The sequence below is a fragment of the Xenorhabdus sp. Sc-CR9 genome (assembly GCF_963897815.1).
In the GTDB taxonomy this organism is placed as follows: domain Bacteria; phylum Pseudomonadota; class Gammaproteobacteria; order Enterobacterales; family Enterobacteriaceae; genus Xenorhabdus.
On record NZ_CAWQTY010000119.1, the window covers coordinates 1 to 57671 of the forward strand.

At 41.4% G+C, this 57671-nt stretch carries 51 protein-coding genes, 2 tRNA genes, 3 pseudogenes and 1 other annotated feature (1 of these 57 running past the window's edge); of the genes and pseudogenes, 35 read left to right on the forward strand and 21 right to left on the reverse strand.

Annotated elements, in window-relative coordinates; translation table 11 throughout:
* From AACQ81_RS05845 to AACQ81_RS05945, 22 genes and pseudogenes are all read left to right on the forward strand, one after another.
* Positions 1-97, forward strand: a pseudogene (locus tag AACQ81_RS05845) (IS5/IS1182 family transposase); the annotation flags it as partial.
* Between the two features lie 23 nt (positions 98-120).
* Positions 121-411: pseudogene (locus tag AACQ81_RS05850) on the forward strand (transglycosylase SLT domain-containing protein); the annotation flags it as partial.
* Between the two features lie 484 nt (positions 412-895).
* Positions 896-1005: pseudogene (locus AACQ81_RS05855) on the forward strand (IS1 family transposase); the annotation flags it as partial.
* A 363-nt stretch (positions 1006-1368) separates the two neighbouring features.
* On the forward strand, positions 1369-3297 hold the full coding sequence (gene thrS / locus AACQ81_RS05860) for a threonine--tRNA ligase (protein ID WP_237386575.1): 1929 nt from the start codon (positions 1369-1371) through the stop codon (positions 3295-3297).
* 3 nt (positions 3298-3300) lie between these two features.
* Positions 3301-3840: a translation initiation factor IF-3 gene (gene infC / locus AACQ81_RS05865; RefSeq protein ID WP_237386626.1), complete on the forward strand. Its 540-nt coding sequence runs from the start codon at positions 3301-3303 to the stop codon at positions 3838-3840.
* 98 nt (positions 3841-3938) lie between these two features.
* Positions 3939-4136: a 50S ribosomal protein L35 gene (gene rpmI, locus AACQ81_RS05870; RefSeq protein WP_006118955.1), complete on the forward strand. Its 198-nt coding sequence runs from the start codon at positions 3939-3941 to the stop codon at positions 4134-4136.
* Positions 4137-4182: 46 nt separating this feature from the next.
* Positions 4183-4539: a 50S ribosomal protein L20 gene (rplT, locus tag AACQ81_RS05875; RefSeq protein WP_010847342.1), complete on the forward strand. Its 357-nt coding sequence runs from the start codon at positions 4183-4185 to the stop codon at positions 4537-4539.
* 110 nt (positions 4540-4649) lie between these two features.
* Positions 4650-4772, forward strand: a sequence feature (Phe leader region).
* A complete protein-coding gene (pheM, locus tag AACQ81_RS19680; RefSeq protein ID WP_443089535.1) occupies positions 4654-4698 on the forward strand; it encodes a pheST operon leader peptide PheM in 45 nt (14 codons plus the stop codon). It overlaps the preceding feature by 45 nt.
* A gap of 81 nt (positions 4773-4853) precedes the next feature.
* On the forward strand, positions 4854-5837 hold the full coding sequence (gene pheS, locus AACQ81_RS05880; protein WP_237386576.1) for a phenylalanine--tRNA ligase subunit alpha: 984 nt from the start codon (positions 4854-4856) through the stop codon (positions 5835-5837).
* Positions 5838-5851: 14 nt separating this feature from the next.
* Positions 5852-8239: a phenylalanine--tRNA ligase subunit beta gene (pheT, locus tag AACQ81_RS05885; RefSeq protein WP_237386577.1), complete on the forward strand. Its 2388-nt coding sequence runs from the start codon at positions 5852-5854 to the stop codon at positions 8237-8239.
* 4 nt (positions 8240-8243) lie between these two features.
* Positions 8244-8540: an integration host factor subunit alpha gene (ihfA, locus tag AACQ81_RS05890; RefSeq protein WP_038233943.1), complete on the forward strand. Its 297-nt coding sequence runs from the start codon at positions 8244-8246 to the stop codon at positions 8538-8540.
* A gap of 103 nt (positions 8541-8643) precedes the next feature.
* Positions 8644-9642 carry a vitamin B12 ABC transporter permease BtuC gene (gene btuC, locus AACQ81_RS05895; protein ID WP_237386578.1) on the forward strand — a complete coding sequence of 333 codons (999 nt, stop codon included), beginning with the start codon at positions 8644-8646 and terminating at the stop codon, positions 9640-9642.
* A 74-nt stretch (positions 9643-9716) separates the two neighbouring features.
* Positions 9717-10484 (forward strand): vitamin B12 ABC transporter ATP-binding protein BtuD, encoded by a 768-nt coding sequence (gene btuD, locus AACQ81_RS05900; protein ID WP_237386579.1) that lies wholly within the window; start codon positions 9717-9719, stop codon positions 10482-10484.
* A 158-nt stretch (positions 10485-10642) separates the two neighbouring features.
* Entirely contained in the window at positions 10643-11788 is a 1146-nt protein-coding gene (gene arnB / locus AACQ81_RS05905) for a UDP-4-amino-4-deoxy-L-arabinose aminotransferase (protein ID WP_237386580.1), read from the forward strand.
* Complete coding sequence (arnC, locus tag AACQ81_RS05910) at positions 11789-12766, forward strand: undecaprenyl-phosphate 4-deoxy-4-formamido-L-arabinose transferase (RefSeq protein WP_237386581.1); 978 nt, start codon at positions 11789-11791, stop codon at positions 12764-12766.
* Complete coding sequence (gene arnA, locus AACQ81_RS05915) at positions 12766-14790, forward strand: bifunctional UDP-4-amino-4-deoxy-L-arabinose formyltransferase/UDP-glucuronic acid oxidase ArnA (RefSeq protein WP_237386582.1); 2025 nt, start codon at positions 12766-12768, stop codon at positions 14788-14790. Before arnC ends, arnA begins: the two co-directional genes overlap by 1 nt.
* Positions 14790-15698 (forward strand): 4-deoxy-4-formamido-L-arabinose-phosphoundecaprenol deformylase, encoded by a 909-nt coding sequence (gene arnD / locus AACQ81_RS05920; protein ID WP_237386583.1) that lies wholly within the window; start codon positions 14790-14792, stop codon positions 15696-15698. Before arnA ends, arnD begins: the two co-directional genes overlap by 1 nt.
* A complete protein-coding gene (arnT, locus tag AACQ81_RS05925) occupies positions 15692-17353 on the forward strand; it encodes a lipid IV(A) 4-amino-4-deoxy-L-arabinosyltransferase (protein WP_237386584.1) in 1662 nt (553 codons plus the stop codon). Before arnD ends, arnT begins: the two co-directional genes overlap by 7 nt.
* The gene (gene arnE / locus AACQ81_RS05930; protein ID WP_237386585.1) at positions 17350-17700 is read left to right on the forward strand and encodes a 4-amino-4-deoxy-L-arabinose-phosphoundecaprenol flippase subunit ArnE; all 351 of its coding nucleotides are present in this window, start codon (positions 17350-17352) and stop codon (positions 17698-17700) included. Before arnT ends, arnE begins: the two co-directional genes overlap by 4 nt.
* Positions 17697-18104 carry a 4-amino-4-deoxy-L-arabinose-phosphoundecaprenol flippase subunit ArnF gene (gene arnF / locus AACQ81_RS05935; protein ID WP_237386586.1) on the forward strand — a complete coding sequence of 136 codons (408 nt, stop codon included), beginning with the start codon at positions 17697-17699 and terminating at the stop codon, positions 18102-18104. Before arnE ends, arnF begins: the two co-directional genes overlap by 4 nt.
* Before the next feature lie 110 nt (positions 18105-18214).
* Positions 18215-18700, forward strand: coding sequence for a C40 family peptidase (locus AACQ81_RS05940; RefSeq protein WP_237386587.1), 486 nt, complete (start codon positions 18215-18217; stop codon positions 18698-18700).
* Positions 18701-18774: 74 nt separating this feature from the next.
* On the forward strand, positions 18775-19791 hold the full coding sequence (locus tag AACQ81_RS05945) for a lipoate--protein ligase A (RefSeq protein ID WP_237386588.1): 1017 nt from the start codon (positions 18775-18777) through the stop codon (positions 19789-19791).
* A gap of 77 nt (positions 19792-19868) precedes the next feature.
* Here the strand turns inward: AACQ81_RS05945 and AACQ81_RS05950 are convergent, their stop codons facing one another.
* The 8 genes from AACQ81_RS05950 to ppsR form a co-directional block, all read right to left on the reverse strand.
* Complete coding sequence (locus tag AACQ81_RS05950) at positions 19869-20234, reverse strand: helix-turn-helix domain-containing protein (RefSeq protein ID WP_237386589.1); 366 nt, start codon at positions 20232-20234, stop codon at positions 19869-19871.
* A gap of 659 nt (positions 20235-20893) precedes the next feature.
* Entirely contained in the window at positions 20894-21688 is a 795-nt protein-coding gene (locus AACQ81_RS05955) for a heme ABC transporter ATP-binding protein (RefSeq protein ID WP_237386590.1), read from the reverse strand.
* Entirely contained in the window at positions 21688-22689 is a 1002-nt protein-coding gene (locus AACQ81_RS05960) for a FecCD family ABC transporter permease (protein ID WP_237386591.1), read from the reverse strand. Before AACQ81_RS05960 ends, AACQ81_RS05955 begins: the two co-directional genes overlap by 1 nt.
* Positions 22686-23504, reverse strand: coding sequence for a heme/hemin ABC transporter substrate-binding protein (locus tag AACQ81_RS05965; RefSeq protein WP_237386592.1), 819 nt, complete (start codon positions 23502-23504; stop codon positions 22686-22688). The genes AACQ81_RS05960 and AACQ81_RS05965 overlap by 4 nt, the downstream gene beginning before the upstream one ends.
* A complete protein-coding gene (locus AACQ81_RS05970; RefSeq protein WP_237386593.1) occupies positions 23501-24574 on the reverse strand; it encodes a hemin-degrading factor in 1074 nt (357 codons plus the stop codon). The genes AACQ81_RS05965 and AACQ81_RS05970 overlap by 4 nt, the downstream gene beginning before the upstream one ends.
* 74 nt (positions 24575-24648) lie before the next feature.
* Positions 24649-26685, reverse strand: coding sequence for a TonB-dependent hemoglobin/transferrin/lactoferrin family receptor (locus AACQ81_RS05975; RefSeq protein ID WP_237386594.1), 2037 nt, complete (start codon positions 26683-26685; stop codon positions 24649-24651).
* A gap of 475 nt (positions 26686-27160) precedes the next feature.
* Positions 27161-28207 carry a 3-deoxy-7-phosphoheptulonate synthase gene (locus AACQ81_RS05980; RefSeq protein ID WP_237386595.1) on the reverse strand — a complete coding sequence of 349 codons (1047 nt, stop codon included), beginning with the start codon at positions 28205-28207 and terminating at the stop codon, positions 27161-27163.
* Positions 28208-28383: 176 nt separating this feature from the next.
* The gene (ppsR, locus tag AACQ81_RS05985) at positions 28384-29205 is read right to left on the reverse strand and encodes a posphoenolpyruvate synthetase regulatory kinase/phosphorylase PpsR (RefSeq protein ID WP_237386627.1); all 822 of its coding nucleotides are present in this window, start codon (positions 29203-29205) and stop codon (positions 28384-28386) included.
* Between the two features lie 293 nt (positions 29206-29498).
* Between ppsR and ppsA the strand changes: the two genes are divergently transcribed.
* Positions 29499-31877, forward strand: a complete 2379-nt coding sequence (ppsA, locus tag AACQ81_RS05990; protein ID WP_237386596.1) for a phosphoenolpyruvate synthase — start codon at positions 29499-29501, stop codon at positions 31875-31877.
* A gap of 466 nt (positions 31878-32343) precedes the next feature.
* On the opposite strand, the gene ydiK is transcribed toward ppsA, so the two are convergent.
* A complete protein-coding gene (gene ydiK, locus AACQ81_RS05995) occupies positions 32344-33453 on the reverse strand; it encodes an AI-2E family transporter YdiK (protein WP_237386597.1) in 1110 nt (369 codons plus the stop codon).
* Positions 33454-33659: 206 nt separating this feature from the next.
* Between ydiK and ydiJ the strand changes: the two genes are divergently transcribed.
* The 3 genes from ydiJ to AACQ81_RS06010 all read left to right on the forward strand — a co-directional run bounded on the left by ydiJ (position 33660) and on the right by AACQ81_RS06010 (position 38364).
* Complete coding sequence (gene ydiJ, locus AACQ81_RS06000) at positions 33660-36731, forward strand: D-2-hydroxyglutarate dehydrogenase YdiJ (protein WP_237386598.1); 3072 nt, start codon at positions 33660-33662, stop codon at positions 36729-36731.
* Positions 36728-37141: a hotdog fold thioesterase gene (locus AACQ81_RS06005; RefSeq protein ID WP_237386599.1), complete on the forward strand. Its 414-nt coding sequence runs from the start codon at positions 36728-36730 to the stop codon at positions 37139-37141. The genes ydiJ and AACQ81_RS06005 overlap by 4 nt, the downstream gene beginning before the upstream one ends.
* A gap of 158 nt (positions 37142-37299) precedes the next feature.
* Complete coding sequence (locus AACQ81_RS06010) at positions 37300-38364, forward strand: L,D-transpeptidase family protein (RefSeq protein WP_272903028.1); 1065 nt, start codon at positions 37300-37302, stop codon at positions 38362-38364.
* Between the two features lie 104 nt (positions 38365-38468).
* On the opposite strand, the gene AACQ81_RS06015 is transcribed toward AACQ81_RS06010, so the two are convergent.
* Together AACQ81_RS06015 and pykF are read right to left on the reverse strand one after the other, a co-directional pair.
* Positions 38469-38705 carry a major outer membrane lipoprotein gene (locus tag AACQ81_RS06015; protein WP_237386600.1) on the reverse strand — a complete coding sequence of 79 codons (237 nt, stop codon included), beginning with the start codon at positions 38703-38705 and terminating at the stop codon, positions 38469-38471.
* A 361-nt stretch (positions 38706-39066) separates the two neighbouring features.
* Positions 39067-40476, reverse strand: coding sequence for a pyruvate kinase PykF (pykF, locus tag AACQ81_RS06020; RefSeq protein ID WP_237386601.1), 1410 nt, complete (start codon positions 40474-40476; stop codon positions 39067-39069).
* A 497-nt stretch (positions 40477-40973) separates the two neighbouring features.
* On the opposite strand from pykF, the gene AACQ81_RS06025 reads away from it, so the two are divergent.
* The gene (locus AACQ81_RS06025) at positions 40974-41102 is read left to right on the forward strand and encodes a hypothetical protein (protein WP_272903029.1); all 129 of its coding nucleotides are present in this window, start codon (positions 40974-40976) and stop codon (positions 41100-41102) included.
* 75 nt (positions 41103-41177) lie between these two features.
* On the opposite strand, the gene AACQ81_RS06030 is transcribed toward AACQ81_RS06025, so the two are convergent.
* The 3 genes from AACQ81_RS06030 to AACQ81_RS06040 all read right to left on the reverse strand — a co-directional run bounded on the left by AACQ81_RS06030 (position 41178) and on the right by AACQ81_RS06040 (position 42898).
* Positions 41178-41254: transfer RNA gene (locus AACQ81_RS06030), tRNA-Val, on the reverse strand.
* Positions 41255-41289: 35 nt separating this feature from the next.
* Positions 41290-41366 (reverse strand) — tRNA-Val (locus AACQ81_RS06035).
* Between the two features lie 158 nt (positions 41367-41524).
* Positions 41525-42898 (reverse strand): MATE family efflux transporter, encoded by a 1374-nt coding sequence (locus tag AACQ81_RS06040; protein ID WP_237386602.1) that lies wholly within the window; start codon positions 42896-42898, stop codon positions 41525-41527.
* A 263-nt stretch (positions 42899-43161) separates the two neighbouring features.
* Here AACQ81_RS06040 and AACQ81_RS06045 point away from each other — a divergent pair, with 263 nt between their 5' ends.
* On the forward strand, positions 43162-43806 hold the full coding sequence (locus AACQ81_RS06045; protein ID WP_237386603.1) for a riboflavin synthase subunit alpha: 645 nt from the start codon (positions 43162-43164) through the stop codon (positions 43804-43806).
* 123 nt (positions 43807-43929) lie between these two features.
* Here AACQ81_RS06045 and cfa read toward each other — a convergent pair whose 3' ends face one another.
* The gene (gene cfa, locus AACQ81_RS06050; protein WP_237386604.1) at positions 43930-45081 is read right to left on the reverse strand and encodes a cyclopropane fatty acyl phospholipid synthase; all 1152 of its coding nucleotides are present in this window, start codon (positions 45079-45081) and stop codon (positions 43930-43932) included.
* 420 nt (positions 45082-45501) lie between these two features.
* Positions 45502-46683, reverse strand: coding sequence for a purine nucleoside transporter PunC (gene punC, locus AACQ81_RS06055; protein ID WP_237386605.1), 1182 nt, complete (start codon positions 46681-46683; stop codon positions 45502-45504).
* A gap of 122 nt (positions 46684-46805) precedes the next feature.
* Between punC and punR the strand changes: the two genes are divergently transcribed.
* Positions 46806-47714, forward strand: a complete 909-nt coding sequence (gene punR, locus AACQ81_RS06060) for a DNA-binding transcriptional activator PunR (protein WP_237386606.1) — start codon at positions 46806-46808, stop codon at positions 47712-47714.
* 3 nt (positions 47715-47717) lie between these two features.
* On the opposite strand, the gene purR is transcribed toward punR, so the two are convergent.
* Together purR and sodB are read right to left on the reverse strand one after the other, a co-directional pair.
* Positions 47718-48743 carry an HTH-type transcriptional repressor PurR gene (purR, locus tag AACQ81_RS06065; protein ID WP_092548046.1) on the reverse strand — a complete coding sequence of 342 codons (1026 nt, stop codon included), beginning with the start codon at positions 48741-48743 and terminating at the stop codon, positions 47718-47720.
* Positions 48744-49304: 561 nt separating this feature from the next.
* Positions 49305-49883, reverse strand: coding sequence for a superoxide dismutase [Fe] (gene sodB / locus AACQ81_RS06070; RefSeq protein WP_237386607.1), 579 nt, complete (start codon positions 49881-49883; stop codon positions 49305-49307).
* Positions 49884-50244: 361 nt separating this feature from the next.
* On the opposite strand from sodB, the gene AACQ81_RS06075 reads away from it, so the two are divergent.
* Positions 50245-50625, forward strand: coding sequence for a Grx4 family monothiol glutaredoxin (locus tag AACQ81_RS06075; protein ID WP_237386608.1), 381 nt, complete (start codon positions 50245-50247; stop codon positions 50623-50625).
* A 70-nt stretch (positions 50626-50695) separates the two neighbouring features.
* On the opposite strand, the gene rnt is transcribed toward AACQ81_RS06075, so the two are convergent.
* Together rnt and gloA are read right to left on the reverse strand one after the other, a co-directional pair.
* Entirely contained in the window at positions 50696-51355 is a 660-nt protein-coding gene (gene rnt, locus AACQ81_RS06080) for a ribonuclease T (protein WP_237386609.1), read from the reverse strand.
* A 198-nt stretch (positions 51356-51553) separates the two neighbouring features.
* Positions 51554-51961 carry a lactoylglutathione lyase gene (gene gloA, locus AACQ81_RS06085; protein ID WP_237386610.1) on the reverse strand — a complete coding sequence of 136 codons (408 nt, stop codon included), beginning with the start codon at positions 51959-51961 and terminating at the stop codon, positions 51554-51556.
* A 240-nt stretch (positions 51962-52201) separates the two neighbouring features.
* On the opposite strand from gloA, the gene AACQ81_RS06090 reads away from it, so the two are divergent.
* Positions 52202-52441, forward strand: coding sequence for a DUF1289 domain-containing protein (locus tag AACQ81_RS06090; RefSeq protein WP_237386611.1), 240 nt, complete (start codon positions 52202-52204; stop codon positions 52439-52441).
* A gap of 679 nt (positions 52442-53120) precedes the next feature.
* Positions 53121-53558, forward strand: coding sequence for a transcriptional regulator SlyA (gene slyA, locus AACQ81_RS06095; protein ID WP_237386612.1), 438 nt, complete (start codon positions 53121-53123; stop codon positions 53556-53558).
* Between the two features lie 160 nt (positions 53559-53718).
* Here the strand turns inward: slyA and AACQ81_RS06100 are convergent, their stop codons facing one another.
* Positions 53719-54192 carry an outer membrane lipoprotein gene (locus AACQ81_RS06100; RefSeq protein WP_237386613.1) on the reverse strand — a complete coding sequence of 158 codons (474 nt, stop codon included), beginning with the start codon at positions 54190-54192 and terminating at the stop codon, positions 53719-53721.
* 348 nt (positions 54193-54540) lie between these two features.
* On the opposite strand from AACQ81_RS06100, the gene anmK reads away from it, so the two are divergent.
* From anmK to tyrS, 3 genes are all read left to right on the forward strand, one after another.
* Positions 54541-55650 carry an anhydro-N-acetylmuramic acid kinase gene (anmK, locus tag AACQ81_RS06105; RefSeq protein WP_237386614.1) on the forward strand — a complete coding sequence of 370 codons (1110 nt, stop codon included), beginning with the start codon at positions 54541-54543 and terminating at the stop codon, positions 55648-55650.
* Positions 55651-55724: 74 nt separating this feature from the next.
* Positions 55725-56378: a pyridoxamine 5'-phosphate oxidase gene (pdxH, locus tag AACQ81_RS06110; protein ID WP_237386615.1), complete on the forward strand. Its 654-nt coding sequence runs from the start codon at positions 55725-55727 to the stop codon at positions 56376-56378.
* A 254-nt stretch (positions 56379-56632) separates the two neighbouring features.
* Positions 56633-57671 carry the 5' portion of a tyrosine--tRNA ligase gene (gene tyrS, locus AACQ81_RS06115; protein WP_237386616.1) on the forward strand. The gene runs 233 nt beyond the window's last position, so the window shows 1039 of its 1272 coding nt (coding positions 1-1039); the start codon lies at positions 56633-56635; its stop codon lies beyond the right edge, outside the window.

Below are 57671 nucleotides of genomic sequence, written 5' to 3' on the forward strand. Positions count from 1 at the left end.
AGCAGTAGCTACTCGGTATGACAAATTAGCAAGAAATTATGAAAGTCTCGTTGCTTTGGCATTTTCAATCATGTGGCTCCCTATGTGGGTCGATTGAAACATGTACAACAAAGGTCAACACGCTCTAATATTGACCTTGGAACCGCTTATATCAGTATCTTGAAAAAACAGCATTTGGATGGTATTTCCAATACAGAAACGTTGTATTATGCAACGATATTAGCTTACGTGAATGGTGCAGGAGCATTATTACGAACGTTTGATTCAAACCGGGCTTTGGCGATTAATAAAATTAATCGAATGACACCAAATGAATTTTATCGGTATGTTCAAAATAATCACCCTGCATCACAAGCTCCACGTTATTTATGGAAAGTGAAAAATGCGTATCGTGCTTTGGAATCTTATTAATTAGCTGATAATTATTATATAGAGGCTAATATCATGACAAAATATGTAAATAGTGTCATAAGTTCAATTATTTTGTCCCAATATAATATACCCATTGGATTTCAAGATATAAAGTATATAGCCATTATCCTCTTCAAAGAAGGTATCTTCCGTACCTTATACCGTTTTCGATCTGGTGTTGTTCAAACGCAATCAGATTACAAATAGTAGTCTGTTTTTTCATCACATCTAAAGTAAAATAGAGTTTGAGTTGAAAAATGCAACGCACTTTACGACAATTAGGCGTTTCCTGCTTGATTTCCGCCACAATCTTTTCTTTACCCATCAAAAATATAGATTTTCTTATCCCGATTTTTTATCACAGGCAAATATTATTAGTGGGTAATGTCACGCTTGAATATAAAAACATTTTTATTGATTGTATTTATGATGTGAATCCAAGAAATAATTTTATTTATTATAAGTGAGGTTCTTAAAAATCTATCTTTGTAATCGGATTAAGCGATTGAATCGTAAACACTCGGTTATTCAAAATCGCCAGAAATACATGACAAAGTCATCGGTATTTTTATTGAAAGAGAATATTATATTTAGAGTCAATCAACGCATTGAATGAGTGACCGGATTTTTAGGTGTATCTTCATCTTCAAGATAGTTATTTCTCTGGAGAATACTCGTCGGAAGCAGACTTTGATTTATTTCTCGTCAGAATAATAACCAACCAATTGATCAACCTGATTTAATGTCAAGATGAACTGTTTTAACACTTACTCTGTGTGATAGTATGTCGAACGAGTCAGAGCAAATGTACCGGATACTTTTTAATATTGTATCTTAACTGTGTACACATCTTGCGGAGTGAAGCAAGAACTTGTTTCTAACGTATTGTTTAAAGATGAATTTTATTTAATGCAAGTGATCTTTCGTGTGGGTCACCACTGTAGATAAGGATTTTAAATGCCTGTAATTACTCTTCCTGACGGTAGTCAACGTCAATTTGAGCATGCTGTTTCCATAATGGATGTAGCTCGTGATATCGGTGCTGGCTTGGCAAAAGCGTGTATTGCTGGCCGTGTTAATGGTGAATTGGTTGATGCCTGTGAATTAATCGAAACAGATGCCAATCTTGCTATTATCACCAGCAAAAATGAAGAAGGCCTGGAAATCATCCGTCACTCATGTGCTCACTTATTGGGGCATGCAATTAAGCAATTGTGGCCTGATACGAAAATGGCTATTGGTCCTGTGATTGACAATGGGTTTTATTACGATGTCGATTTGGATCGTTCTTTGACGCAGGAAGATATTGAGCTGCTTGAAAAACGCATGCTGGAACTTGCCAAAAAAGACTATGATGTCATCAAGAAAAAAGTTACTTGGCAGGAAGCTCGTGATGCATTTGCGGCTCGTGGTGAAGAATATAAGATTCAGATTCTGGATGAAAATATCAGCCATGATGATCATCCGGGGCTATATCATCATGAAGAATACGTTGATATGTGCCGTGGTCCCCACGTACCTAATATGCGTTTCTGCCACCATTTTAAATTACAGAAAGTGGCAGGAGCGTACTGGCGCGGCAATAGTGACAACAAAATGTTGCAGCGTATTTATGGTACTGCATGGGCGGATAAAAAACAGATTGGCGCTTACTTACAGCGTTTGGAAGAAGCGGCTAAACGCGATCACCGTAAAATTGGTAAGCAGCTTGACCTGTATCATATGCAGGAAGAAGCGCCAGGTATGGCTTTCTGGCATAATGATGGCTGGACAATTTTCCGTGAACTGGAAACTTTTGTTCGCACGAAACTGAAAGAGTACCAATATCAGGAAGTGAAAGGCCCATTTATGATGGACCGCATCATGTGGGAAAAAACAGGGCATTGGGAAAACTATAAAGAGAATATGTTCACAACTTCTTCGGAAAACCGTGAATATTGCGTAAAACCGATGAACTGTCCGGGCCATGTCCAAATTTTTAATCAGGGTTTGAAATCCTATCGTGACTTACCTTTGCGTATGGCTGAATTCGGTAGCTGTCACCGTAACGAGCCATCAGGCGCTTTACATGGCTTGATGCGTGTACGTGGCTTTACTCAAGACGATGCACATATTTTCTGCACCGAAGACCAGATCCTGCAAGAAGTCAGCAGCTGTATCAAAATGATTTATGACGTATACAGTACATTTGGTTTTGAGAAGATTGTTGTTAAATTATCAACTCGCCCAGAAAAACGTATTGGTACGGAAAAACAGTGGGATGAGGCAGAAGCGGATCTTGCTGAAGCATTGACCCAAAATGGTATTGAATTTGAATACCAACCGGGTGAAGGGGCATTTTATGGCCCTAAAATTGAATTTACTCTATATGATTGTTTGGATCGTGCGTGGCAATGTGGTACTGTGCAACTTGATTTTTCACTGCCAGCGCGCCTGAATGCGTCATATGTGGGTGAAAATAACGAACGTAAGGTTCCTGTGATGATTCACCGTGCGGTTCTGGGTTCTCTGGAACGCTTCATTGGTATCCTGACAGAAGAGTATGCTGGGTTTTTCCCAACGTGGTTGGCACCTCAGCAGGTTGTTGTCATGAATATTACTGATGGTCAGGCAAATTATGTACAGGAATTGGTAAAAAAACTTCAAGATGCAGGCATTCGTGCAAAAGCAGACTTGAGAAATGAGAAGATTGGTTTTAAAATTCGCGAACACACTCTGCGTCGTGTGCCTTACATGCTTGTTTGTGGTGATAAAGAAGTCGAGTCAGGAAAAGTATCTGTCCGTACTCGCCGTGGCAAGGATTTAGGCAGCATTGACGTCAGTGAGTTTAAAGAAAAACTGCTGACAGAAATACGCAGTCGCAATCTTCATCAATTGGAGGAATAAGGTATTAAAGGCGGAAAAAGAATTCAACCGGCGCGCCCAAATCGCATTAATGAAGAGATTCGCGCCTCTGAAGTTCGTTTAACTGGATTAGATGGCGAACAGATTGGAATTGTCAGTCTGAGAGAAGCTCTTGAGAAAGCTGAGGAAGCTGGTGTTGATTTAGTTGAAATCAGCCCAAATGCCGAACCGCCGGTTTGTCGTATTATGGATTACGGCAAGTTCCTCTATGAGAAGAGTAAATCAACCAAAGAGCAGAAAAAGAAACAAAAGGTTATTCAGGTTAAGGAAATTAAATTCCGTCCTGGTACAGATGAAGGCGACTATCAGGTCAAACTACGCAACCTGATTCGTTTTCTGGAAGATGGCGATAAAGCTAAAATCACCCTGCGTTTCCGTGGGCGTGAAATGGCGCATCAACAGATTGGTATCGAAATGCTTAACCGTGTTCGTGATGATCTGAGTGAACTGGCTGTTGTCGAATCCTTCCCCACGAAGGTTGAAGGCCGCCAGATGATCATGGTGCTCGCTCCTAAGAAGAAATAGTCAGGCAAACAAGTAATAGGTTCCTGTCCAGAAATTTGGGTGGGAGCCTATTCGCCTTACTAATTCGTTGTAATTAACAATGCGAAGTGGAAATTAAAATGCCAAAGATTAAAACAGTACGCGGCGCAGCTAAACGCTTCAAAAAAACTGCAAGCGGCGGTTTCAAGCGTAAGCACGCTAACCTTCGTCACATCCTGACTAAAAAATCAACTAAGCGTAAGCGTCATTTACGTCCAAAAGGCATGGTCTCCAAAGGTGATCTGGGCCTGGTTGTTGCTTGTCTGCCATACGCATAAGCGATTTTTTTAGATTAGAACTCAGAAGAGACGATAGGAGAAGTATATGGCTCGCGTAAAACGTGGTGTTATTGCCCGTGCACGTCACAAGAAAATTTTAAAACAAGCGAAAGGCTACTACGGTGCTCGTTCGCGCGTTTATCGTGTTGCTTTCCAGGCTGTAATTAAGGCTGGTCAGTATGCTTACCGTGACCGCCGTCAGCGTAAACGTCAATTCCGCCAACTGTGGATTGCACGTATCAACGCTGCTGCACGTCAGAACGGCATGTCTTACAGCCGTTTCATCAACGGCCTGAAAAAGGCTTCGATTGAAATCGACCGTAAGATTCTGGCTGACATCGCTGTATTCGACAAAGTAGCATTTGCTGCTTTGGTTGAAAAAGCGAAGGGCGCTCTGGCATAAGTCAGGTTAAAAGAGGGAGCTTGCTCCCTCTTTTATTTTTTCCCAAAATATGGCTTACTATTCGTCAGATTAACACTGGTCAGATCAGAAAGGGATGTAGGAGAGAATAAAATGATGCAATTAGCCTTTTTTCGTTTCTTTTTTTACTTTAGCGCCTGAAATCAGGGGGCTTTGCGCGTAAGAAAAGACACGAAAAACAGCGCTTGAGCCTCCAGTGTGGAGGCTTTTTTATTTTTATGGCCTCATTAGGAAATAGTTTGAGGACATAGTCGATAACAACTAAAGGGCCATCTGGCCAAAGGAAGAGGAAAACGATGTCACATCTTACTGAGCTGGTTGCAAAGGCAAAAGCAGCCGTAGAAGAAGCCCAGGATGTTGCCGCGTTGGATTTGGTGCGAGTTGAATACCTGGGAAAAAAAGGCCATTTAACCCTCCAGATGTCATCGCTGCGTGACTTACCCGCCGAAGAGCGCCCAGCGGCAGGGGCTGTTATTAATCAGGCAAAACAAGAAGTCCAAGAAGCATTGAATGAGCGTAAGGCCAAGCTTGAATCAGATGTTCTGAATGCACGCTTGGCAGCAGAAAAAATTGATGTTTCATTGCCTGGCCGTCGTATAGAAAATGGCGGATTGCATCCTGTTACCCGCACGATTGAACGTATTGAAACTTTCTTTGGCGAGTTGGGTTTTTCTGTTGAATCTGGCCCAGAAATTGAAGATGACTATCATAACTTTGATGCTCTGAATATTCCTGCGCATCATCCTGCACGTGCTGATCACGATACTTTTTGGTTTGATGCAAAGCGTCTGTTGCGTACCCAGACCTCTGGAGTACAGATCCGTACGATGAAAGATCGTCAGCCGCCAATTCGTATTATTGCGCCGGGACGTGTATACCGCAATGATTATGACCAGACACATACCCCGATGTTCCATCAGATAGAAGGGCTGATTGTTGATAAAAATATCAGCTTTACCAATTTGAAAGGTACACTGCATGACTTTTTAAATAATTTCTTTGAAGAAAATATGCAAGTTCGTTTCCGTCCTTCTTATTTCCCGTTCACAGAACCATCCGCAGAAGTTGATGTGATGGGCAAAAATGGTAAATGGTTGGAGGTTTTGGGTTGCGGTATGGTGCACCCTAACGTATTGAGCAACGTTGGCATTGACTCTGAAGTCTATTCTGGTTTTGCCTTTGGCATGGGAATGGAGCGTCTGACCATGCTTCGCTATGGTGTTACAGATTTGCGTGCATTCTTTGAAAATGATTTGCGTTTCCTCAAACAATTTAAATAAGGCGGGTATATCTCATGAAATTCAGTGAACTCTGGTTACGCGAGTGGGCAAACCCGGCCATTAGTAGTGAAGCATTGTCGGATCAAATCACCATGGCTGGTTTGGAAGTTGATGGTGTTGAAAAAGTGGCCGGTCAATTTCACGGTGTTGTGGTTGGTGAAGTTGTTGAATGTGGCCAACATCCAAATGCAGATAAATTGCGTGTCACAAAAGTCAATGTCGGTGGTGAACGCCTGTTAGATATTGTTTGTGGTGCGCCAAATTGCCGCCAAGGGCTTCGTGTCGCTGTCGCTACGGTTGGAGCTGTATTACCGGGTGATTTTAAAATAAAAGCCGCTAAATTGCGTGGAGAGCCATCAGAAGGAATGCTGTGTTCGTTTTCTGAACTGGGTATTGCTAATGACAATGATGGCATTATCGAACTGCCAGTGGATGCTCCGATTGGTGCGGATCTGCGCGATTACATGAAGTTGGATGATAATGCGATTGAAATCAGCATTACTCCAAACCGTGCTGATTGCCTGAGCATCATGGGAGTTGCCCGTGACATAGCAGTTATTAATAAATTATCTATGGTAGAACCGAAGATTGAGACGGTTAAATCAACCATTGATGCTACATTTCCTATTCGTGTCGATGCACCTGAAGCATGCCCCCGCTACTTAGGACGCGTTATCCGGAATGTGAACGTTAAAGCGGTAACACCGTTATGGATGCGTGAAAAGCTGCGTCGTGGTGGTATTCGTTCTATTGATCCAGTTGTCGATATTACTAACTATGTCTTGCTTGAATTAGGGCAACCATTGCATGCGTTCGATTTAGGACGTTTAGATGGTTCAATTATTGTTCGTTTTGCTGAGCAAGGTGAAAAACTTACACTGTTGGATGGCAGTGAAACCGAACTTTCTGCTGAAACACTTATCATTTCTGATGAAAAGCAATTACTTGCTATGGCAGGGATTTTTGGCGGAGAATATTCTGGAGTTAACGCTGAAACTCAGCATGTTATGCTGGAGTGCGCATTTTTTGCTCCACTGGCAATTACAGGTCGCGCTCGCCGCTATGGTTTGCACACTGATGCCTCTCATCGCTTTGAACGTGGTGTTGATCCACAGCTCCAACATAAAGCGATGGAGTATGCCACTCAGTTGTTGATTGATATTTGTGGCGGTGAAGCGGGGGAAGTCGTTGATGCTACTAGTGAGTCTTATTTGCCGAAACCAGCAACGATTACTCTGAATCGTCAGAAATTGGATCGACTGATCGGCCATCATATTGTTGATGAACAAGTAACTGACATATTGGCTCGTTTAGGCTGTCAGGTAACCGTACACACTGATAGCTGGCAGGTTGTTGCGCCTAGCTGGCGTTTTGATATGCAGATTGAAGAAGATCTGGTTGAAGAGGTTGCCCGTGTTTACGGTTATAACAACATTCCTGATGTTCCGCTGCGTGCTGATCTCGTGATGACTGCACATCGCGAAGCTAATTTGCCGCTAAAACGAGTCAAAACAATGTTGGTGGACAAAGGTTATCAAGAAGCGATTACCTATAGCTTTGTTGATCCTAAGATTCAGCAACATCTTCACCCGCAACAAGAAGCATTGATCCTGCCAAATCCAATTTCGGCGGATATGTCTGCAATGCGTTTATCTTTGTTGACAGGATTATTGACTACGGTTGCATATAATCAAAACCGTCAGCAAAATCGCGTCCGTTTATTTGAAACAGGGCTGCGTTTTGTACCGGATGAGCAAGCAGAACACGGTATTCGTCAGGAATTAATGCTGGCAGGTGTTATCGCAGGAAACCGTTTCGTTGAGCATTGGTCGATTGAAAAACAAGCAGTTGATTTCTTTGATTTGAAGGGTGATTTAGAATCTGTTTTAGAATTGACAGGTAAACTATCTAAGATTTCCTTCAAGGCAGAAGAACATCCTGCTTTACATCCTGGACAATGTGCTGGGATTTATCTGGAAAATAGTTATATTGGTTATATTGGCGTTGTTCATCCAGAACTGGAGCGTAAACTTGACTTAAACGGTCATACCGTGGTATTCGAGTTATTATGGTCTAGTCTGGTAGACCGCGTAATTCCTGAGATGAAGGAAGTTTCTCGCTTCCCATCTAACCGCCGTGATATTGCTGTAGTAGTGCCTGAAAATGTAGCCGCAGAAGATATTCTGGTTGAATGTAAGAAAGTTGGCGTAAATCATATAGTTGGCATAAACTTATTTGACGTGTATTGTGGTAAGGGGGTCGCGGAAGGCTATAAAAGCCTTGCTATTAGCTTAATCTTGCAGGATACCATGCGTACACTGGAAGAAGAAGAAATTGCTGCGACTGTCAACAAATGCGTTGCTGCATTAGAACAGCGATTCCAAGCATCCTTGAGGGACTGAACTTATGGCGCTTACTAAAGCTGAAATGTCAGAAAATCTGTTTGAGAAACTGGGTATTAGCAAACGTGACGCTAAAGATCTAGTGGAGATGTTCTTTGAAGAAGTGCGTCGCTCTTTGGAGAATGGGGAGCAGGTTAAGTTATCCGGATTTGGCAACTTTGATTTGCGAGACAAAAATCAACGTCCAGGTCGCAATCCAAAAACAGGCGAAGATATTCCGATTACAGCTCGCCGTGTTGTCACTTTTCGCCCCGGCCAAAAGTTGAAAAATCGGGTGGAGAAAGCCTTACCCAAAGAATAAAGACATAAAAAAAGACCGCGTAATGCGGTCTTTTTCTTATCTCTCATATCCGATTATAAATCGGATGCTTTTTCTCCTGTTCCCTAAATGGTCTCATATCACTATGCACCCTTCTGTTTATGAGCTGATAACATTCCAAAGAAAGCGTAACTATAAAATAGTTGTTATTTTATCTGTTTTGCTCACCATTCTATTCGTTTTGTCATTATGCGCTGGGGAAATTTGGTTCTGGCCTGATCAATGGTTATCAGATTCTGCTCAATTATTTATTTGGCAATTGAGGTTACCCAGAGCGATTGCGGTGGTGGTCGTTGGTGCAAGTTTGGCCGTATCAGGGGCCATCATGCAGGCTTTGTTTGAAAATCCGCTGGCAGAACCAGGATTGCTTGGAATAAGCAATGGTGCTGGCGTTGTGGTGGTCGGTTTAATCCTTGCTTTTCATGGTATGGCACCATTATGGATATTGAGTATAGGTGCGGTATTTGGCGCACTTTTCATGACTGCTATTCTGTTGGAATTTGCCAGAAGACACCAAGTAACTAATGCGCGTCTGTTATTGATTGGAGTTGCCTTTGGCGTAATATTTGGAGCCATGATGACATGGATGGTCTATTTCAGCACTAGTTTAGACCTCCGGCAGCTAATGTATTGGATGATGGGTAGTTTTAGTGGTATTGATTGGCGTCAAAAATGGTTGGTTATTGCATTGCTTCCCGCCATTTTATGGTTAAGCAGCAAAGGTAATATTTTGAATTATTTATCACTTGGAGAGTTACAGGCCAGGCAGCTGGGGATATCTCATCATAAGTGGCGTAATTTATTTGTTGCAGTGGTTGGATTATTAGTTGGATTGAGTGTTGCCCTTGCCGGAGCGATAAGTTTTATCGGTTTAGTGATCCCTCATATTTTAAGATTGATCGGCCTGACAGATTATAAAACCTTGCTTCCTGCCAGTGCGTTGGCGGGAGGGAGTGGTTTATTGCTGGCTGATTTATTCTCCCGCCTGACATTATCTCACGCGGAAGTACCGATAGGTGTTGTTACTGTAACGTTAGGGGCACCAATTTTTATATGGCTTTTATTAAGAACGCGCCATTATTAAAAAATATACACAAATATGTGCTGTGCCAGCTAATGAAAACCAAGATATGAGGCGTACAAGGTGAGGATAATAACGTGTCTGTACAGCCGATTGTGGTACTAAATAATGTGACTGTTGATAACAGACTGAGTTCACTGTCTGCATCTGTTATGGCTGGAGAGCAAATTCATTTGGTTGGATTAAATGGCTCAGGAAAGAGTACCTTGCTTTCAGCTATTGCGGGGGTTTTATCATATAGTGGCACAATTCATTTAACTGATCGGAATTTGAGAGATTACCGGCAACACGAACTGGCAAAATATCGGGCTTGGTTCTCTCAATCAGCATCTACTCCCATCATGCCCGTTTTTCAGTATCTAGATATGTTCCGCCCTGAATCAGTCCCGTTGGCTCAAAGTGAAAAAGTACTATATAGGCTTTGCCAGCAATTGAAACTTCTTCCGTTACTTTCTTCTCCGACCGGACAATTATCAGGTGGAGAATGGCAGAGAGTCAGATTGGCGGGAACTTTTTTGCAAGTATGGCCGGAGTTGAATCCCAATGGAAAACTACTTCTGCTTGATGAACCAACGAATAATCTTGATATTACCCAGCAAGCCATTTTGGATAAATTAATCAAAGAGTTTTGCTCATTGGGAGGATCGGTAATATTGAGTAGTCATGATCTTAACCACACTTACGAACAGGCCAGCGGAGTATGGTTACTCTCTCATGGCAAGTTGTTGGTATCTGGTATGCCGCAGAATGTTATGACCGAACGAAATTTATCAGAAATTTTTGAGGTAAATATTAGACATATCAGAAATAGCCGCTATAAATTATGGAAGGTCAGCCATATGTGATTTTTATAAATTAGATCACCATAATTGATTGCTTTTTATCTACTTTAGGTGTCTTGGTTGGTCATAACTTATCTGTCTGTTGATGTTTTGTTAAACAAGCATCATCTAGGATTGTCCAATTATAAAACAAATTAGACGATACAAGGCATAAAGCGGTTATGGATAATTTTTTGCCATTTTCTCGTCCTGCGATTGGCAGTGAAGAGATAGCAGCTATTGAGAAAGTTTTACATTCTGGTTGGATTACAACAGGCCCGCAGAACCATCAATTAGAGCAAGATTTTTCTCGCATGTTTGGATGCAAACATACGGTTGCTTTATGCTCCGCTACTGCGGGAATACATTTGGTTTTGCTGGCATTAGGTATAGGGCCGGGTGATGAAGTCATTACTCCTTCCCAAACCTGGGTTTCCACTATCAATATGATTTGTCTGCTGGGTGCTGAGCCTGTCATGGTAGATGTTGACCGTGACACATTAATGGTCAGTGCGGATACAATCAAAAAAGCAATTACCCCGAAAACTAAAGCCATTATTCCTGTTCATTATGCGGGGGCACCTTGTGATCTTGATGCCCTGCGTTCTGTTGCCCGAGAAGCGAATATTCCCTTAATTGAAGATGCCGCCCATGCTGTGGGCACGCGTTATAAAAATGAATGGGTGGGAGAGCGGGGTACAGCAATCTTCTCTTTCCATGCGATTAAAAACATGACCTGTGCGGAAGGGGGTATGTTCGTCACTGATGATGACGAACTGGCTCAGCGGATACGTTGTTTAAAATTTCATGGATTAGCTGTCGATGCTTTTGACCGAAAAGTTCAGGGAAGAAAACCTCAGGCAGAAGTTATTGAACCGGGTTTTAAATATAATTTATCCGATATTCATGCAGCGATGGCGGTTGTACAACTAGGTAAACTGGCATTGATGAACGCACGCCGCAGTGAACTTGTAGCTCGTTATTCTGCTGCTCTTATCGATTCATCTTTGCAAATGTTAAGTGTTCCTGAATATGAACATTTGCATGCCCATCATCTTTTTATGGTACGTGTTGACAAAAATATCTGTGGCATTGATCGCGACACTTTCATGGCGCGTCTAAAAGATAAAAATATTGGTACAGGTTTACATTTCAGAGCTGCACATACGCAAAAATATTATCGGGAACGTTATTCACAACTTTCTCTGCCTGTATCTGAGTGGAACTCGTCAACACTCTGTTCATTGCCGCTTTTCCCTGATATGAACAATGATGATGTCGATCGTGTTGTGAATGCGATAATTGAAATCCTTTCGGAGCATAAATAAGTGACATTTGAGAAAATCAAAAAAGTTTCGGTCGTTATTCCTGTTTATAACGAAGAAGAAAGCTTGCCTCAATTATTGGAAAGAACGATTGCCGCATGTCAAAAACTTGAGCAAGAATATGAATTAATCTTGATAGATGACGGTAGTCGTGACAGTTCTGCTGATATTTTGACTCAGGCGGCTGAAATTCCTGAAAATCATGTGATTGCCATTTTGCTTAATCGCAACTATGGGCAACATTCGGCAATTATGGCGGGATTCCATCAGTCTGATGGCGATCTAATTATTACATTGGATGCTGATTTACAAAATCCTCCAGAAGAGATCCCTCGCTTAGTTAAAACGGCAGAAGAGGGATATGACGTTGTCGGAACTCGTCGGGCCAATCGTCAGGATTCTTGGTTCCGTAAAAGTGCCTCCAAAATCATTAATGCGATGATAACCAGGGTGACAGGACGTTCTATGGGAGATTACGGTTGTATGCTGAGAGCCTATCGCCGTCATATTATCCGTGCGATGTTGCAATGTCATGAGCGCAGCACATTTATTCCCATTCTGGCTAACACGTTTGCTCGCAAGACGACAGAGATCGACGTAACCCATGCAGAACGTGAATTTGGGGATTCCAAGTACAGTTTTATGAAACTGATAAACCTCATGTATGATCTTCTTACGTGCTTAACAACCGCACCATTGCGGTTATTAAGTGTAGTAGGAAGCATTATTGCGGTAACTGGTTTTCTGTTGGCGGTACTGTTGATTACCTTGCGCCTTATTTTTGGCTCAATGTGGGCTGCCGAAGGTGTGTTTACTCTGTTTGCTATTCTTTTCATGTTTATTGGTGCGCAGTTCGTCGCAATGGGATTACTCGGTGAATACATTGGCCGGATATATAACGACGTGCGTGCCCGTCCGCGTTATTTTATTCAAAAAGTGGTCGGAGTTAAAAAGGCCAACGACAATCAGGAAGAAAGCTAATGAAAGCAGTTATCTTTGCCTATCATGATATTGGTTGTGTCGGACTTAATGCGCTAGTAAAAGCAGGTTTTAATATTCAGGCTATATTTACACATACAGACGATCCGAATGAGAATCATTTTTTCTCCTCTGTTGCGCATATTGGTGCAGATTTTGGGTTACCTGTATTTGCACCAGAAAATGTGAATCATCCGCTTTGGGTTGAGCGTATTCGGGAAATGAAACCGGATGTCATTTTCTCTTTTTACTACCGCAACATGCTCAGTCAGGAGATTTTATCACTAGCTGAGAAAGGCTCCTTTAATCTGCACGGCTCCTTATTGCCGAAATACCGTGGTCGGGCCCCGGTTAACTGGGCAGTACTCAATGGCGAGACTGAAACAGGGGTAACCCTGCACAAAATGCTGGCGAAACCAGATGCTGGCGACATAGTTGCGCAGAAGGCCGTACAAATTGGAGAAACGGAAACATCGCGGGATGTACATGGAAAAATACGTGAAGCGGCGGCTGAATTATTAGATAACATCCTGCCCCAAATAAAAGTAGGTCATTATCCATCAATTCCACAAAATGAGAGTCATGCTACTTATTTTGGTCGTCGTTCAGCCGAAGATGGTGAAATAGTCTGGCATAAATCAGCCAAAGAAATTAACAACTTGATTAGAGCAGTAACAGAGCCATATCCGGGTGCATTTACATTCTTGGGTGAGCGTAAAATTACAATCTGGCGTTCACGGCCACTTGATCAAGTTCATGACAAACGTCCCGGAACCGTCATTTCTACAGAGCCATTTGTGATTGCTTGTGGTGATGGTGCGTTGGAAATCATTAGCGGACAGAGTGAATCAGGTCTTTATGTCCAAGGAAATCGATTAGCGCTTGAAATGGGCATTGTGGCGGGTGTTCATGTTGGCTCTAAAGCGACAACTCAAGTTAGTCGCCGTAAACGTGTTTTGATTTTGGGTGTTAATGGATTTATTGGTAACCATCTGACTGAACGTCTGCTGGAAGACGGGAACTATGATATTTATGGGATGGATATTGGTTCTTCCGCTATTGAACGATTCATTGGCAATCCGTATTTTCATTTCATTGAAGGTGATGTCAGTATCCACACTGAGTGGATTGAATATCACATCAAGAAATGTGATGTCATTCTTCCTTTGGTGGCAATTGCGACTCCGATTGAGTATACCCGCAACCCATTGCGTGTTTTTGAGCTGGATTTTGAAGAGAACCTGAAAATTGTTCGCTATTGTGTGAAATATAATAAGCGGATTATTTTCCCGTCAACGTCTGAAGTTTATGGCATGTGTGACGACAAAGAATTCGATGAAGATACTTCGCGCCTGATTGTCGGGCCAATTAATAAGCAGCGCTGGATCTACTCTGTTTCTAAGCAATTACTTGATCGGGTTATTTGGGCATACGGCGCAAAAGAAGGTTTAAAATTCACCTTATTCCGCCCATTTAACTGGATGGGACCAAGGTTAGATAACTTGAATTCAGCCCGTATAGGTAGTTCAAGGGCGATAACCCAACTGATTTTGAACTTGGTAGAAGGCTCCCCGATTAAGCTGGTGGATGGTGGAGAACAAAAACGTTGTTTTACGGATATCCACGATGGCATTGAGGCGCTGTTCAGAATCATCGAAAACCGAGATGGTTTATGTGATAGCCAAATTATCAATATTGGTAATCCAAACAATGAAGCCAGTATTCGCCAATTAGCTGAAATGTTGCTGGAGAGCTTTGAAAAACACGAGTTGCGCGGATACTTCCCTCCATTCTCTGGGTTCAAGAAAATTGAAAGCAGTAGTTATTACGGCCAAGGTTATCAGGATGTCGAACACCGTAAACCCAGTATCCAGAACGCAGAACGTCTGTTGGGCTGGCAGCCGGGCATTGATATGAAACAAACTATTGATGAAACACTGGATTTCTTTCTGCGCGGAGCAGTTGAAGAACTAAAAGAGAAAAATCAGGAAGCAATTAGGTATCAGGGAAAATCAGGAAGAAACTGATGAAACAAGTTGGCTTAAGAATTGATGTGGATACTTATCAAGGCACAAAGGAAGGTGTACCACGGTTGCTTGATATTTTGCAGAAGCATCATATCCAAGCCAGCTTTTTCTTCAGTGTTGGGCCAGATAACATGGGGCGCCATTTATGGCGCCTGTTGCGGCCTAAATTTTTTTGGAAAATGTTGAGGTCGAATGCAGCATCCCTTTATGGTCTGGATATTTTACTGGCTGGTACAGCATGGCCGGGGAAGAAAATCGCAAAAGATTTGGGATATTTAATGAAACAAACAATGGATGCGGGTCATGAAGTGGGTTTGCATTCGTGGGATCATCAGGGCTGGCAGGCAAAAGTAGGGCGTTGGTCGGAAGCAGAACTGGCAGAGCAGGTGCAACTAGGGATTGATGCGCTGGAAAAAGCAATAGGACGAGCCGTTACGTGTTCAGCAGTTGCGGGCTGGCGGGCAGATGAACGTGTATTGACCGTCAAACAGCGCTTTGATTTTGATTACAATAGTGATTGCCGTGGGACGCATCCATTCAGACCGCTCTTGCCCGATGGAAATTTGGGTACAGTACAAATCCCAGTCACATTACCTACTTATGATGAAGTTGTTGGAACGCAGGTTAGTGATGCAGATTTCAATAGCTTTATTCTTGAAGCCATCAAACGTGATTGCGGTGTGCCTGTTTACACTATTCATACCGAAGTGGAAGGCATGTCTAAGTCTTCACAGTTTGAATCATTACTGAATATGCTTCATCAGCAAAATATTCAATTTTGTAAATTAAGTCATTTATTACCTGAAAATAGAGATACGCTTCCCGTTGGGAAAATCAAGCGTTCAGGTTTTCCTGGTCGTGAAGGCTGGTTAGGTTGCCAACAAGAGGTTATAACACAGATATGTTGAATACTCGGACGAGTAAGGCTGGAGCCGTTCTGATGGCTCTTTTTTTTATCCTCACTTACCTATTACCACTAGATAGCCGTCTATTATGGCAACCCGATGAAACACGATATGCTGAAATCAGCCGCGAAATGCTACAACGCGGGGACTGGATTGTACCTTATTTTTTAGATATTCGTTATTTTGAAAAACCTGTCGCCGGATATTGGATCAACAATATCAGTCAGTGGGTTTTTGGTCATAACAATTTCGCCGTTCGCTTTGGTTCCGTGTTTAGTATTTTAATCAGTGCATTTCTTCTTTACCGATTGGCAATGATGATGTGGCAATGTCGTCAGACTGCGTTTGTTTCCAGTTTGGTCTATATTTCTATGTTTATTGTGCTTTCGATAGGAACTTACAGTGTTCTTGATCCCATGTTTTCCTTATGGATCACAGCGGGGATTGTAAGTTGCTATTGGGCACTTAAAGCCGGCAGTACCCGAGAGCGGATTTTGGCTTGGTCTGTACTGGGGCTGACTTGTGGTATGGCATTTATGACAAAAGGTTTTTTGGCATTGGCATTGCCCGTGATTGCCATGATACCTGTAACGATATACCAGAAACGTTTCCTGGAAATGATTCGTTTCGGGCCTGTTGCCGTGTTTTTTGCTATTTTGATTAGCCTGCCTTGGGTGATAGCGGTTGCTTTGCGTGAGCCAAATTATTGGCATTATTTCTTTTGGGTAGAGCATATACAGCGTTTTGCTTCTGATAAAGCGCAGCACATTGCCCCCATTTGGTATTACTTGCCGATACTGATTTTAGGTGTGATCCCGTGGTTAGGTTTGTTACCCGGTGCTTTGATCAAAAGCTGGAAAGAGAAAAAAAGTCACCCAGAAATGTTTTTCTTGTTTTGCTGGTTTGTTGTTCCATTTATATTTTTCAGTATTGCAAAAGGAAAATTGCCGACTTACGTTTTACCATTTATAGGCCCGCTGGCCGTAATGATGGGGAAATATAGTGTCGATTGTGTCAAAAATGGCAAGATGAAGGCACTGAAGATAAACGGTCTGGTGAATGTCTTCTTTGGGTTGCTTGCAATTTTAACGCTCTTTGGTATGGGAACATTGGTCAATCCCCCTCTTTACCAGTCCAATGAATGGTTGAAATGGATTATGGGGAGCATTGCTTTTGGATTTTGGGGAATCATTGGCTACCTGTGTTTTGTTCGTGATGGTAAATATTGGTTATGGGCAGCTGCTTGTTCAATTATGCTCAGTTTGTCGATAGGCGGTGTATTACCTGCTAAGACAATTAATTCCAAACTTCCTCAGTCTTTCATTAAACAAAATGAACATGAGCTGGCAGACAGTAAATATATCCTGTCCCAGTCCGTTGGCGTGGGAGCTGCGATTGCATGGGAATTAAAGCGTAGTGATATTTATATGTTCGATCGTCCGGGAGAATTGGAATATGGTCTTTCTTACCCAGACAGCCAGTACCGATATGTGACACAAGAAGAATTTCCTGAGTGGTTAGCAACAGCACGTAGAGAAGGACAGGTATCAATCGTCTTGCTGTTATCGTCAAAAGGTAAACTTCCTGAATTACCGACACCAGATATTATGCGCAGTAATCATCGTTTTGTACTCGTCATTTATAAGAAACAGCCATGAGCAGCAATATGGCGCTATTAATTTTGGTGAGTCTGCTGACTTGTGCGGGGCAGTTATGCCAAAAACAGGCAGTTGTTTGTTGGCAGAAAAAAGATACCCCCTATAAAGGGGTATCTGTGGCGATATGGTTATCTGGTGCTATTCTTCTGTTGGGAATAGGAATGATATTCTGGTTGCGGTTATTGCAATTTTTGCCGCTCAGTATCGCATATCCCATGTTAAGTATTAATTTTGTCATTGTGACTTTGATTGGGCAATTTATATATCGGGAAAAAGTAGGGCTGAAACACTGGATCGGTGTTTTTGCGATAATGTTGGGGATTTTGTTGATGAGTCTGGGGCAATGAAAGGTTATCTTTGGGCTGTGGCAAGCGTCTTATTGATCACTATCGCTCAATTGCTATTGAAATGGGGAGTTGCACGCCTGCCTGAGCTTTCATTGTCGGTACATTGGCTGGATATCGGCTGGCTTTGGAAAAACCATAATCCTTTGCTGATGATCATGGCAGGGTTGGCGGGTTATGCATTATCTATGCTATGTTGGTTTTTTACCTTGAAATATCTGCCATTGAACAAAGCATATCCAGTTATTAGCTTGAGTTATGCACTTGTTTATATAATGGCCGCCTTACTTCCCTGGTTCAATGAAACTGTCTCATTATTAAAGACAGCAGGTATTATCTTTATTTTACTGGGAGTCTGGTTAATCAGCCGACCCGAAAAAAATAATCTCACTGATCGCCATTTATAGCGTAATAGGCAATATCGTACGATATGAAAGGGAAATCGAGAGAGACTTGTTTTTTTATCTCGTGCCAGATAAAGTTTGCGTGTTTCTATATGGTCACTGGGGGAAAATAGATGATAATAAGAGCTAGTTATTTATGTCTATTATTCAGTTTTTTCCTTATTGGCTGTAGCAATCCTATTTCCAAATCCAACTTGCCTCCGTTGAAAGCTGCCCTTTCTGACCCGATAATGGTTATCACCCAGTTAAAAGATCAACTTGATCAATGGCATGGCACTCCATATCGTTATGGTGGAATTAATAGGCATGGTATTGATTGTTCCGGTTTTGTCTATCGCACTTTTTATGATCGTTTCAATATCCGGCTTCCACGCACAACTCATGAGCAAACCAAATTAGGTACAAAGATTAGCAAAGTTGATCTGATGCCGGGAGATCTGGTATTTTTCAAGACCGGTAGTGGCGAGAGTGGGCTACATGTAGGTATCTATGATACTAACAATGAATTTATCCATGCATCCACCAGCAAAGGTGTAATACGTTCCTCCCTTGACAATGTGTATTGGCGTCGGGTTTCTTGGCAAGCCCGCCGGATGTAATCTCCGCCTTCCTGCCACTATTCCTGAGTACTTTATGTTATCTTAAGGCACTGTTTTCTTTGCCGGAGTTAAGTATGTCTACATTACGTTTGCTGATGTCAGATTCTCATGATCCTTGGTTTAATCTTGCTGTTGAAGAGTGTATTTTTCGCCAGATGCCACCAAATCAGCGAGTTCTGTTTTTATGGCGCAATGCTAATACTGTTGTAGTTGGGCGTGCGCAGAATCCATGGAAAGAATGTAACACCCGGCGAATGGAGCAGGATGGCGTAAAACTGGCTCGGCGCAGCAGTGGTGGAGGGGCGGTTTTTCATGATTTAGGGAATACTTGCTTCACCTTTATGGCAGGTAAACCTGAATATAATAAAACAGTCTCTACTCAGATCATTCTGGAAGGGTTAAGAAAATCGGGAATTCATGCAACGGCTTCTGGTCGCAATGATTTGGTACTTCCTTCTCCTGAAGGAGAACGTAAGATCTCAGGCTCGGCGTATAAAGAAACTAAAGATCGTGGATTTCACCACGGAACCTTGCTGATTAATGCGGACTTGAACCGCCTTGCTGATTATCTCAAGCCTGATCTTAAAAAGTTACAAGCAAAAGGCATCACTTCTGTTCGTTCCAGAGTCACGAATTTATCTGAATTACTGCCTGATCTCACTCATGAGTCTGTTTGTCAGGGCATAATAGACGCATTTTTTGAATATTTTGCTGAAACAGCTGAAGCGGAAATAATTTCACCACAGGTTTTGCCTGATTTACCTGGTTTTAGTGATATTTATACTAAACAAAGTAGCTGGGAATGGAATTTTGGTCAGGCACCTGCATTTAGCCATACATTGGATACACGATTTGGTTGGGGTGGAATTGAATTACATATTGATGTTGAGCAGGGGGCAATCAGCCGTTGTCAAATGTTTACCGACAGTTTGGAACCTGCTCCGTTTGAGTTATTGGCTGAGAAATTGATTGGAGTGTTGTATCAGTCAGAAGCGGTTGGAAATATCATTCAGCAGCTCAGTGAACAATACCCCCCTTTGGCTGTAGAATTACAGCAAGTCTATAAGTGGATTATCCGCGAATTGAAGTGACTTAAGATTTGACAAAGTATAAAAAATGGTCAACTAAAGGGAGGTTGACCATAAAGGGCGGTACTTATTATAAATATTTATTCTTCACATTGTAGGAACGTTTTGAATTCAGGTAGGTGCCCATTCTCTCTGAATTTAGCCGGAGTAGTATTAAAATGCTTTTTAAAGATGCGGGTAAATGTTGCTTGAGAACTAAAACCATATTGCAGGGCAATATCAAGAATCGGTAAATTATCCTCCCGCAAAGACTTGGCTGCTTCATGGAGGCGACGTCGCCGTACATATTGACCTAGTGTACAGCCTTTCAACTCCTTAAAAATTCGCTGTAGATGCCATTTGGAATAACCACTTTTATGAGCAATAGCATCTATTTTGATACCTTCTGTCCGTTGAAGTTGGCTTTCTAGCCATCTGACAATATCGTTGATAACACTTTCTAACATATCTACCTCCCACATGGGTGGGTTTTTTGCTGAAAAGATACCGATATACAAATAATAAATGGCGTTATTGTGTGGGACATTTTAAGAATTTCTTATTTATCGTATACGCAAAATGTGCTGTTTTGTTGTCGGTGTTACTCACCCCAGTTACTGTCGAGGATTAACTTCCTTGCCGTCGTGCCGTACTTCGGAATCTATTGGGTATAAATATCCATTTGATATTTCGTCATATGAATTTATACCTGTCGTCTTTCAAGTTGCCGCTTTGTTGGCTGCGCTCACTCACCCCGGTCACATAGTTATCTATGCTCCAGGGGATTCGCTCCTTGCCGTCGCGCTGCATCTTTAAATCCAATGGGTATATCAATGGCATGGAAAATATAAAAATATCGGCCAGTAATATAGAATCCGTCGCCACACACTTATGTTCAGATATTGTTTTTTATTTTTACATGAGTGTGTTTGTTTTTTTGCTGACTGTTTTACATTTTTTTAAATGAATATTTGTCAGTTTGATGACCGGAATTTTACGCTTGTAACTATTATTAATCTGGTTGTTTTTTCTGCATTTGAAGTAATGTAGTTAAAATTGAGGCAAATTTTGCATTCATCAACAAAATTTGCCTCAATTTTAAGAGTAAAGGAGATAAGTGATATTTTTATTGCCTGAGATAAATCTGTGGTTGGTGGGTTTCAGGATGTTGAGTCACACCTAAATCGGCTTGATACCATTGTTTGAGAATATCATCGCACAGCACATCTTTTGGGATACCGGATGCGACTAGTTTCCCTTTGTGTAACAGGAAAATTTTGTCGGCATAAAGTGCTGCCAGATTTAAATCGTGCAGTACACAGCAGACGGCAAGAGGAGTTTGGCGTGTCAGGCGATGAACCAGCCGTAATGTATGTTGCTGATGATAAAGATCCAGTGCGGAGGTAGGCTCATCTAAAAACAGACACGATTCAGTTGGTTCTGGATGCCAGAGTTGAGCCAAAACTCTTGCCAGTTGCACTCGTTGTTGCTCCCCTCCAGATAGCTGCTGATAATTCCTATTTCGCAACTCTTCGCATTCTGTCAATGTAATGGCTTCATTAATAGCGATTTTCTTGTGAGTATTTTCATGGGGGACACGCCCCATTGCAATGACTTCTTCCACACTAAAGGAGAAAGAAAGAGAGCTATATTGCCTCATTACGGCACGAGTACGAGCTAATTGCTTCATCGGCCACTGAGAAATAGGAATGCCTTTTAATAAGCATTTTCCTGAATTAGGGGGAATAAAACCTGTTAAAAGCCGTAACAGAGTAGATTTTCCTGCTCCATTCGGGCCAATAATGGCAACAACTTCTCCTTGACGAATGGAAAGTGAAACGTCTTTGATTATTTGACGCTGCCCGATGAAATAATTTAAATTTTGCGCTTCAAGCAAATCATCTGACATGAGCGGCTCCATTATAAACGGCCTCCTGATGACTTAAGAATAAGCCATAAAAAATAGGGGGCACCGATCAAACCGGTGATAAGCCCTACTGGCATTTCAGCAGGAGAGACTAATGTTCTGGCCAGTGTATCCGCTGTTAATAAAAGACATGCACCGCCAAGAGCGGACATTGGCAGCAACCAAGTATGATCGCCACCAAACCGGAGCCTGACAAGGTGAGGAATAACCAACCCGATAAAACCAATAATGCCTGTTAAAGCAACTGCACACCCAATCAATAAGGCACTTAACAACAATAATTGATATTTAGTGCGCTGGACATTCAGACCCAAATAGTGCGCTTCCTCATCACCCAGTTGTAGCAAATTGAGTTTGCGTGACTGGCTGAATGTCAGGATACAAATGGGAATAATGAGTGATGCAGCAATAGCCAGCGTTGGCCATTCAATTTGGCTCAGTGAACCCATCATCCAAATGGTAAACTGACGCAACTGCTGATCATTACTGATATAACTCAATACACCAATAAATGACCCGCACAATGCGTTAATGGCAATACCAGCAAGCAATAGTTTTGACAGGTTACCGTGACTATATTTATTAAGTGAAAATATCAGAAGTGAAACCAATAAACTGCCAACAAAGGCTGCAATAATGTGGCTATATAATGCAATACTGGCAGATAAGGTAAAAGGAAAAACGATAGCCATGGCGACCATCAGTGCTGATCCACTGCTGATCCCCAATAATCCGGGGTCGGCCAAAGGATTGCGGAACAACCCTTGCATTACAGCACCTGATACAGCAAGTGCGCATCCAACGATGATCGCCAATAGAATTCTTGGTAACCGAATATTTAGCCAAATCTGCCATTGTGGGTCATCCAAAGAGGATTCCCACAAAGTTTTAAAGGAAAGTGGCAATGCCCCCATATTGGCGGAGCTAATTGCTAATAAAAATAACAATAAACTCAGTATCATTAAGCCGATAGTGGGGGATTGAGAACGACTCATTGAATCTTCTCCGCTGCTTCACGGACTTGTTTCATAACAGCAGGAGTTTGTAAACCAAATCCGAGCAATCCCATTTCATCAACAACAATAATCTGTTTTTTCTTGCCGGCGGGTGTGAAGTTTAACCCAGGAAGTTGCCAAACTTTTTCCAGACCACCCAAAGTTTTCAGTCCTTCGGTGCTGATCAACAATAAATCGGGTTTACTGGCGATAACGCCTTCTTGAGATAAAGGTCGGTATCCCTGAAAACCTTGCATGGCATTTTTCGCACCAATGGCATGGATCATCTTATCCGCAGCAGTCTGTTGACCTGCTGCCATAGGCTTGGCACCGCCATGACTCATGATAAAAATTACTTTGGCGGGAATCTCTGACGTGGTGATATCAGCCAATTGTTGACGATACTGGGCAACAAGTTCTTCACCACGTTTTTCCTGATTGACCGCCTTAGCGACGGTCATGATTTTTTTAGGAACGGCTTCTAACGAGGTTTCGCTGGTCACTTTAATAACTTTTACACCGGAATCTTCGATTTGCTTTAGTGTCAGAGAAGGTTGAGCCGATTCACTTGCAATCACCAGTGATGGGCGCATGGCTAAAATACCTTCTGAATTAAGCATTCTCATGTATCCTACATCGGGTAGTGAGAGTAATTCTCTGGGATTTAGACTGGTACTATCCCTCGCAACAACATGCTGTCCTTCGCCAAGTGCAAAAACAATTTCAGACACATCGCCACCAACTGTCACAATACGTTCAGCAGAGAACGCATTGCAAGAGATGGCAAGCATAAATGTTAGAAGCCACTTTTTCATGCTATGCAAGTTTCCTGTTCTGGTTGCAATTTAGACAGAGCGGCAATTTGCTCACGCCATTGAGTCTGCTCAGGAGTACCTTCGGTGCGCTGACCGTATAATTGCGCGATTTGGTTACCATTCGCATCAAACAATTCCAGACTGGTAACAAAACCATCATCGGTTGGTTTGCGGGTGACCCAGCTTTCCGCGATAGCACTTTCAATCAGATGCAGAGTGAAATTGCGGTTGAAAATGTTGAGCCATTTCTGAGCAGAATCTTCTTCCTGATAAGGCATCAAACGTTCCAGCTGACCAGTAAAAATCTGGACACAACCACGGTTTCCGACAAAGACCATGATTTCGTTCTGATCTTTATGCGCTATTTCAAAAAGTTGAGATAATGCTGAATTGTCTACACGATATGCCAAATCATCTTTTACTGCATTGAAAATTTGCTGACGATTCAAGTTATGGCGCTTCATCATAATGAAGAATTGATGAACGTCAGTCATGGCACGCCATTCTTCATCTAACTGTACTTTCAATTGTTCAGTGATTTCTGTGTGTTCAGGCGCTTCTTCTGGCTGGATCTCCAATGCTGGATTTTCACTGGTCTGATATTTTTCGATCAGTGCGTCCCATACCGCCATATCTGTATTTTTAGTGGTATAAACTTTATGCAATGCATCACCTTGGCGGTCAAAAAATTGGATACTGTGACGCATACCATTCTTAGCTGGTTCAACCAAAGAGAAAACACTGTTCCAGTGTTCGAAGAATAAGCGCAGATCAAGCTCACGTGGGTTGAGGATCAAACCAACATGTTGGCTGAATTTGGTATTTTCGTAACGACCAATATGTTCATGAACGGCAAAATCATTACGAGTAATCGCCTTGGTTTCTCCAACAGTAGCCAGTTCTTGAAGCAGGGTAGGAGCATCAATACTTAGACGTTTTGCATCGATACCGACGCGGCTATGCAATAGCTCTCCTTCGCTGACATTCAGGTAAGTAGCCAGATCACGCGCATATTTAGCTTTGTTATCTTCTTTGGCTTGTTGGTAACGTTCATAAAGTGACTGATTCACAGTTGTTAGCTCCTTAAAAAACCGAGTTTGAAAATAAATATCGTTTTAGAATTAATAGTATGTTCCGTGGCTACTTACCACTGATAGCTGACGAGCAACTTGGCATTACGACCACTTCGTGGTGCACCCTGCGATGAGTAATATTCTTTATCAAAAGCATTAGCCAGTACAGCAGAGGTGGTTAACCCTTTGAATATTCCATCACCGTTATAACTGATATAAAAATCATTGACTCCATAACCTGCGTATTGTGAAATTTTCTGGCCGTATTCATCTTTATTCGTGCCATATATGCCATTGAATTGGGTATGTCGGGTGAACTTGCTAATCCATCCAATGGAGAAACCTGTTCTGGATAATGGAATATCTAATGTGCTGGTTAGGGTATCTGGACTTAAAGCACCTATAGATGCACCAGTTTCTTCATTTTTGCCTGTTGTACGATTGTAAGCAAGATCCCAAGTAAACCAGTCAGAATCATATGTCATAGAAACATCCCAGCCCCAAATTTTAGATTTTGGAATGTTAATTGATTGTGTGAAATTTCTTCCTATGATGAATGTAATATAATCTTTTGCTTTAGTGTCAAAATAGCTGGCCTTGAATTTCAGACCATCATTATTAACAAACACATCATCGAAACGTAATCCGAAGCCATATTCTTGTGTCGCATTACTCTCAGGACGTAGGTTTGGATTAGGTATCCAGTAGTTTCCAGGATAATGTCTGGAATCAGAATACATTTCGCCCATGCTTGGGGCACGGAATGCCTGGGAATAGGAAGCAAATAGCATTGACCAATCTGTTGGAGTAATGCTGACAGCCCCTTTTGATGACCATTTATCAGCGCTGATATCGTCATATTTGCTATTTGAAGCCTTGTAATTGTCATAACGAGTACCCGCAATAAATGAAACGGGTAAATCACGCAGCGTCATTTCATCTTGGAACCAGCCAGAGACAAAATGCATATCGGCATCCGGGAAACCTTCTACAAGATGACTGCTTGGTTTTTGCTTTTGCTTATAAGTTTCACCACCATAAGTAAGCTGATGCGCAGCAAAAGCCGTGTTTGCCAAATGTGAGTGGTTTTCAAATTTTATACCGTAAGTCTCTTGTTTACGGCCTTCAAATCCTTTGTCCTCACTCTTATTATTAATATTGATATCGGAATAATAGATATCCGCTTTTGCATTCAGCCATTTGTATTCCAAAGGATTTAATTGATAGGTTAGTTGAGCATCACGCTGGGCGGTGGTGCGATCTGTCCGTTGAGCATTATTTGTATATGTAGGATTTTGAGGGTTTTTAGGCTCATGTGCTTCATTACTGTAATAACGCAAATTGCCACTCAGTGTTTGGTTGTCATCTATCTTCCAAGAGCCTTTTGCCAGCATGTTGCCGATGGTTTCATCATTGCGGCCTTTTAAGCCGTTACTGTAGCGGATATTGCCTACATCGCGGGTGCCAAATGCAAACACACCATCAAATTGTTCTGTTTTACCAAATGCAGAGCCACCAAATCCTAGACTGTGATCACCGCTTCCTGCGCGGCTAAAGACGCGAAAACCACTGTTTTTACCTTCTTCTAATAAGTCAGCAGCATCTACTGTCTGATAGGCAATTACACCTCCCAGAGCACCGCTGCCATAGAGTAGGGCTGATGGACCACGGACCACTTCAACCTGCTTAATCAGAGCAGGATCAAGGAATATCCCCCCAATATGTCCGGTATCGGTTCCTTGGCGGACACCATCTACAAGGGTTAAAACGCCTTTTTGGGAGTAACCCCTCATATTGATGTTTTGCCCATTGGCACGATCAGTGCCGGCAATGTCAATTCCGGGGATTTTGCTGATTAAATCATTCGCATTACCTGCAACTTTACTGCTGGCTGAATTGTTCTCAATGACTGTAACCATCATGGGTGCCTCAAAACTGTCACGTACATTACCGGTGGCATAAACAGTTAAAGTGTCTTTAGATGATTTGTCTTTTTTAGAAAGCGTTGCTTCAGAATGCATCGTTTCAGCATTAGCAGATGATAAACTCGCTAAGATGACTACGCTTAATGTAGACAATTTCAGACTTGGCGATTTAATTATGATCATGCAGGTCAATCTCCATGCTTAAATAGCATTTTTATGAACACAAAGAGCTAATCACCTCGCTGATATTCAGTAGGTGAATTTGCTAAAATTTTTATTATGTCAGAATAAATTTGGTGGATTTGGTTGAATATAGCGAAAAAATCTGTTTTGAAAGTCAACTTTCACCACATACGATTTTTCCAATAGTTGCTGACTATCTATACAACTGCCTTTTACAGCATTGCAGGGTAGTTCAGGAAGGAAATGCTGTTGTAGAAAATTAGTGTAGCCGAGTCGATAATTCGTTAATTTATCCATACCAAATCTGAACAGTAATTATTCTAATATTGAGAATAATTATCGTTTCAATAATGGCTAACTTCAAGTTATTTTTTTCTGTACCTAAAATTAAGTATTAATCCTTTGATTTTATATGACTTATTTGAATTTTCGACTGGCTCCGACAATCGATTAGGAGCCAGAATAAAGAAAGGATTCAGGAACGATTTTCAACAGCATCAGCAAGAATGTTGATAAATTGTTCTGTATCCTGCCAGCCAAGGCATGGATCAGTAATAGATTGCCCGTAGGTTAAGGGTTCTCCCTGAGTGACTTTTTGTGCACCTTCTGTCAAAAAGCTTTCAGCCATAACACCCGCAATGGATGTTGAGCCAGATTGAATTTGTTCACTAATATTTCTTGCGATATCCAACTGACGACGATGAATTTTTTGGCAGTTAGCATGACTGCAATCCACAATTAAATGCTCAGGTAGATGAAATTCGCGTAATTTTTGGCAGGTTGTTGCAATATCCTCAGCGCCGTAATTCGGTTTTTTCCCGCCGCGCATAATAATGTGCCCATAGGGGTTTCCGTTGGTTTGATAAATAGTCATCTGACCGTTTTTATCCGGGGAGAGAAACATATGCTTGGCTCGGGCAGCACGTATTGCATCAATGGCGATAAGTGTATTGCCATCAGTCCCATTTTTAAACCCGACAGGACAGGACAGGGCTGAGGCCATTTCCCGGTGAATCTGGCTTTCTGTCGTTCTGGCACCAATGGCACCCCAGCTAATTAAATCAGCAATATATTGGCCTGTGACCATATCCAGAAATTCTGTAGCAGTGGGCACACCTAGATCATTGATATCAATTAATAACTTACGGGCAAGCGAAATACCTTTATTGACCTGACAAGATCCGTCTAACATGGGATCTGAAATCAGACCTTTCCAGCCAATAACTGTTCTTGGTTTCTCGAAATAGGTTCGCATGACAATTTCCAGACTGTGCTGGTATTTTTCGCGCAGTGTATGCAGGCGGGAAGCATAATCAATGGCTGCATCAACATCATGAATGGAGCAAGGGCCGATAATGATTAATAATCGGCTATCATCGCCTGTCAGGATTGATTCGATTCGTTTTCGTGACAATGTCACATTTTGCAGGGTCTTTTCTGATATAGGATATTGCTCGGCAAGCTCTTTAGGTGTTATCAGGCTATCAATGCGGTGGGTTCTTAACTCATCTGTTTTGTACATATACTTTCTCGAATTCTACTTCACATTGAAACATTGTCTGGGATGACTGAGATCACAATAACTCAACCTCCAGCAAATTTAACAGACAATAATGATATTTGCGCGAGAAAGTGTCGTGAACAAATAGTGTCGTGAACAAATAGTGTCAACCACTCAGTTATTTTAGTTTTTGGAAATCAGAACATCCGGCGTTTCAGCCCAATACAGTCAATAATTTTGGCTGAAATTTCTTCGACAGAATAATTGGTGGTATTTAAATAATTAATCTTATTTTTACGAAATAGAGCCTCAACTTCAGCAATTTCAATCCGACATTGTCTTAATGAAGCATAACGGCTGTTTTCGAGCCGTTCTTCCCGAATGGCAGCAAGTCTTTCCGGGCTGATCGTCAGGCCGAATAATTTATGCTGAAAGGGCATTAAGGCTGCGGGTAATCGGATATTGTCCATGTCATCAGCGGTGAAAGGATAATTTGCGGCCTGAATACCAAATTGCATTGCAAGGTAAAGGCTTGTTGGTGTTTTCCCACAACGGGATACCCCAAGGATAATGACTTGAGCTTGATCAAGATTGCGTAGTGAAATGCCATCATCATGAGCAAGAGCATAATCAATGGCAGCGATGCGGGCATCATATTGGCTCAGATTTTTTTTGGATAAACCGTGAGTCCGGTGTAATTCTGGTTTTGGCTCCAAACCGATTTCTTGTTGTAATGGTGAGACCAACGTTTGGACAATATCCTGACAGAAACCATCACTCTGAATAATAATACTTTTGACTTCATTTGAAATAATGGAATAAAAAACTAATGGCCTGATATGAGTTTGTTGGTATATCGCGTTTATTTGCTCCCTAATTTCTTCTGCTCTAGCTTTGCTGGCCACAAAAGGCAGGGTATAGGAGGTAATGGCAATAGGAAATTGGGACAATACGGCATGACCCAATACTTCCGCTGTGATTGCTGTGCCGTCAGAAATAAAAAATACACTACGTTCCAAAATTTCATTTTTAGCTGTTTGGGATGGGGAAAATTCTGTCATTATCTTCTTCTTTATATTATTAAATTGGTTATGCGTAATCTCATTTTGAGTTGTTAGCTGAATCGTTTTTATTTAAAACTATCAGAGCAACCTGGGTTTCCAATTATACGTGTAAAAAAATAATATTGTTGGGTTGATCGATTCACCTTTCCATATCTGACAAAACAATGTGCTAGGCTATTTCCTGCTGTGAAGAGCAGCCTGAATTTTCCCGGTTTGTACCTCCGAATGTAAAAAAAGGATAGTTTCTAATGTCCAATAGTGGCCTCATCCCAAGCAATGTGCTCTGGTATAATCAATTAGGCATGAATGACGTTAATCGAGTCGGTGGTAAAAACGCCTCTCTTGGCGAGATGATTACCAATTTGGCTGAACTCGGTGTTTCTGTTCCCAATGGTTTTGCGACGACTGCACAAGCATTTAATGATTTTCTGGAACAAAGTGGTGTGAACCAGCGTATTTATCAGTTGCTGGATGAAACCAATGTTGATGATGTTAATCAATTAGCCAGAGCTGGTGCACAGATTCGTCAGTGGGTGATTGATACGCCATTTACGTCTCAACTCGAAAACGATATCCGTGATGCTTATCTGCAATTGTCTGAAGGCGAACCTGATGCCTCTTTCGCCGTGCGTTCTTCCGCAACAGCAGAAGATATGCCGGATGCTTCTTTTGCTGGACAGCAAGAAACTTTCTTGAATGTACAAGGCATTGATGCAGTTATGGTTGCCATCAAACATGTCTTTGCGTCCCTCTTCAATGATCGTGCCATTTCTTATCGTGTTCATCAGGGATATGACCACCGTGGTGTTGCACTCTCAGCAGGTGTTCAGCGCATGGTGCGCTCTGATCTGGCATCGTCTGGCGTGATGTTCACTATCGACACTGAATCAGGTTTTGATCAGGTTGTATTTATTACATCAGCTTATGGTCTGGGTGAGATGGTCGTACAAGGGGCTGTTAACCCTGATGAGTTTTATGTCCATAAGCCAACGTTGATAAATAATTGTCCTGCAATAGTACGCCGAAATCTTGGCTCCAAAAAGATACGCATGGTTTATGCGGATAGTAAAGAGCATGGAAAACAAGTGCGTACTGAGGATGTCTCAGATGAACTGAGCAATCGTTTCTCTTTGACAGATAGTGAAGTAGAAGCACTGGCAAGACAGGCCTTGTTGATTGAAAAACATTATGGGCGTCCGATGGATATCGAATGGGCGAAAGATGGGCACAATGGCAAGTTATATATTGTACAGGCCCGTCCTGAAACTGTCCGTTCAAACCAACAAGTAATGGAGCGCTACCAACTGAATGAACAAGGTAGTGTGCTGGTGGAAGGTCGGGCGATTGGGCATCGTATCGGCGTTGGGGCTGTTAAGGTTATCCATAATCTCAGTGAAATGGATCGAATCCAAGTCGGGGACGTGCTGGTAACCGATATGACCGATCCTGATTGGGAGCCTATCATGAAAAAAGCTGCGGCTATTGTCACTAACCGTGGCGGACGTACTTGTCATGCAGCAATTATTGCCCGTGAATTAGGAATACCTGCCGTTGTAGGCTGTGGAGATGCTACTGAGCGTCTGAAAGAAGGGCAATTGGTAACCGTTTCCTGCTCGGAAGGTGAGACGGGGTTTGTTTACCAGAATAAATTGGATTTCAGTGTTCAGAGTTCACAAATTGACAAATTGCCGGAATTAGATGTGAAGATCATGATGAATGTGGGTAATCCTGATCGTGCATTTGATTTCGCCTGCTTACCAAATGAAGGCGTTGGTCTGGCTCGTTTGGAATTTATCATTAATCGAATGATTGGTGTGCATCCCCGGGCGCTACTTGAATTTTCTCAACAGGCACCTGAATTACAAGAACAGATTAAATCGCTGATGGTTGGTTATGATAATCCTGTTGAATTTTATGTCGGTAGATTGACTGAAGGGATTGCAACACTGGCAGCAGCATTTTGGCCAAAGCGTGTGATTGTTCGCCTGTCAGATTTCAAATCCAATGAATACGCAAACTTAGTTGGTGGGGATATGTATGAGCCACACGAAGAAAATCCGATGCTGGGTTTCCGGGGGGCCGGTCGCTATATTTCTGACAGTTTCCGCCCATGTTTTGCTTTAGAATGTGAAGCAGTCAAGCGAGTGCGTAATGTTATGGGGTTAACTAATGTTGAGGTGATGGTTCCATTTGTACGTACAGTGGCCCAGGCCGAATCTGTTGTGGCTGAATTGGCATCTCAAGGCTTGAAACGCGGCGAAAATGGACTGAAAGTTATCATGATGTGCGAGATCCCATCGAATGCGTTATTGGCAGACCAGTTCCTTGCGTATTTTGATGGTTTTTCAATCGGTTCAAATGATATGACACAGTTGGCTCTGGGATTAGATCGTGATTCTGGGGTGGTTTCTGAGTTATTTGACGAACGTAATGATGCCGTAAAACAATTACTTTCTATGGCAATCCAAGCGGCTAAACGTCAGGGAAAATATGTCGGTATTTGTGGTCAGGGTCCTTCGGATCATGAAGATTTCGCTGAATGGTTAATGAAAGAGGGAATTGATAGTTTATCATTGAATCCTGATACAGTAGTGAAGACTTGGATTTCTTTGGCTCAAAATAGCTAATTGAGTTTAATTCTGAATTAAAAAGCCTGTTAGAATATTTGCAGGCTTTTATATTCCGTATAACATAATATTTTTTATTATGAATGATTAATTATGATAAGAAAAACTGAAAAATTTCACCAAAAAAAAAAGCCTATCATGGGCTGACAGGCAAAGACTACACACAGCAATATATGTATACTTTGTTTATCCCAGCCTATGGCGTTTATAGGCTGAAATAACAATTCACTGGGAAACATTTGTTTCGATGTAAATAATACTAATTTAATAAATTAGTTTATTCATTAAGAATCCTCTTAATAAATAGAATCAGGGAAAAGAAAATTTAGTAAAATGACTTTTTTGCAACAATTTTTTGATGGTTTTTATTTTTTTAAATGAATTTATATTTTCGAGAAAATTGGATTGATATATTAACTTGTTTTATAATTGCGCGGAAAAATAATATTCCCGCGCGTTGATTTGATTATTTTAAGCTATTTTCTGTGAAATATGTTTTGGTATCTGACATTTTTCCCTCAGGTTTAGGAACTTCATTTATCCATGCCAATAGTAAGCGGAAAGAAACGGCCAGTACGACAGGACCAATAAATAAGCCGATAACACCTAATGAAAGTATACCGCCGATTACACCAGTTAGGATTAAAACCATTGGCAAATCAGCCCCAAGACGGATAAGAAAAGGACGAAGAACGCCGTCCATTGTAGTCAGAATGAGGCTCCAGATAGCTAAAATCGTTCCCCATGTTGTTTCTCCTGTCCAATAAAGCCATGCAATAGATGGTATCAAGACAAGCAAAGGCCCTAATTGGGCAACGCAGCATACAAACATCAGCAATGTTAAAATCATTGGATAGGGGATACCTGCAACTGACAACCCAATTCCACCAGCGATAGCCTGTACCAATGCGGTAACAACTACACCAAGCGCCACAGCACGAATAGATTGCGCAGCCAGCAGTACAACTGCATCCCCTCGTTTGTCTGCCAGACGGATGGCAAAGTGGCGGATACTCAGCATGACCTGCTCACCTTTCCAGTAAAGCAATACACTGAATATGACCATCAGAGCCAAATGGAAAAGAAAACGACCTGCGTTGGCCGCTTGAGTAAAAAACCACGTTGCTGCTTTACCGATATAAGGAGGAATTTTGTTGAGTAGCTGGTTGCTGCCATCGGCAATCAATTCCTGCCATTTCAGGTACAGATCATCGCCAAAGACAGGCAGTCGGTTCAGCCATTCTAATTGCGGCAGTTCAAGAGCCGAGGGCGATTTTGCCCATGCAATCAATGGAGAGCTGTTTTCTACCAAGCTACTAATAAGTAACGCGATAGGTAAAACAAAGAGTAAGACTAAGAGGAATGTCATGATAAAGACTGCGATCCAACGTTTTCCCCATAGTCGTCGTTGTAATTTCTCTAATAATGGCCAAGTTGCGATAACGACCATTCCTGCCCAAATAAACCCAAGAATAAAGGGACTTAAGACCCAAAAACTGGTCGTAATAAGCAATAAAATGAAAAATAGTGCGAATAGCAGCTTGGGTAAATCCTGGCGGGTTTGCGATTTTTCCATGAAATAATTTCTCGTTGCGATTGAAAATACTGTTGGCAGTAACAATGGTAACTGAATATAACGTTATTTAATCGATTGCTCAAAACTGATAAATATTGTGATATTGTTAAAAGCTTCTCTATTCAGAAAATTGTCTGAGTAACATTACCAAGATAGTATATAAATAAAGCAATGTGGATACTAATTAGAAAAGGGGCAACTAGCCAATGATCCCACGTATATCACAAGCCCCCCACGCCAGTGAACTGGCACAGGACTATTTGACTGCACTGAAAGAAGCTGGCTTTACGGGGGACACTGCCAGTAGCTATGCCGATCGGCTGACTATGGCAACAGATAACAGCATTTATCAATTGTTACCACAAGCCGTTGTATTTCCGCGTTCCAGTGCCGATGTTGTACTGCTGGCAAGGGTTGCCGGGAAGGGGCATTTTCAGGCTCTGACATTTACTCCCCGTGGCGGGGGAACCGGTACGAATGGGCAATCACTTAACAATGGTATTGTGGTGGATATGTCCCGTTATATGAACCGAATTCTGGAAATTAATCCAGAACAGGGATGGGTTAAAGTCGAAGCGGGTGTAATTAAAGATCAACTCAATCAATATTTAAAACCTTTTGGTTACTTTTTCTCTCCTGAACTATCAACCAGTAATCGTGCGACGTTGGGCGGTATGATCAATACAGATGCTTCCGGTCAAGGTTCACTGGTTTATGGTAAAACCTCAGATCATGTACTTGGTGTGCGTGCGGTTTTATTGGGTGGGGAAATGTTTGATACCCGACCTATGAGTACATCATTAGCGGAATCGATTGCTCAGGAAGAAACGATCATTGGTCATGTTTACAAAACAGTACTGGAACGTTGCCGTGAGCAACGCAAATTAATCATTGAGAAATTCCCTAAGCTCAACCGATTTCTGACGGGATATGATTTGCGCCATGTGTTCAGTAACGATATGCAGACATTCGATCTTACTCGTATCCTGACTGGCTCTGAAGGTACATTGGCCTTCATTACGGAGGCCACTCTAGATATTACTCCGCTGCCAAAAGCCAGGCGGTTGGTGAATGTCAAATATGATTCCTTTGATTCCGCGCTGCGTAATGCCCCTTTTATGGTGGCAGCCAAGGCGCTTTCGGTTGAAACGGTAGATTCCAAGGTACTCAACTTAGCGCGTGAAGATATCATTTGGCATTCAGTAAAGGAATTGATTATTGATGTGCCTGATAAAGATATGCAAGGGCTGAATATTGTCGAATTCAGTGGCGATGATGAACAGCAAATTGAGCAACAGGTTCACGATCTTTGCTTGCGCCTTGATGAATTGATGGCAAAAAATCAGGCTGGTGTTATTGGCTATCAAACATGCCATGACTTGATGGATATCGAACGTATTTACGCTATGCGGAAAAAATCCGTAGGTTTGCTCGGTAACAGCAAAGGGGCAGCCAAACCTATCCCATTTGTCGAAGATACTTGCGTTCCTCCCCAACATCTTGCCGATTATATTGCTGAGTTTCGGCAACTTTTGGATAACCATAAGTTGGATTACGGTATGTTCGGACATGTAGATGCCGGTGTTTTACATGTTCGTCCGGCTTTGGACATGTGTGATCCTCAACAGGAAATCCTGATGAAGCAGATTTCCGATGAAATTGTTCGTTTGACAGCCAAATACGGTGGGTTGCTATGGGGGGAGCATGGCAAGGGATTTAGAGCTGAGTATAGCCCAGCTTTTTTTGGTGAAATTTTATATAGCGAACTGCGTTGGATAAAAGCGGCATTTGATCCACTCAATCGGTTGAATCCCGGAAAAATCTGTTCACCAATTGGGATCGATGTCCCGATGATGAAAGTCGATGCAGCCAAACGCGGAACTTATGATCGTACAATTCCTGTTAATGTGAGAACTGAATTTCGTGGTGCGATGGAATGTAATGGCAATGGTCTTTGCTTCAATTTTGATGTCAAAAGTCCAATGTGTCCTTCAATGAAGATCAGCCAGCATCGCATTCATTCTCCTAAAGGCCGGGCTACCCTTGTCAGGGAATGGTTACGGTTGTTGACAGAGCAGGGTGTTGAACCCGAATTATTGGAGCAGGGGCTGAATCAGAAGCGCTCTAGTTTACGGGGCTTGATTGAAAAAACCCGCTATAGCTGGCAGGCATGGCGAGGAGAATATGATTTTTCACATGAAGTGAAAGAAGCGATGTCAGGTTGTTTAGCGTGTAAAGCCTGCTCGACACAATGTCCGATCAAGATTGATGTACCTTCATTTCGCGCACGTTTTCTGGCTCTTTATCACGGGCGTTACTTGCGTCCATTGCGTGATCATATTGTGGCGAATGTTGAACACAGCACACCATTAATGGCAAAAGCGCCTCGGGTATTTAATTTCTTCTTAAAACAACCTTGGGTACAAAAAATCAGCCAGCATACGATTGGTATGGTCGATCTGCCTTTGCTTTCTTATCCGACCCTGCAACTGCAACTTGCAGGACATTATGCAGCAAGGACGACGCTCGAACAGTTGGAAAACTTATCACCATCTCAGCGTGAGCAACACGTATTGATTGTTCAAGATCCTTTTACGAGTTATCACGATGCGAAAGTTGTCACTGATTTTGTCCAATTGGCGGAAAAATTGGGATATAAACCTGTGTTACTGCCATTTACACCTAATGGAAAAGCACAGCATGTGAAAGGATTCCTGAGTCAATTTGCCAAGACAGCGGGGAAAACAGCCGAATTTTTTAACCGGATGGCGTGCCTGAATATCCCTATGGTAGGGGTCGATCCTGCTTTAGTGTTATGTTATCGGGATGAATATAAAGATATTCTGGGAGAACAGCGAGGCACTTTTAAAGTCCAATTAGTTCATGAATGGCTGGCTAACATTCTGCCGGAAAAAGTGCCACAAGAGAAACGTGATGACTCAATATCCAATTATAACTGGTATTTATTGGGGCACTGTACAGAAACCACATCACTTCCTAATAGCGGTAAGCAGTGGGGTGATATTTTCCGTCACTTTGGTCATAACTTGAATAATCTCAGTGTGGGGTGTTGTGGCATGGCAGGTACATATGGACATGAAAAGCAAAATCTGGAGAACTCGGTTGGTATCTACAAACTTTCATGGGCTCCGGCACTGAAAAACCTGTCTTTGGAACATTGTTTGAGCACAGGGTATTCGTGCCGCAGTCAAGTGAAACGCATAGAAGGAAAACAACTTAAACACCCATTACAAGCCTTATTGGAGATATTACCGTGATTTGGAAACGTCATATAGATGTGGGTTCACTTAACAATATGAATAATAACAGTATAGTGGATCATATGGGAATCGAATTTATCCAGATTGGCGATGATTTTATTGAAGCAACGATGCCGGTTGATCAACGAACTAAACAGCCATTTGGGATTTTGCATGGTGGTGCATCTGTAGTATTGGCTGAAACACTCGGTTCGTTTGCGGGATATCTTTGCTCGGAAGGTGAGCAGACAGTGGTGGGGGTGGAAATCAATGCCAATCATCTAAAATCTGTTCGTGAAGGCACAGTTAAAGGAATTTGTAAACCTATTCACCTTGGTCGTTCACATCAGGTTTGGCAGATTGACATCTATAATGAGCAACAACAATTATGTTGTACATCTCGCCTGACAACGGCTGTTTTATCTTAGTGTTATCCCTCTAGAATGATTGTATTGCATTTTGCTCCTGTCAGTATCTGGCTGGCAGGAACGATTTGACACTGTTTACAATGAATGCGATAGAATAGTCTTACAAAGTAGTCTATTAATTAACCACAGATATTCAAGTATCATCTTAGGGGGCATGTATGAAGCGTTTTTTAACTTTTATCGGCATGTTCTTGATTGGTATGTTGTCGTTAAGTGGATTGGCTAATGTCGCCCATGCTATTGAGTACCCATTGCCACCTGACAATCGCCGTCTGATTGGTGAAAATACCACTTATGTGGTATCTGACGAGGGGCTATCGTTGGAATCTATCGCAGCCAAATACCAAATAGGTTTACTGGCGATGCTGGAAGCTAACCCCGGAGTTGATCCGTATTTACCGGAGGCAGGTACGGAACTTATTATTCCGTCGCAAATGCTGCTCCCGGATACACCTCGTCAAGGTATTATTATCAATTTGGCTGAACTCAGACTCTATTATTATCCTAAGGGAACCAATCATGTCATTGTATATCCCATTGGAATAGGGCAGCTTGGGCGCGATACGCCAACGATGACAACTTCAGTTAGTCAGTTGATTGAAAATCCAACATGGACACCCACTGCCAACATTCGCAGGGATTATGCAAGTAGGGGGATTACTTTACCTGCTGTAATGCCATCAGGCCCAGATAACCCAATGGGCGATTTTGCTTTACGTTTAGCAGCCGGACGTGGTGAATATCTTATCCATGGTACAAATGCGAATTTTGGCATCGGTATGCGAGTCAGCTCCGGGTGTATTCGCTTGCGTCCTGATGATATTGAAGATTTATTCAGAACTGTTCCACGAGGAACACGTGTTCAGGTTATTAATGAACCTATAAAATATACTGTAGAACCGGACGGTAAACGTTATATGGAAGTTCATCAGCCACTTTCCAAGACAGAGCATGATGATCCTCAGATGATTCCAATTCTGCGCTCGGAAGGTCTGGTGAAATTCCTTGATAATCGTGAGACAGATGAAGTTATTGTCGATCAAGCGATTAGCCGTCGTTCTGGAATGCCTACGTTGGTGAATAAAGGGCAGCCCTCAAATAATCAGCAAGGGTTGGAAATTTCAAGACCGATTGAAACTAGTGAAAAAGACATCACCGAGATCAAACCTGCCAAAGTGCCTCGGTTGTATCAACCTGGGCCAATTTATCAACCAGAAACTTGAAATAAGGTTGATAGATGATGATCTCCGATGGAGAAACAAAAGGGAATTAGAGGGGTTAAAAATGGCGTACAGTAGTACGCCATTTTTTGTTATTTGCTACAAGTTTATTTCTTGTAAGAACGAACTTGGTTATTAAGGCGTTGATTGGCGCGAGCTGCTTCGTCTTTGGCTGATTGCACATCAGAACGAATAGAACCGAGGTCATTACTCAGCTGGTCAACTTTAGAACCCAGAGTTTGAACCTGAGAAGCTAGCTGTTCAACTTTAGTTGTGCTTGAACAACCTGCTAACAGAGTAGAAGCCAGAATTACTGCACCAAATACAACTTTAGTACGATTCATCACATTACCCTCTAGATTAAGTTAGTCTCCAAGTAGCAATCTAAGTATTACACAAACTATTTTAGAAAGAGAATAAATTTTTGCTACGAAAAAAATCTACCGTTCTTTATCTCAAAATAAGCTAATAAATTTTGAATATAGGTAATAAAACGGAAATTTTGTTTTATTTCAAATTGGGAAATCTGTCTAATGTAACAATGTATAGGTTATAAAGTTCACTATGATAATAATGAGCGATAATGAGATATAAAAAACGATTTGTTATATGCTCAGTAGATTTAACATTTTAATGTTACTTTATGATCGACAATGCCGCCTGAAATTAGGCAGCACTGTATTTGCAATTTAAAATTACAAAGAATTAAAGCACGTGAACAGAGGACGTGTTCGTTGTACCACTTGGTACCAGAGCACCAGATACCATAACAACGATATCACCTTTATGTGCCATGCCACTTGTCAGAGCAGCTTCTTTACCAATTCGGTAAAAATCATCGGTAGAAGCGATTTCTTTTACAATCTGTGTAGAAACGCCTTTCACCAACAGTAATTGACGAGCAGTGATTTCATTTGTAGTCAAAGCAAGAATTTGTGCATTAGGGAAATATTTGCGGATAGATCTTGCAGATTTACCGCCGTAGGTCGCTACAACGATCAGTGGAGCTTCCAGCTTTTCAGAGATTTCAACAGCGCCACGGCTGACTGCTTCTGTAACGCGCAGCTTGTGGGTTTGGGTATTTTCAATTCGACTATTCATAACGCGATCTGTGCGTTCACAGATAGTTGCCATGATAGAAACCGCTTCGACTGGGTATTTTCCTTTGGCACTTTCACCGGAAAGCATCACCGCATCAGTACCGTCTATGATAGCGTTGGCAACGTCGCCAGCCTCAGCACGGGTAGGTCGTGGGTTTTTGATCATTGAATCCAGCATTTGTGTTGCAGTGATAACAACTTTACGAGCCGCATTACATTTTTCGATCATCATTTTCTGTGCGAAGATAACTTCTTCTACAGGAATTTCGACACCCAAATCACCACGAGCAACCATGATGCCATCGGAAGCTGCGAGAATTTCATCGAAATTATTCAGACCTTCCTGATTTTCGATTTTAGAGATAATTTGGATATGCTCGCCGCCGTGAGCCTTCAAATGTTCACGAATTTCCAGTACATCGGCGCGTTTACGGATGAAGGATGCAGCGATAAAATCTACACTTTGTTCACAACCAAAGACCAGATCTTGCTTGTCTTTTTCTGCCAAAGCAGGCAGGTTGATGGAAACATTTGGCAGGTTAACACCTTTGTTCTCGCCCAAATCACCGTTGTTCAATACTTCACAGATGACCTCAGTTGCAGTGATTTTTTTAACTGTCATGGCGATCAAACCATCATCAACCAATACAGTATTACCTGGTGCCAGATCTGCTGGTAATCCCGCATAAGTTACGGCTACACGCTCTTGATTACCAATGACGGTTTTGTCTGTTGTAAAGGTGAAAGTCTGGCCCGCAGTGAGGGAAACATCATTACCATTTTCCAGTTTTATGGTGCGGATTTCAGGGCCTTTAGTATCCAGTAGGATTGCTGCTTTTTTGCCAGTTTTTGCTGTGACTGCGCGAATATTTTTAATACGTTGACCATGTTCTTCGTAGTCACCGTGAGAAAAATTCAGACGCATTACGTTCATGCCTGCATTGAGCAGTTCAGTCAATTTTTCTTCGGATTCTGTTTTCGGCCCTATAGTACAAACAATTTTGGTTTTTTTCATGACAATTTATCTACTGGTTTTAATGGATAAAATAGTGACTCGTCAACCATTGACATTGATGCCAACATCATCTGATGTTGTAAGTTGCGCAACATAACGGAAAACGGATAAAAATGGATAGTAGAACGCGTTAAATGGTTTTTTTAGCGTAAGGTCAGTTACATACAGATATGCTGACAGGGAACGATTATTCATCTGTAATTTTTTCTGAATTCGGTAAATCAATTGGCTGAAACCATTCAACTTATGATGGGAACGTATTATAGAGACTAATTTCTGTGAAATGAATCAAAAAAACGGTTCTCGAAAAGATTTATACAAGGAGAAGGGGAAATAATCCTGTTCATGTTAAAGAAATCAGGGAGTTGTTGCGCAAACAAGATGTAAATGAATTTCTAGTGAGACAACGATTAGAAGACAATTAGTTTATATACCTGTCGTCTTTCAAGTTGCAGCTTTGTTGGCTGCGCTCACTCACCCCAGTCACATCGTTATCTATGCTCCAGGGGATTAATGAAAGGCTCCTGCCTTTCACCGGAGGCCAGCCTTTGGCTGGGCAAATTCGTTCCCGACGAATTTGTCATTCCCTTGCCGTCGCGTTGCATCTTGAAATCCAATGGGTATAGAGAAATGTAATCAAAGAAAATAATGATAAAAAGGCAAGGATTATTTAATGCGGATTGATAATTTCTTATAAGAAATGGTGCGTCCGAGTGGACTCGAACCACCGACCCCCACCATGTCAAGGTGGTGCTCTAACCAACTGAGCTACGGACGCACATAATATTTTTCACTGAATATCAATCAGATATTTGGTGCGTCCGAGTGGATTCGAACCACCGACCCCCACCATGTCAAGGTGGTGCTCTAACCAACTGAGCTACGGACGCAATCTAAATTTACGTGACTGACAACGGGAACGTATATTAACGATCACTGAGCTTTCTGGCAAGGGGAAAAGTGCAAATTCTTGTTCAACTGCTCGCATTTACGTCTTTTAGAATGAATTTGAAGCTTTTCCCCTAGATTGATAACTTAATATACTAAATTAACGAGTAGAACGTTTCAGGATAAAACTAACCGACTGTTTTTGTGTCCACCAAATCCGGTAACCCATCATGAACGCTGCTGCGGTTAAACCTATAATAAAGCCTATCCAGAAGCCCTTTGGTCCCATGGGTTCAGTAATATAATCAGTCAATCCCAGAATATAACCGCTCGATAGTCCTAAAAACCAATAAGAGATTAAGGTGATAAAGAAGATCGAGCGCGTATCTTTATACCCACGCAATACACCTGAACCGATAACTTGAACAGCATCAGAAAGCTGATAAATAGCTGCAAATAACATCAGATGAGAGGCAAGAATGACAACCTCAGGATTATCGTTATACATAAATGCGATATATTCGCGGAACAGCACGCTGAAAGTGGCGGTCACACAGGCAATGATCAAGCCAACAATAAGACTGGTATATGCAGATATCTTAGCACCTTCGATTGATTGTTTACCAAGGTTATAGCCGACACGGATAGTTGCCGCGATCCCCAATGACAAAGGGAACATAAACATCAATGAGCTGAAATTGAGTGATATCTGATGACCCGCCACGGAAACAACGCCAAGCGGAGAAACCAGCAATGAGACAACCGCAAAAAGTGTAACTTCAAAGAACATTGCCAGGGCGATAGGTAAGCCAAGCAGGATAATTCTCTTTTGGGTATACCACTTAGGGGCTGCAAAATTGCTAAATGTCTGGATGTCCTTTTGGGTAGGAGAATGTTTAACATATGCAAGTAGCAGAAGGAACATAACCCAGTAAACGGTTGCTGTTGCAACACCACAGCCAACACCGCCCAATTCTGGAGCACCAAATTTGCCGTAAATGAAAATATAGTTGACAGGGATATTAACCAGTAACCCGAGAATACCGATTATCATTGCTGGTTTGGTTTTCGACAACCCTTCGCATTGACCTCGCAGAACCTGATAGAACAAATAGCCAGGAGCCCCCCACATAATCGCGTGGATAAAATCCGTAGCTTTTTGGGCCATAACAGGATCGATATTATGTTGTGCCTCTATAATAAAGCGGCTGTTATACAATATCACGATGACAAAAATAGAAAGGAAGGTAGCCAGCCAAAACCCTTGTTGGATCTGACTTGCGACACTTTTTCTCTGGCCGGAGCCATTCATGTGTGCCACGATTGGCGTTAAGGCAAGCAATACTCCCTGACCAAATAGAATAGTGGGTAGCCAGATAGACGTACCTACAGCAACCGCTGACATCTCAATAGCACCGGCTTTACCGGCCATAACTGTATCGACGAAACCCATCGCAGTTTGTGAAAACTGTGCGATGATGACGGGGATTCCCAGAGCGAGCAAACTACGCGCTTCATTTAAATATTTCTGCACGTACTACACCTTTTTGATTGAAAATTGACTGAAAAAACAAGGAATATTTCTGCGAGCAAACGATGTTAGCGGAAAATATATCGCTTATAAGCAACTAATTGTATAGGACTCATTTTATTAATCCAATTATTATACGGGGTTTATACTTAATAATTGAGACTATTCATTGAATCGTATCCACATTTACGTACACCCTGCATAGTGTTTAAAAGCAATGAGTGGGTTAAACTAACTTGCTAGGTAAAATTATTAAAGAGGTTCCCATGTTTACAGGTATTGTTCAGGGAAAAGCGCCGATAGTGGCTGTTGATGAAAAAATGCACTTCAGGACCCATGTTGTTAAATTTCCGGCTGAATTATTACCCGGAATTGAGGCGGGGGCCTCTGTTTCCCACAATGGTTGTTGTTTGACTGTAACGAAGATTGATGGCGATTTAATTAGCTTTGACTTGATGAAAGAAACACTTCGCTTGACTAATCTTGGCGAACTTAAGGCAGGTGACTTGGTTAATCTGGAAAGGGCGGCTAAGTTTGGTGACGAAATTGGCGGGCATCTTATGTCCGGTCATATTATTACGACTGCTGAAATTGCCAAGATTTTCACTTCTGAAAATAATCATGAAATCTGGTTTCGAATTCACGATAAGCAATTGATGAAGTATATCTTGCATAAAGGGTTTATTGGCATTGACGGCATCAGTCTGACGATCGGAGATGTAGTGAATAATCGTTTTTGTGTCCACTTGATACCGGAAACATTAGAACGTACTACTCTCGGCAAGAGGCGTCTTGGGCAAAAGGTCAATATCGAGATTGATCCACAGACTCAGGCGGTTGTTGACACTGTTGAGCGAGTCATGGCACAAAAAGAACAGGAAAGGTTATTGTCTCAAATCGAAGAACAATAAAAAAATATTATTGAGTTGTGATATAGGCTTTTTGACGACGGTATTAAAACAAATTCAACCAAATATGAAAGCTACAGAAATGCGGTTTCTGTAGCTTTTGGAATGTTATCGGTGGAATATGCTTTATCTGGGTACTCTCAGTCCTTTTTCAAAGCCTTGTGGGCTGAATACAATCTGCCATAGTTGAATATCTCTGGCTCGAAATGCACCAGCGCAAGCATTTAAATAATAGCTGAACATCCGTTTGAAGCGCGGGCTGTAGTTATGTTCTATTTCAGGCCAGCTTGAAATAAAGTGTTCATACCATGCCATAAGTGTCCGATCGTAATCGGCACCAAAATTGTGCCAATCTTCCATGACAAATTCCCCATTAATGGCTTTGGCAATTCTTGGAATCGATGGTAAGCAGCCATTTGGAAAAATATATTTAGTGATCCACGCATCGGCACCCGATTTATCACGATTAGATCCGATAGTATGGAGAAGAAATAGGCCATCAGATTTTAGATTTTTTTTCACAATATCAAAATAAGTGGCATAATTTTTAGGGCCAACGTGCTCAAACATACCAACGGAAACAATGCGATCAAATTGAAGATTTAGATTTCGATAGTCTTCAAGGATAATTTTTACATTTAGATCCTTACAGCGTTCTTGCGCATATTTCTGTTGTTCAGCTGAGATTGTGACTCCAGTAACAGATACACCGTAGTTTTTTGCAGCATAAGCCGATAATCCACCCCATCCACAACCAATATCTAATAATGTCATCCCCGGGGATAGTTGTAGTTTTTCACAAATTAGACGGAGCTTGTGGGATTGAGCTTCTTCCAGAGTATTGGCATCTTTCCAGTAACCACAAGAATATTGCATATAAGGATCAAGCATTCGGGTAAAAAGGTCGTTGCCTAAATCATAATGTTCTTGACCTACAATCCAAGCCCTTTTGGGCGATTGTAAATTAAATATCCGAGCGGTAATTATCTGGAAAATATCTTTAATACGTTTTGGTATGCGATGTTCTAAACCAGCCCGCAATATTTTATGAAAGAAAATATCAAGGCGATCACATTCCCACCAGCCATCCATATAACTTTCACCCAATCCCAGAGAACCTTCTTTCAGTACTCGTTTATAGAAGTTTGGATTTTTTATATGTATATCGAAAGGTCGTTTGCCGTTGATTTCAATATCAGCTTCATGGAGCAATTCACGGGTGATCCTATGCCAGGAATCAATTATTGTATTTTTACCTTCAATGAAAGATGAACTCATATGCTCTCCAACATTTGTGTGATGGAATTTTTAGGTATCACTTTATATAAATAGCATTCCAAAATAGTGGTTCACTTCCTGACTCGTCGTACAACGAGGGTAAGGAATCTTGTAATTTGAGTGTAACACTATTATGAAAGCCTATTTATAGTTGTTTCTTATTATGTTAAAACCAAGAAGAATTATTTAGAAAAAATATGAAAATCATCAAGAAAGCACAAATTGCTTATTCATCCTGAAATTAAAGAGAACTTCTGTGTTCTGAAAAACCTCGAACTCCGAATTTTTTAGAATAGTGAAGTGGTATGAGTATATGAGTGAAATAGTATTTTAACAATCATCTAAGGCTACATTATGATGTAACCTTTAGATGATAATGTTCTTATTTATTATTGTGTTCGGAAATTGTTCGATTCACGTTTAATTGTTTTTTGGAATTTTGTTTTGTAGCCAATAACCTACTGCCATGGGAACAACAGTAGAAACCATAACTGTTGTTGTCGATAGAAGAGGATATTTCATAAATAGCGAGACAATCATACTTGCGACAAAACAAAGCCCTAATTGCAATGCATTTTGTAATGCGGCAGCTTTACCACTGTTCTTAGGGTAAACAGAGAGAGTATTTGCCACTGCAATCGGATAAGAGGCACCATTCATTGCAGCCATGACACAGAAAGGAATAAGAATCGCTATAAATGAAGGCTCATTGGAGATGGAAATCAAATAAATAATAACCATACTGACAGCATAACCAATCAGCAAAATTGGAAATACTGTTTCGCTTTTTACTTTTTCCAATAAGATACGACAACCATATCCACCAAACATAAACGCCAAAGTTTGCGGAATATAACTTAGGCCAATATCGGTAGGGTCATAGCCCATATTATTCAAAATTGTTGGTGAACCAGTCAACCAGGCAAAAAAGCCAGCGCTGCAAGAAGCATAAATCAATACATTCCCACTAAAAACAGGGGAGCTTAGTAATTTAAAGAAAGAAATCGTTGTTTTGCCGTCGGTATTAGTTTCGGTATTACCATATTTATTGGTTAATAAAAATGTTGGAGCCAGCAGCAAGAGCGTTACTGCCAATAATACAAGGAAAATAATTCTCCAGCCATCATGCGTCAATAACCATGCCCCCAATAAAGGTGCAAGGGCAGGGGAAAGCGCAACTAAAGGCATGATCATGGCAAAAACGCGTTTGGCTTGTTCTGTATCATATCTGTCAACGACCAGAGCCTGCCAGGAAACCGCCGCAGAACAGACCCCTACCGCTTGAATAAATCTCAGTACAAGCAATTGCGTGGAATCAGTTATCCAGAGCATACCTAAACAGCTAATGGAAAATAGAGATAATCCGATAATAAGAACAGGCTTTCTTCCTAAACGGTCAGACAATTGCCCCCATAACAGCTGGGCAAAGGCAAAGCCAGCGAGAAAAATACTGAGACTCGCACTGATAGAATTTGCTGAAGTACCTAGTTCTGCTTTCATTGTGTCAAAAGCAGGCAGATACATGTCGATAGCCAAGTAACCGAGCATACTCAGCCCGGAGAGATAGAACATGAATAGAATTGAATTTTTATTTGTTTCCATGGTGTTAATAATTTGATTTGTAGTTGATAAGAGAATACCCGACTTATTCTATATGGCATGATTTTTACTTGTGAAACGGTAATATTTGCACCATGCTGTGAAAAAAATTGAAAGGAAGATATATGTGGTCTGAATACTCTCTGGAAGTTGTTGATACTGTTGCCAGAACAGGAAGTTTCAGTGCGGCTGCATCTGAGCTTCATCGAGTACCTTCTGCTATAAGCTATACAGTAAAACAACTTGAAGAATGGTTGGCTGTGTCTTTATTTGAGCGCCGTCACCGTGATGTTGATTTGACTGAAGCAGGCGCTATTTTTGTCAAGGAAGCCCGCTCTGTTATCAAAAAAATGAATCACACCCGACATCAGTGCCAACAAGTGGCTAATGGTTGGCGGGGACAGTTAAGTATCGCCGTTGATCAAGTTGTAAAACCTGAGAGAACTCACCAATTAATTTTGGATTTTTACCGACATTTTCCTGATATTGAGCTATTCATCTACCCTGAAGTCTTTAATGGTGTATGGGATGCACTAGTCGATGAGCGGGTGGATGTCGCTATTGGCGCGACACGGGCGTCTCCTGTTGGTGAACGGTATAGTTTTAAGGATATGGGATTCATGCCTTGGGTATGCGTAGCCAGCCCTGAGCATGAGTTGTCAGGTATATCAGGAAAATTAAATGATGACCAAATGCGACCTTATCCTAGCCTATGTTTAGAAGATACTTCACGTAGCTTACCCAAACGTGATACGTGGGCTTTAGATAATCAGCGACGGTTGGTGGTTCCAGATTGGAATGTTGGACTAAATTGCCTGATGGATGGACTATGTATGGGAATGGTGCCCAAGCATCATGCATTACCGTTGATCCGCAAGAAAAAACTGATAGCGCTCGAACTCGAACAACCATTACCTGATAGTCCATGCTGCTTAGCATGGTCGCAAAAAAGCCATTCACCAGCATTAAGTTGGTTGTTTGATTATCTTGGCGATAGTGAAACACTTAATGCTGAATGGTTGCAAGAAAACTAACTATCAACGACGATAGTCGATGAAAGGTCCATCCGCGACAGAACGTCTTTCAACGAGGCGTGGATGGACTTCAATCGTTTGTGCCTCTTCACGCTTGTTGACTATCCTATCCAATAACGTTGAAAAGGCCATTTGTCCCAGACGTTCTTTAGGTTGGTGAATCGTGGTCAATGCGGGAGTAAAATAACGGGCATTACGGATATTGTCATAACCGATGATAGAAATATCTTGTGGAACGCGTAGCCCCAGCTCATCAGCGGCACAGATTGCCCCCATTGCCATAACATCCCCACCGCAAAAAACAGCCGTTGGGCGATGTTTTTGATTCAGAATCTTACACATGGCCTGATAGCCGGATTCAGGCTCAAAGTCGCCTTGCACAATCCACTCATCCCGAATAGCGACATTGGCTTCTTTGAGTGCCTTGAGAAATCCTTGGTGACGTCCGCCGCCAGTATTTCTTGCCAGAGAGCCGGGAATAGACGCAATATCCCTGTGACCACGTTCAATCAAATAACGGCCTGCCAAGTAACCACCATGAAAAGCGTTATCAATGATTGCATCGGTAAAATCTCCCCGAGATTCGCCCCAATCCATGACGACCATGGGAATATTACGGTAATCTTCTAGCATGCCCAAAAGCTGCTCAGGGTATTCGGAGCACATTACCAGCAGGCCATCTACACGTTTTTGTGCCAACATGGCGAGGTAAGCTTTCTGCTTATCAATATTGTTATGAGAGTTGCATAAAATCAGGGTATAGCCTTTTCTATAGCAACTATTTTCAACAGATTCTATGATTTCAGCAAAATATGGAGCTTCACTCGACGTTGCCAACAATCCGATAGATTTTGTGTGGTTAACTTTCAAGCTACGGGCAACGGCGCTGGGGGAATAATTTAGTTCTTTAATAGCAGCCCAAACGGTAGCCTTTGTATCTTCGGCGACGAAACGGGTTTTATTGATAACATGGGATACGGTAGTGGTCGAAACACCAGCGCGTTTGGCCACATCTTTAATCGTTGCCATGATAAAAAGGACTCCTGACCTTATGGTCTAAATTTATATACCTTATCTTTCAAGCTGCTGCTTTGGTTGATAGCATCTATTTACCGATATGCTTCAACTTGAAATCTATTGGATATGGATATTTGTTAAGCGTTTGCCAACATATTTATATATAGAGTGATGGCTGGCAATAATTTAGCGATGAACCTTGAATTTTGTCTGATCTAACTCAAAAGTGAAAGTAATAATCAATGCTATAAAGAGTATAGATTCAAGATTGTTGTATGTTTTTTCAGATAATACGGTAACTGATTATACAAAATTTATGGTGTTGGGTAGTTTTACTTTGTACATTGAGGAAGTTCTATGGGTACAGATCTGAAGTTGGGATTAATGGTTGCCGGCAGTGCATTAATCATGATTGTTTTTTGGGGAAGCCTTTGTATTATCTAATCAGGATCAAGAAAAAGAATTGACGTGTAACACCTCTTGCTTGAAGGGCCGGTTTTCCGGTATTCATTATTCAGTGAATGGAAGAAAGCCCGCCCTTGTTATTATAATTTGGTATGAAAATTGAGCTTATTAAGCCAAGTTTTCCTCAACAAATTTCCAGTTGACCAAAGACCAGAAATGTTCCAAATATTGAGGGCGTGCATTACGGTAATCGGTGTAATACGCGTGTTCCCAAACATCAACAGTCAGAACTGGTTTATCTTCGCCGGTCAGTGGAGTGGCTGCATTAGAAGTGTTAACGATAGCCAGGCTTCCGTCAGTTTTCTTAACTAACCATGTCCAACCTGAACCAAAGTTTTTCAGGGCAGCATCAGTAAACTGCTGTTTAAATTCAGCAAAAGAACCGAAGGCATGATTAATGGTATCTGCTATTTTTCCAGTTGGTTCGCCACCACCATTTGGTGACAGGCTATGCCAGTAGAAAGTATGGTTCCAGACTTGCGCTGCATTATTGAAGATACCACCTTCAGATGTTTTGATGATTTCTTCCAGAGATTTCCCAGAAAATTCGGTATCTTTAACCAAGTTATTCAGGTTTACAACGTAAGCGTTGTGGTGTTTACCATAATGGTATTCTAGGGTTTCTGCGGAAATGTGCGGTTCCAGGGCATTTTTGGCATAAGGTAATGCTGGTAATTCAAAAGACATTGCATGCTCCTTTTTAATATCGGGTTTTTGGCTCAACAAACCATGACTTAAAAGACACTAATCATGGCCAGAGCAAATTTAAGCTTATTATCATGTTGCTATTTTGGTAATTATCTTAACAATTTTTCTGCTAAAGAACAGAGTAAAAGATGCTGCTTAGCAGCGATCTGGTGTATAATTGAGCTGTTATAGGGGCTGAATACACCCAGTGAGGGGAAAATATCGAACGCTCACTTGTTTCATATCATGGCAAGAATTTAACGTAAAAAGTTCGCGGTAGAAAAATCAGAGCAGAAAGTGGTATTCTGAATCAATCTTTTCTGATACTGAGAATAGCGCTTGCAGTTTTAAGGAAGCAATAATGATGACTACTAATATGAACACTAACACAGTTTCTGATACAACGACTCAGGAAATTATTGAAAAAATCAAACGCCAAATTAGCGAAAACCCAATTTTGTTGTATATGAAAGGTTCTCCTAAATTACCAAGCTGTGGTTTCTCTGCTCAGGCAGTTCAGGCTATATCTGCTTGTGGTGAGCGTTTTGCTTACGTGGATATTCTGCAAAATCCGGATATTCGCGCCGAGTTACCTAAATATGCTCATTGGCCGACTTTTCCTCAGCTTTGGATTGATGGTGAGCTGGTAGGCGGCTGTGACATTCTTGTTGAGATGTATCAGCGTGGTGAATTACAAACGCTGATTAAAGAAACTGCTGATAAATACCGTGAGCAGGAATAAGCATCATCATTCATCAGAACGATGAGCGAATGTTAAGCCCCATAGCTATATAAGCTATGGGGCTTATATTCTAGGGAGCTTCGTCAGTAGAGTCAGTGGAAGCTAATGGCCAGCCACCGAGCCGTTTCCAGCGATTAACCAGTTCACAGAAAAGTAGGGCAGTCCGGTCGGTATCATAAAGTGCGCTGTGGGCTTGATTACTATCAAACGGTATTTCCGCAGTGATGCAAGCTTTGGCAAGGATTGTCTGCCCAAGAACCAGTCCACTAAGTGCGGCGGTATCAAAAGTCGCAAATGGATGGAAAGGATTGCGTTTTAAACCAGAGCGTTCTGCTGCTGCCATAACAAAATCATGATCAAAATTGGCATTATGGGCGACCATAATTGCACGATTGCAGTTAGTATCTTTCATACCTTTGCGGAGCATTTTGAAAATAGCATGTAATGCTGTGTATTCACTGACCGCGCCTCGCAAAGGATTTGTGGGATCAATACCAGTGAATGCCAGAGCTGCCGGATCAAGATTAGCCCCTTCAAAAGGGTCAACATGGAAATGCAGAGTATCAGCAGGCATTAGCCAACCATCTTCATCCATTTTTAGCGTGATTGCAGCGATTTCAAGTAAAGCGTCTGTTCGTGCATTAAAACCAGCAGTTTCGACATCAATGACGACGGGATAGTAGCCACGAAAGCGTCCACTTAGCATGTTTTGATCATTTTTATTAGACATCTGATTTTCAATTCTTAACTTCAGGATTTTGTTTTTAACTCTGGAATAGCGGATATTATGACAAAATTTGGGATGTCTTGCAGAAATAATGTGCTTACCCGACGAAGATAAGAAAGGGCAATAAAATATGCCCTTTTAATCTCTCTTTTATTTTCATTTTCCAAGCATTATCTTGAAATCTATAGGTATACTAAGTAATTAGTTTCCTAGTGCATTACTGGCGCTTTTGTTTTCGATGAGTTCGATCTTATAGCCATCAGGATCTTCAACAAACGCAATGACAGTTGTTCCGCCTTTGACTGGCCCGGCTTCGCGGGTTACATTTCCACCTGAAAGTTTGATGCGTTCACAAGTTGCTGCGACGTCATCAACACCCAAGGCTATATGCCCAAACGCGGTTCCCATTTCATAGTCTTCGACACCCCAATTGTATGTCAGCTCAATGACTGCGCCTTGACTTTCATCGCTATAGCCAACAAAAGCGAGGGAATACTTATACTCTGGATTTTCGCTGGTGCGAAGTAAACGCATGCCCATTACCTGAGTGTAGAAATTAATCGAGCGTTGCATGTTGCCAACACGGATCATAGTATGGAGTAAACGCATGATTACCTCTTGATATTTATAATGTTATTATGAAACATAGCCTTATTGTGTAACTTTGCCCACTGACCGCACATGTCTGGATAAACTATAACTTGTATAGGTAAAATAATTCAATTTGTCCTTCCATTTACTTGATTTAAGTATGTTACTGTTTTAGCTTTGAACTATCCTGGATGAAGGATATAAATGATAGTTTCCTCATGAAAAGCAGGTTGATGAATCTGGGTACAGGAGGATCAAATGGCTGAACAATTAGAACTTTTTGCTATTCAAAACCCTTGCCGAGGGATTTGTGAATCTGATTCCCGTGGTTTTTGCCGAGGATGTTATCGAAGCAGGGAAGAACGATTTATGTGGATGAAATTATCGGACAGTGAAAAAAGAAAGATATTTCGCTTATGTCATCACAGATATCTAAAAATATTAAAAATAAAAGGTGAAAATGGGAATATTATTCCGGAACAACCTGGTTTATTTTAGTTTTATTCTAAATAGATCAAAAAATATCTCTTATATGAATAATGGTTTAAGATGGCTTCAGGAATAAGAAATATTACCGATAATAAATGATATAATATTCATATTACATCTCTTTAATTTGACTTAAGTTTTTAAAAAATATCACTCTCGTTGACTGTTTTGTATGTTTCTATCAAAATTTCTTATTAAAGAATTATTTATTGTACAATAAAGTATCGATTTTTACCTTCAGTGGTTTTTTATTCATTTTTTTATTAAATTAGTGTTTTCTGTAAGAGAAAAATGATATTAATGTAAAAATATATAGATTAGTATTTGGATGGCGGTTATTCTTATAGAACTTTAACCGAGTGGAAATGTATATATTTTGGGGGATTGTATTTTTTTTGTTGATATTTAAAATCACAATAGTTTAGTTAGAAGATTATTTTATACAGTTTATATCGTTGGTGGATTAATGCGCGATTTTATTCGGTGCGCCGTAGAACTTCGCTCTTTAGGGCGACGAAGATGTCAACTTTGAGTAACAAGCCAACGCGACACTAATTAGGTAATTAGCAAAATATCTGACTCTGCTAATGTAAGCATGATATAGGGTGCGTATCCATTATTCATATGAATAAACTGATTGGATAATTCATTGATGTTATATGAGTCTCTAATTATAAGGAGGGGGTAATTGGAATTGACATTGGGATCAGACCTAGCACGTTTAGTTCGTGTTTGGCGCGCTTTAATTGATCATCGTTTGAAACCGTTGAAATTAACTCAGACACATTGGGTTACTCTATACAATATTAGTCAGCTGCCACCAGAGCAATCACAGATACAGCTTGCAAAAGCTATTGGTATTGAGCAACCGTCTCTGGTGAGAACTCTTGATCAATTAGAAGAAAAGAAACTGATTACACGTCATACATGTGCCAATGATAGACGCGCAAAAAGAATCAAGCTAACCGGAGAATCGGAAACCTTTATTAGAGAAGTAGATAGTGTTATTGATTCTACAAGGAAAGAGATCTTGGAGGGAATTACTCATGATGAGTTAATTCTGCTTGCTTCTGTAATAAAAAAAATCGAAAAAAACATTAACCAATTACATAAACAGGTCATATAAAAATTAATCCGTATCTAATCGATTTCAAGTTGCAATGTGACGAAAGTGAATGGGTATAGCTGACGAAGCCGCAATTTGAAAAATGAAGGATATATAATAATAAAATCGCGGTCTAGATATTGGTCAGCCGCGATTTTTTAGTCTTGTTTATTTGAGTATTTCAGAGCGGCGATACTGTTAAAGAATCTCCACTGTCAGCAATCCTGACACGTTGACCTTTGTTGAATACAATTTGATCCAACTTTTGTACCACGATGATATTTTTTCCGCTATCTGTATGAATTTCTAGCTCAACACCTTTCGTTTGGTTTACCGCTCCCTCGATGCCTTGACCAGCCATACCACCTGCAATAGCACCTGCGGCCGTAGCAAGTTTTTGACCAGAACCTCCACCGACAGTATTACCTAATAGCCCCCCCAAGACAGCTCCGCCAATGAGTCCTAACATATTAGGATCACCAGCGTCATTGCCTTTAATCGTGACGGGACGTACAGACAAGATAGTACCATAGGTCACAGCCTGCGCCTGTTTAGCTTGACCAATAGAGTAAGTATCACTAGAAAGTGCTCCCATGTTTGCACAACCAGACAATGTGGTTACTACGACTGTACCAACCAGGAAACGTTTGAACATAATTACTCCTAATTTTATTGTCCGATAGGGACGCTTGATAATAAACTGATAATCAAGCATTCGGCTACTACTATTGTTAGCAGAGAAATAATAAATCAGCTAGCCGTTAATGACTTATATCCGTATATATAATAAATGCCTACAAATGTTTACAACAAACTCTGAAAGGAATAATTCCTGACCAAAAGTTTAGCACATTTTGTGAAGGACTCTCCAAAATTCAGATTTTATCCCTGATATTAATCAGTAAACATATCTAGTCCAAATAAATGTGTTTTATAGTTTACCCAAGATTAAATGTAATCCACATCGCTAAATGTAATCCATTCTTTAAATAGGGGAATATTTATGAAGTCAGGACGTTATATTGGTGTTATGTCTGGCACCAGCATGGATGGAGTTGATGTAATTCTGGCGGAGATTAGTGATAAAGGTGTTACTCAACAAGAGAGTTATAGTCATCCTTTCCCACAGGAACTTAAGCAAAAACTGCTTTCTATTTGTCAGGGACAGCAAACGACATTATCAATGGTAGGGAGATTTGATTATGAGCTAGGTACTCTTTTTGCGGAAGCCGTTCAAGGGTTGTTGAATAAAACGGGATTAATTGCAAGTGATATTACTGCCATCGGTTGCCATGGGCAAACAGTATGGCACGAGCCGGATGGTGAAAAGCCTTTTACCATGCAGATTGGTGACAATAACCGCGTTGCGGCACTTACCAATATTACAACTGTCGGTGATTTCAGACGGCGTGATATGGCCTATGGTGGTCAAGGCGCACCGCTGGTTCCTGCATTTCATATGGCTGTATTGGGGCATCCAACAGAAAGACGTATTATTCTGAATATTGGTGGAATTGCAAATATCTCTGCACTTCTGCCTAATTCAGCTGTTAAAGGATATGATACAGGGCCGGGCAACATGTTGATGGATGCTTGGACATGGCGGCATAAGCAGTTACAGTATGATAAAGATGCATTATGGGCCAGTGAAGGCACAGTCAATGAATCTTTACTGCAAAAAATGCTTTCAGACTCTTATTTCGCACGTACTGCACCAAAAAGTACAGGGCGTGAATATTTTAATATGGCATGGCTGGAAAAACAGTTAGCCGATTTCCCAGATATTGCTCCGGTGGATGTTCAGGCAACGCTATCTGAATTAACGGCTGTAAGTATTGCTCAGCAAGTTACGTTAAGTGGCGGATGTGAACGTCTTCTGGTTTGTGGGGGTGGAGCACGCAATCCCCGCGTGATGGGCCGATTATCAACTTTATTACCGAGTACTGAAGTTGCAACGACAGATAAGTACGGTTTAAGTGGTGATGATATGGAAGCTCTGGCATTTGCTTGGCTGGCATTCCGAACTATGTCTGGATTGTCTGGTAACTTGCCGTCAGTGACAGGTGCGGATAGAGAGACAATTCTAGGGGCTATTTACCCTGTAGTTAAATAATAAGGTAATCAATACAGTTAGCTAGCAGATAACAATGATATGCTAATACTCATGTAATAAACCGAGAGTTAGAAATGTCAGAACATAATGAAACGGCTATCGCAGAACTGCGTCGCGAATATATACGTGGCGGATTAAGGCGAAAAGATCTTACTAAAGAACCTATTGAGCTTTTTGAGCGTTGGCTAAAGCAGGCTTGTGAAGCTAAGCTCAGTGATCCGACAGCAATGTGCATTGCTACAGTGGATGAGCATGGTCAACCCTATCAGCGCATCGTTTTATTAAAACATTTTGATGCTCATAGTCTAGTTTTCTACACCAACCTTGGCAGTCGTAAGGCGAAACATCTGGCACAAAATAACCGGATTAGCCTTCATTTTCCATGGTATCAATTGGAACGGCAGGTTAGTTTTCTTGGTAAAGCAGAAAAACTGTCTCCCATAGAAGTTGTTAAATACTTCCATAGTCGCCCAAAAGATAGCCAGATTGCAGCTTGGGCTTCCCAGCAATCTTCTCGGATCTCTGCCAGAGGAATTTTGGAAGGAAAGTTTTTGGAATTAAAACAAAAATTCCAGAACGGTGAGGTTCCTTTACCCAGCTTCTGGGGCGGATTTCGAGTTGAATTTGATTCAGTAGAATTCTGGCAGGGAGGTGCTTATCGCCTTCATGACCGTTTTTTGTATCAGCGTCAAGGTGATGATTGGCATGTTGATCGTCTAGCACCTTAACACTATTTTATATCCAATGGTATCTGACAGCTTTCAAATTACAGCCAATAAAGGAGTAGTTTTAAAGATGAAAGGGATAATTACCATTTTTATACTGGCACTTATATTACTGCCGTTTTATTCTATAGCACGTGATTTATAACGAGATACTTATATATATCCAATGGATTTCGAGATGCGGCCGACAAAGCAGCGATTTGAAAAGCGACGGGTATAGGTATATAGGTAAAGTATACAAACCGATGGAGTCATTGATGTCTAGCAATAACCTGATTAAACAATTGCAAGAGCGGGGCCTTGTTGCCCAGGTAACGGATGAAGAGGCGTTAGCTGAGAGACTGGCGCAAGGTCCGGTTTCTCTCTATTGTGGCTTCGATCCTACCGCTGACAGCTTGCATTTGGGCCATCTGGTTCCCTTGCTGTGTTTAAAACGATTCCAACTGGCTGGGCATAAGCCTATTGCGTTGGTCGGCGGTGCGACAGGTTTGATTGGCGATCCAAGCTTTAAGGCAACTGAGCGCAAATTGAACACGCAAGAAACTGTCAAAGAGTGGGTTGAGAAAATTCGTAAGCAAGTTTCACCATTCCTCAGTTTTGATGGTGAAAATGGCGCGGAACTAGCCAATAACTATGATTGGTTTGGTGAAATGGATGTGCTGGCTTTCCTTCGTGATATTGGCAAGCACTTTTCTGTTAACCAAATGATCAACAAAGAAGCGGTAAAACAGCGTCTAAACCGTGATGATGTTGGGATTTCGTATACTGAATTTTCTTATAATCTGTTGCAGTCATATGATTTTGCAAACTTGAATGAAAAATATGGTGTTGAGTTGCAGATTGGAGGTTCAGATCAATGGGGTAACATTACTTCAGGTATCGATTTGACTCGTCGCTTACACCAGAAACAAGTGTTTGGTATGACAGTACCGCTGATCACCAAATCAGATGGAACTAAATTCGGTAAGACAGAAGGCGGCGCTGTTTGGCTCGATCCGAAGAAAACCAGCCCATACAAATTCTACCAGTTCTGGATTAACACAGCAGATGCCGATGTTTATCGTTTCTTGAAATTCTTCACTTTCATGGACATCAAAGATATCAACGTACTGGAAGAAGAAGATAAGAGCAGCGGCAAAGCCCCACGCGCCCAATATGTATTGGCAGAACAAGTTACAGGTATGGTACATGGTGAGGAAGGTCTTGCTGCGGCAAAACGCATCACTGAGAGTTTATTCTCTGGGGCTATTGCTGATCTGACCGAAGATGACTTTGCCCAATTGGCGCAAGATGGTA

What these genes read in the sequence shown, in the direction of transcription:
- thrS (WP_237386575.1), top strand. Translation starts at nt 1,369, where the DNA reads ATGCCTGTAATTACTCTTCCTGACGGTAGTCAACGTCAATTTGAGCAT.
- rpmI (WP_006118955.1), top strand. Translation starts at nt 3,939, where the DNA reads ATGCCAAAGATTAAAACAGTACGCGGCGCAGCTAAACGCTTCAAAAAA.
- rplT (WP_010847342.1), top strand. Translation starts at nt 4,183, where the DNA reads ATGGCTCGCGTAAAACGTGGTGTTATTGCCCGTGCACGTCACAAGAAA.
- pheS (WP_237386576.1), top strand. Translation starts at nt 4,854, where the DNA reads ATGTCACATCTTACTGAGCTGGTTGCAAAGGCAAAAGCAGCCGTAGAA.
- pheT (WP_237386577.1), top strand. Translation starts at nt 5,852, where the DNA reads ATGAAATTCAGTGAACTCTGGTTACGCGAGTGGGCAAACCCGGCCATT.
- ihfA (WP_038233943.1), top strand. Translation starts at nt 8,244, where the DNA reads ATGGCGCTTACTAAAGCTGAAATGTCAGAAAATCTGTTTGAGAAACTG.
- btuC (WP_237386578.1), top strand. Translation starts at nt 8,644, where the DNA reads ATGCACCCTTCTGTTTATGAGCTGATAACATTCCAAAGAAAGCGTAAC.
- arnB (WP_237386580.1), top strand. Translation starts at nt 10,643, where the DNA reads ATGGATAATTTTTTGCCATTTTCTCGTCCTGCGATTGGCAGTGAAGAG.
- arnA (WP_237386582.1), top strand. Translation starts at nt 12,766, where the DNA reads ATGAAAGCAGTTATCTTTGCCTATCATGATATTGGTTGTGTCGGACTT.
- arnD (WP_237386583.1), top strand. Translation starts at nt 14,790, where the DNA reads ATGAAACAAGTTGGCTTAAGAATTGATGTGGATACTTATCAAGGCACA.
- arnT (WP_237386584.1), top strand. Translation starts at nt 15,692, where the DNA reads ATGTTGAATACTCGGACGAGTAAGGCTGGAGCCGTTCTGATGGCTCTT.
- arnE (WP_237386585.1), top strand. Translation starts at nt 17,350, where the DNA reads ATGAGCAGCAATATGGCGCTATTAATTTTGGTGAGTCTGCTGACTTGT.
- arnF (WP_237386586.1), top strand. Translation starts at nt 17,697, where the DNA reads ATGAAAGGTTATCTTTGGGCTGTGGCAAGCGTCTTATTGATCACTATC.
- AACQ81_RS05940 (WP_237386587.1), top strand. Translation starts at nt 18,215, where the DNA reads ATGATAATAAGAGCTAGTTATTTATGTCTATTATTCAGTTTTTTCCTT.
- AACQ81_RS05945 (WP_237386588.1), top strand. Translation starts at nt 18,775, where the DNA reads ATGTCTACATTACGTTTGCTGATGTCAGATTCTCATGATCCTTGGTTT.
- AACQ81_RS05950 (WP_237386589.1), bottom strand. Translation starts at nt 20,234, where the DNA reads ATGTTAGAAAGTGTTATCAACGATATTGTCAGATGGCTAGAAAGCCAA.
- AACQ81_RS05955 (WP_237386590.1), bottom strand. Translation starts at nt 21,688, where the DNA reads ATGGAGCCGCTCATGTCAGATGATTTGCTTGAAGCGCAAAATTTAAAT.
- AACQ81_RS05960 (WP_237386591.1), bottom strand. Translation starts at nt 22,689, where the DNA reads ATGAGTCGTTCTCAATCCCCCACTATCGGCTTAATGATACTGAGTTTA.
- AACQ81_RS05965 (WP_237386592.1), bottom strand. Translation starts at nt 23,504, where the DNA reads ATGAAAAAGTGGCTTCTAACATTTATGCTTGCCATCTCTTGCAATGCG.
- AACQ81_RS05975 (WP_237386594.1), bottom strand. Translation starts at nt 26,685, where the DNA reads ATGATCATAATTAAATCGCCAAGTCTGAAATTGTCTACATTAAGCGTA.
- AACQ81_RS05980 (WP_237386595.1), bottom strand. Translation starts at nt 28,207, where the DNA reads ATGTACAAAACAGATGAGTTAAGAACCCACCGCATTGATAGCCTGATA.
- ppsA (WP_237386596.1), top strand. Translation starts at nt 29,499, where the DNA reads ATGTCCAATAGTGGCCTCATCCCAAGCAATGTGCTCTGGTATAATCAA.
- ydiK (WP_237386597.1), bottom strand. Translation starts at nt 33,453, where the DNA reads ATGGAAAAATCGCAAACCCGCCAGGATTTACCCAAGCTGCTATTCGCA.
- ydiJ (WP_237386598.1), top strand. Translation starts at nt 33,660, where the DNA reads ATGATCCCACGTATATCACAAGCCCCCCACGCCAGTGAACTGGCACAG.
- AACQ81_RS06010 (WP_272903028.1), top strand. Translation starts at nt 37,300, where the DNA reads ATGAAGCGTTTTTTAACTTTTATCGGCATGTTCTTGATTGGTATGTTG.
- AACQ81_RS06015 (WP_237386600.1), bottom strand. Translation starts at nt 38,705, where the DNA reads ATGAATCGTACTAAAGTTGTATTTGGTGCAGTAATTCTGGCTTCTACT.
- pykF (WP_237386601.1), bottom strand. Translation starts at nt 40,476, where the DNA reads ATGAAAAAAACCAAAATTGTTTGTACTATAGGGCCGAAAACAGAATCC.
- AACQ81_RS06025 (WP_272903029.1), top strand. Translation starts at nt 40,974, where the DNA reads ATGCTCCAGGGGATTAATGAAAGGCTCCTGCCTTTCACCGGAGGCCAG.
- AACQ81_RS06045 (WP_237386603.1), top strand. Translation starts at nt 43,162, where the DNA reads ATGTTTACAGGTATTGTTCAGGGAAAAGCGCCGATAGTGGCTGTTGAT.
- cfa (WP_237386604.1), bottom strand. Translation starts at nt 45,081, where the DNA reads ATGAGTTCATCTTTCATTGAAGGTAAAAATACAATAATTGATTCCTGG.
- punC (WP_237386605.1), bottom strand. Translation starts at nt 46,683, where the DNA reads ATGGAAACAAATAAAAATTCAATTCTATTCATGTTCTATCTCTCCGGG.
- punR (WP_237386606.1), top strand. Translation starts at nt 46,806, where the DNA reads ATGTGGTCTGAATACTCTCTGGAAGTTGTTGATACTGTTGCCAGAACA.
- purR (WP_092548046.1), bottom strand. Translation starts at nt 48,743, where the DNA reads ATGGCAACGATTAAAGATGTGGCCAAACGCGCTGGTGTTTCGACCACT.
- sodB (WP_237386607.1), bottom strand. Translation starts at nt 49,883, where the DNA reads ATGTCTTTTGAATTACCAGCATTACCTTATGCCAAAAATGCCCTGGAA.
- AACQ81_RS06075 (WP_237386608.1), top strand. Translation starts at nt 50,245, where the DNA reads ATGATGACTACTAATATGAACACTAACACAGTTTCTGATACAACGACT.
- rnt (WP_237386609.1), bottom strand. Translation starts at nt 51,355, where the DNA reads ATGTCTAATAAAAATGATCAAAACATGCTAAGTGGACGCTTTCGTGGC.
- gloA (WP_237386610.1), bottom strand. Translation starts at nt 51,961, where the DNA reads ATGCGTTTACTCCATACTATGATCCGTGTTGGCAACATGCAACGCTCG.
- AACQ81_RS06090 (WP_237386611.1), top strand. Translation starts at nt 52,202, where the DNA reads ATGGCTGAACAATTAGAACTTTTTGCTATTCAAAACCCTTGCCGAGGG.
- AACQ81_RS06100 (WP_237386613.1), bottom strand. Translation starts at nt 54,192, where the DNA reads ATGTTCAAACGTTTCCTGGTTGGTACAGTCGTAGTAACCACATTGTCT.
- anmK (WP_237386614.1), top strand. Translation starts at nt 54,541, where the DNA reads ATGAAGTCAGGACGTTATATTGGTGTTATGTCTGGCACCAGCATGGAT.
- pdxH (WP_237386615.1), top strand. Translation starts at nt 55,725, where the DNA reads ATGTCAGAACATAATGAAACGGCTATCGCAGAACTGCGTCGCGAATAT.